Source organism: Nostoc sp. ChiQUE01b (assembly GCF_034531255.1).
In the GTDB taxonomy this organism is placed as follows: domain Bacteria; phylum Cyanobacteriota; class Cyanobacteriia; order Cyanobacteriales; family Nostocaceae; genus Nostoc.
Map to the genome: position 1 here is coordinate 1 of NZ_JAVRBM010000043.1, position 57,671 is coordinate 57,671.

Annotated in this window: 54 protein-coding genes, 1 tRNA gene, 2 pseudogenes and 1 other annotated feature (1 of these 58 running past the window's edge); of the genes and pseudogenes, 25 read left to right on the plus strand and 32 right to left on the minus strand. The window is 41.2% G+C overall.

From position 1 onward, the window contains the following. Positions 1-13: 13 nt before the first annotated feature. Positions 14-2,437, minus strand: a complete 2,424-nt coding sequence (locus RMY63_RS24595) for a CARDB domain-containing protein (RefSeq protein ID WP_322731229.1) — start codon at positions 2,435-2,437, stop codon at positions 14-16. Positions 2,438-2,611: 174 nt separating this feature from the next. Then, positions 2,612-3,346 (minus strand): hypothetical protein, encoded by a 735-nt coding sequence (locus RMY63_RS24600; protein ID WP_322731230.1) that lies wholly within the window; start codon positions 3,344-3,346, stop codon positions 2,612-2,614. 693 nt (positions 3,347-4,039) lie between these two features. Here RMY63_RS24600 and RMY63_RS24605 point away from each other — a divergent pair. Both RMY63_RS24605 and RMY63_RS24610 read left to right on the plus strand, forming a co-directional pair. After that, entirely contained in the window at positions 4,040-4,552 is a 513-nt protein-coding gene (locus RMY63_RS24605) for an outer membrane beta-barrel protein (protein ID WP_322731231.1), read from the plus strand. Positions 4,553-4,760: 208 nt separating this feature from the next. After that, the gene (locus RMY63_RS24610) at positions 4,761-5,045 is read left to right on the plus strand and encodes a hypothetical protein (protein ID WP_322731232.1); all 285 of its coding nucleotides are present in this window, start codon (positions 4,761-4,763) and stop codon (positions 5,043-5,045) included. A gap of 1 nt (position 5,046) precedes the next feature. Here RMY63_RS24610 and RMY63_RS24615 read toward each other — a convergent pair whose 3' ends face one another. From RMY63_RS24615 to RMY63_RS24630, 4 genes are all read right to left on the minus strand, one after another. Then, a complete protein-coding gene (locus RMY63_RS24615) occupies positions 5,047-8,070 on the minus strand; it encodes a DUF3769 domain-containing protein (protein ID WP_322731233.1) in 3,024 nt (1,007 codons plus the stop codon). Positions 8,071-8,267: 197 nt separating this feature from the next. Further along, positions 8,268-8,384, minus strand: coding sequence for a photosystem II reaction center protein I (locus RMY63_RS24620; RefSeq protein WP_322731234.1), 117 nt, complete (start codon positions 8,382-8,384; stop codon positions 8,268-8,270). 576 nt (positions 8,385-8,960) lie between these two features. Next, entirely contained in the window at positions 8,961-9,662 is a 702-nt protein-coding gene (locus RMY63_RS24625; protein ID WP_322731235.1) for an acyltransferase, read from the minus strand. 660 nt (positions 9,663-10,322) lie between these two features. Continuing rightward, positions 10,323-10,451, minus strand: coding sequence for a hypothetical protein (locus tag RMY63_RS24630; protein ID WP_256091202.1), 129 nt, complete (start codon positions 10,449-10,451; stop codon positions 10,323-10,325). Positions 10,452-11,072: 621 nt separating this feature from the next. On the opposite strand from RMY63_RS24630, the gene RMY63_RS24635 reads away from it, so the two are divergent. The 3 genes from RMY63_RS24635 (at position 11,073) to RMY63_RS24645 (ending at position 15,138) form a co-directional block, all read left to right on the plus strand. Then, on the plus strand, positions 11,073-11,396 hold the full coding sequence (locus RMY63_RS24635; RefSeq protein WP_322731236.1) for a hypothetical protein: 324 nt from the start codon (positions 11,073-11,075) through the stop codon (positions 11,394-11,396). 605 nt (positions 11,397-12,001) lie between these two features. Beyond that, on the plus strand, positions 12,002-14,566 hold the full coding sequence (gene glgP, locus RMY63_RS24640; protein ID WP_322731237.1) for an alpha-glucan family phosphorylase: 2,565 nt from the start codon (positions 12,002-12,004) through the stop codon (positions 14,564-14,566). A gap of 278 nt (positions 14,567-14,844) precedes the next feature. Then, positions 14,845-15,138, plus strand: a complete 294-nt coding sequence (locus RMY63_RS24645) for a hypothetical protein (protein WP_322731238.1) — start codon at positions 14,845-14,847, stop codon at positions 15,136-15,138. A gap of 206 nt (positions 15,139-15,344) precedes the next feature. On the opposite strand, the pseudogene RMY63_RS24650 reads toward RMY63_RS24645, so the two are convergent. Beyond that, positions 15,345-15,812, minus strand: a pseudogene (locus RMY63_RS24650) (DUF29 domain-containing protein). A 37-nt stretch (positions 15,813-15,849) separates the two neighbouring features. Continuing rightward, entirely contained in the window at positions 15,850-16,581 is a 732-nt protein-coding gene (locus RMY63_RS24655; RefSeq protein WP_322731284.1) for a DUF429 domain-containing protein, read from the minus strand. Between the two features lie 151 nt (positions 16,582-16,732). On the opposite strand from RMY63_RS24655, the gene RMY63_RS24660 reads away from it, so the two are divergent. The 7 genes from RMY63_RS24660 to RMY63_RS24690 all read left to right on the plus strand — a co-directional run bounded on the left by RMY63_RS24660 (position 16,733) and on the right by RMY63_RS24690 (position 25,234). Further along, on the plus strand, positions 16,733-17,992 hold the full coding sequence (locus tag RMY63_RS24660; protein WP_322731239.1) for a glycosyltransferase family 4 protein: 1,260 nt from the start codon (positions 16,733-16,735) through the stop codon (positions 17,990-17,992). Positions 17,993-18,196: 204 nt separating this feature from the next. Next, positions 18,197-19,063, plus strand: a complete 867-nt coding sequence (locus tag RMY63_RS24665) for a calcium-binding protein (protein WP_322731240.1) — start codon at positions 18,197-18,199, stop codon at positions 19,061-19,063. A gap of 1,201 nt (positions 19,064-20,264) precedes the next feature. Then, positions 20,265-21,398 (plus strand): hypothetical protein, encoded by a 1,134-nt coding sequence (locus RMY63_RS24670; RefSeq protein WP_322731241.1) that lies wholly within the window; start codon positions 20,265-20,267, stop codon positions 21,396-21,398. A 254-nt stretch (positions 21,399-21,652) separates the two neighbouring features. Then, on the plus strand, positions 21,653-22,453 hold the full coding sequence (locus tag RMY63_RS24675) for a glycosyltransferase family 2 protein (RefSeq protein WP_322731242.1): 801 nt from the start codon (positions 21,653-21,655) through the stop codon (positions 22,451-22,453). Between the two features lie 263 nt (positions 22,454-22,716). After that, positions 22,717-23,433: an FkbM family methyltransferase gene (locus tag RMY63_RS24680; RefSeq protein ID WP_322731243.1), complete on the plus strand. Its 717-nt coding sequence runs from the start codon at positions 22,717-22,719 to the stop codon at positions 23,431-23,433. A gap of 384 nt (positions 23,434-23,817) precedes the next feature. Then, entirely contained in the window at positions 23,818-24,759 is a 942-nt protein-coding gene (locus RMY63_RS24685) for an FkbM family methyltransferase (RefSeq protein WP_322731244.1), read from the plus strand. A gap of 109 nt (positions 24,760-24,868) precedes the next feature. Further along, the gene (locus RMY63_RS24690; RefSeq protein WP_322731245.1) at positions 24,869-25,234 is read left to right on the plus strand and encodes an EamA family transporter; all 366 of its coding nucleotides are present in this window, start codon (positions 24,869-24,871) and stop codon (positions 25,232-25,234) included. Between the two features lie 98 nt (positions 25,235-25,332). Here RMY63_RS24690 and RMY63_RS24695 read toward each other — a convergent pair whose 3' ends face one another. From RMY63_RS24695 to RMY63_RS24730, 8 genes are all read right to left on the minus strand, one after another. Continuing rightward, the gene (locus tag RMY63_RS24695) at positions 25,333-26,913 is read right to left on the minus strand and encodes a B12-binding domain-containing radical SAM protein (RefSeq protein WP_322731246.1); all 1,581 of its coding nucleotides are present in this window, start codon (positions 26,911-26,913) and stop codon (positions 25,333-25,335) included. A 70-nt stretch (positions 26,914-26,983) separates the two neighbouring features. Next, on the minus strand, positions 26,984-28,123 hold the full coding sequence (locus RMY63_RS24700) for a PepSY-associated TM helix domain-containing protein (protein WP_322731247.1): 1,140 nt from the start codon (positions 28,121-28,123) through the stop codon (positions 26,984-26,986). Between the two features lie 150 nt (positions 28,124-28,273). Next, positions 28,274-30,391 carry a TonB-dependent siderophore receptor gene (locus tag RMY63_RS24705; RefSeq protein ID WP_322731248.1) on the minus strand — a complete coding sequence of 706 codons (2,118 nt, stop codon included), beginning with the start codon at positions 30,389-30,391 and terminating at the stop codon, positions 28,274-28,276. Further along, a complete protein-coding gene (locus RMY63_RS24710; RefSeq protein WP_322731249.1) occupies positions 30,285-30,839 on the minus strand; it encodes a hypothetical protein in 555 nt (184 codons plus the stop codon). The genes RMY63_RS24705 and RMY63_RS24710 overlap by 107 nt, the downstream gene beginning before the upstream one ends. Positions 30,840-30,887: 48 nt before the next feature. Beyond that, a complete protein-coding gene (locus tag RMY63_RS24715) occupies positions 30,888-31,235 on the minus strand; it encodes a TonB-dependent receptor plug domain-containing protein (protein WP_322731250.1) in 348 nt (115 codons plus the stop codon). Further along, positions 31,117-31,611 carry a hypothetical protein gene (locus RMY63_RS24720; protein ID WP_322731251.1) on the minus strand — a complete coding sequence of 165 codons (495 nt, stop codon included), beginning with the start codon at positions 31,609-31,611 and terminating at the stop codon, positions 31,117-31,119. Before RMY63_RS24720 ends, RMY63_RS24715 begins: the two co-directional genes overlap by 119 nt. 6 nt (positions 31,612-31,617) lie before the next feature. After that, a complete protein-coding gene (locus tag RMY63_RS24725; protein WP_322731252.1) occupies positions 31,618-32,034 on the minus strand; it encodes an AMIN domain-containing protein in 417 nt (138 codons plus the stop codon). 150 nt (positions 32,035-32,184) lie between these two features. Then, positions 32,185-33,177, minus strand: a complete 993-nt coding sequence (locus RMY63_RS24730) for an AraC family transcriptional regulator (RefSeq protein ID WP_322731253.1) — start codon at positions 33,175-33,177, stop codon at positions 32,185-32,187. Between the two features lie 628 nt (positions 33,178-33,805). Between RMY63_RS24730 and trpS the strand changes: the two genes are divergently transcribed. Together trpS and RMY63_RS24740 are read left to right on the plus strand one after the other, a co-directional pair. Next, on the plus strand, positions 33,806-34,816 hold the full coding sequence (gene trpS, locus RMY63_RS24735; RefSeq protein WP_322731254.1) for a tryptophan--tRNA ligase: 1,011 nt from the start codon (positions 33,806-33,808) through the stop codon (positions 34,814-34,816). A 57-nt stretch (positions 34,817-34,873) separates the two neighbouring features. Next, entirely contained in the window at positions 34,874-35,803 is a 930-nt protein-coding gene (locus tag RMY63_RS24740) for a methylenetetrahydrofolate reductase (RefSeq protein ID WP_322731255.1), read from the plus strand. A 261-nt stretch (positions 35,804-36,064) separates the two neighbouring features. Here RMY63_RS24740 and RMY63_RS24745 read toward each other — a convergent pair whose 3' ends face one another. Together RMY63_RS24745 and RMY63_RS24750 are read right to left on the minus strand one after the other, a co-directional pair. Continuing rightward, positions 36,065-36,580: an IS630 family transposase gene (locus RMY63_RS24745; protein ID WP_322731256.1), complete on the minus strand. Its 516-nt coding sequence runs from the start codon at positions 36,578-36,580 to the stop codon at positions 36,065-36,067. A gap of 16 nt (positions 36,581-36,596) precedes the next feature. Beyond that, entirely contained in the window at positions 36,597-36,761 is a 165-nt protein-coding gene (locus RMY63_RS24750; protein ID WP_322731257.1) for a hypothetical protein, read from the minus strand. A 164-nt stretch (positions 36,762-36,925) separates the two neighbouring features. On the opposite strand from RMY63_RS24750, the gene RMY63_RS24755 reads away from it, so the two are divergent. After that, positions 36,926-37,441 (plus strand): Rpn family recombination-promoting nuclease/putative transposase, encoded by a 516-nt coding sequence (locus tag RMY63_RS24755; RefSeq protein ID WP_322731285.1) that lies wholly within the window; start codon positions 36,926-36,928, stop codon positions 37,439-37,441. A 139-nt stretch (positions 37,442-37,580) separates the two neighbouring features. On the opposite strand, the gene RMY63_RS24760 is transcribed toward RMY63_RS24755, so the two are convergent. From RMY63_RS24760 to RMY63_RS24770, 3 genes are all read right to left on the minus strand, one after another. Continuing rightward, on the minus strand, positions 37,581-37,826 hold the full coding sequence (locus tag RMY63_RS24760; protein ID WP_322731258.1) for a hypothetical protein: 246 nt from the start codon (positions 37,824-37,826) through the stop codon (positions 37,581-37,583). A gap of 250 nt (positions 37,827-38,076) precedes the next feature. Next, entirely contained in the window at positions 38,077-38,625 is a 549-nt protein-coding gene (locus RMY63_RS24765; RefSeq protein WP_322731259.1) for a phosphate-starvation-inducible PsiE family protein, read from the minus strand. Positions 38,626-38,843: 218 nt separating this feature from the next. Then, positions 38,844-39,755, minus strand: coding sequence for a tetratricopeptide repeat protein (locus tag RMY63_RS24770; RefSeq protein ID WP_322731260.1), 912 nt, complete (start codon positions 39,753-39,755; stop codon positions 38,844-38,846). 267 nt (positions 39,756-40,022) lie between these two features. Between RMY63_RS24770 and RMY63_RS24775 the strand changes: the two genes are divergently transcribed. From RMY63_RS24775 to RMY63_RS24790, 4 genes are all read left to right on the plus strand, one after another. Beyond that, positions 40,023-42,071, plus strand: a complete 2,049-nt coding sequence (locus RMY63_RS24775) for an elongation factor G (protein WP_322731261.1) — start codon at positions 40,023-40,025, stop codon at positions 42,069-42,071. Between the two features lie 213 nt (positions 42,072-42,284). After that, positions 42,285-43,160, plus strand: coding sequence for a prohibitin family protein (locus RMY63_RS24780; protein ID WP_322731262.1), 876 nt, complete (start codon positions 42,285-42,287; stop codon positions 43,158-43,160). Positions 43,161-43,270: 110 nt separating this feature from the next. Continuing rightward, entirely contained in the window at positions 43,271-44,230 is a 960-nt protein-coding gene (locus RMY63_RS24785) for a hypothetical protein (protein ID WP_322731263.1), read from the plus strand. Next, positions 44,230-44,403: a hypothetical protein gene (locus RMY63_RS24790; RefSeq protein ID WP_322731264.1), complete on the plus strand. Its 174-nt coding sequence runs from the start codon at positions 44,230-44,232 to the stop codon at positions 44,401-44,403. The genes RMY63_RS24785 and RMY63_RS24790 overlap by 1 nt, the downstream gene beginning before the upstream one ends. Here the strand turns inward: RMY63_RS24790 and RMY63_RS24795 are convergent. From RMY63_RS24795 to rplS, 9 genes are all read right to left on the minus strand, one after another. Continuing rightward, entirely contained in the window at positions 44,400-45,185 is a 786-nt protein-coding gene (locus RMY63_RS24795; RefSeq protein WP_322731265.1) for a DUF4058 family protein, read from the minus strand. The two genes, RMY63_RS24790 and RMY63_RS24795, sit on opposite strands and share 4 nt — an antisense overlap. Before the next feature lie 179 nt (positions 45,186-45,364). Continuing rightward, a complete protein-coding gene (gene rplL / locus RMY63_RS24800; protein WP_322731266.1) occupies positions 45,365-45,754 on the minus strand; it encodes a 50S ribosomal protein L7/L12 in 390 nt (129 codons plus the stop codon). An 87-nt stretch (positions 45,755-45,841) separates the two neighbouring features. Further along, complete coding sequence (gene rplJ, locus RMY63_RS24805; RefSeq protein WP_322731267.1) at positions 45,842-46,456, minus strand: 50S ribosomal protein L10; 615 nt, start codon at positions 46,454-46,456, stop codon at positions 45,842-45,844. Between the two features lie 63 nt (positions 46,457-46,519). Further along, positions 46,520-46,686: a sequence feature (ribosomal protein L10 leader region), on the minus strand. Between the two features lie 185 nt (positions 46,687-46,871). Further along, the gene (gene rplA, locus RMY63_RS24810; RefSeq protein WP_322731268.1) at positions 46,872-47,585 is read right to left on the minus strand and encodes a 50S ribosomal protein L1; all 714 of its coding nucleotides are present in this window, start codon (positions 47,583-47,585) and stop codon (positions 46,872-46,874) included. A 152-nt stretch (positions 47,586-47,737) separates the two neighbouring features. After that, the gene (gene rplK, locus RMY63_RS24815) at positions 47,738-48,163 is read right to left on the minus strand and encodes a 50S ribosomal protein L11 (RefSeq protein ID WP_099102703.1); all 426 of its coding nucleotides are present in this window, start codon (positions 48,161-48,163) and stop codon (positions 47,738-47,740) included. Between the two features lie 6 nt (positions 48,164-48,169). Next, complete coding sequence (gene nusG / locus RMY63_RS24820) at positions 48,170-48,820, minus strand: transcription termination/antitermination protein NusG (protein WP_322731269.1); 651 nt, start codon at positions 48,818-48,820, stop codon at positions 48,170-48,172. After that, positions 48,820-49,041 (minus strand): preprotein translocase subunit SecE, encoded by a 222-nt coding sequence (gene secE / locus RMY63_RS24825; protein ID WP_292780076.1) that lies wholly within the window; start codon positions 49,039-49,041, stop codon positions 48,820-48,822. Before secE ends, nusG begins: the two co-directional genes overlap by 1 nt. A 187-nt stretch (positions 49,042-49,228) precedes the next feature. Next, positions 49,229-49,301: transfer RNA gene (locus RMY63_RS24830), tRNA-Trp, on the minus strand. A gap of 154 nt (positions 49,302-49,455) precedes the next feature. Continuing rightward, positions 49,456-49,818, minus strand: coding sequence for a 50S ribosomal protein L19 (gene rplS / locus RMY63_RS24835; RefSeq protein WP_322671078.1), 363 nt, complete (start codon positions 49,816-49,818; stop codon positions 49,456-49,458). 153 nt (positions 49,819-49,971) lie between these two features. Here rplS and RMY63_RS24840 point away from each other — a divergent pair, with 153 nt between their 5' ends. Next, positions 49,972-51,030: a glycosyltransferase family 2 protein gene (locus RMY63_RS24840; RefSeq protein ID WP_322731270.1), complete on the plus strand. Its 1,059-nt coding sequence runs from the start codon at positions 49,972-49,974 to the stop codon at positions 51,028-51,030. Positions 51,031-51,287: 257 nt separating this feature from the next. On the opposite strand, the pseudogene RMY63_RS24845 reads toward RMY63_RS24840, so the two are convergent. Then, positions 51,288-51,878, minus strand: a pseudogene (locus RMY63_RS24845) (calcium-binding protein); the annotation flags it as partial. A 238-nt stretch (positions 51,879-52,116) separates the two neighbouring features. On the opposite strand from RMY63_RS24845, the gene RMY63_RS24850 reads away from it, so the two are divergent. From RMY63_RS24850 to RMY63_RS24855, 3 genes are all read left to right on the plus strand, one after another. Then, positions 52,117-52,386 (plus strand): hypothetical protein, encoded by a 270-nt coding sequence (locus RMY63_RS24850; RefSeq protein WP_322730686.1) that lies wholly within the window; start codon positions 52,117-52,119, stop codon positions 52,384-52,386. 8 nt (positions 52,387-52,394) lie between these two features. Next, on the plus strand, positions 52,395-52,619 hold the full coding sequence (locus RMY63_RS41895) for a transposase (protein ID WP_416212538.1): 225 nt from the start codon (positions 52,395-52,397) through the stop codon (positions 52,617-52,619). A gap of 332 nt (positions 52,620-52,951) precedes the next feature. After that, on the plus strand, positions 52,952-54,010 hold the full coding sequence (locus tag RMY63_RS24855; protein ID WP_322731271.1) for a glycosyltransferase: 1,059 nt from the start codon (positions 52,952-52,954) through the stop codon (positions 54,008-54,010). A 134-nt stretch (positions 54,011-54,144) separates the two neighbouring features. Here RMY63_RS24855 and RMY63_RS24860 read toward each other — a convergent pair whose 3' ends face one another. Continuing rightward, positions 54,145-54,867, minus strand: coding sequence for a hypothetical protein (locus tag RMY63_RS24860; protein WP_322731272.1), 723 nt, complete (start codon positions 54,865-54,867; stop codon positions 54,145-54,147). Between the two features lie 1,280 nt (positions 54,868-56,147). On the opposite strand from RMY63_RS24860, the gene RMY63_RS24865 reads away from it, so the two are divergent. Both RMY63_RS24865 and RMY63_RS24870 read left to right on the plus strand, forming a co-directional pair. Beyond that, entirely contained in the window at positions 56,148-56,642 is a 495-nt protein-coding gene (locus RMY63_RS24865) for an NUDIX hydrolase (protein ID WP_322731273.1), read from the plus strand. A gap of 219 nt (positions 56,643-56,861) precedes the next feature. Beyond that, positions 56,862-57,671, plus strand: the 5' portion of a protein-coding gene (locus RMY63_RS24870; protein WP_322731274.1) for an alpha/beta hydrolase. 3 nt of this gene lie beyond the right edge of the window; only the first 810 of its 813 coding nucleotides appear in the window; the start codon lies at positions 56,862-56,864; its stop codon lies off the right edge, out of view.

Below are 57,671 nucleotides of genomic sequence, written 5' to 3' on the forward strand. Positions count from 1 at the left end.
ACGCGCGGCACGGCTACACCGCGCCATTGCTTGTGACAGTTGCGTAAGTCCTGGTGTCATACCAGTTAGATGAGGTAGAAACTAGACCTTGGTTTTTAACTGTCCAAGATACAGAAATCGTCTCACCTAATGCAGCCGTGGTTGGGGCATTAGCAGCACTAATAACTAAATCTGGGGCACTTATGGTGATGGCTTGAGCGAATACATTATTGGTTTCATCGGTTTCACTTTGATTTTCGCCAAAGTAGCCTCCTCCATCAGCAACAAATAACAGGTAGCGTTGGCGCAGCCCGTCGTAGACATCGCCTATTTGTTGATAGTTGGAAAAAGTAATGTCCTGAGTCGCTGTATAACTCCCTCCAGATGCTAGAGGCGTATTCTCTCCTGTGTAACGACTGGTGAGTTGGGTATCGCTAGAGTCAAAGAACTGGTCATCAGAAATGTAAACACGGTCATACCATTTAGATGAAGCAGAAACTATACCTTGATTTTTAACTGTCCAAGATACAGAAATTGTCTCACCTAATGCAGCCGTAGTTGGGGCATTGGCGGTAGTAATCACCAAATCTGGGGCAGCAATGGTGATGGCTTGGGCGAATACATTGTTAGTTTCATTGGTTTCAATCTGATTTTCGTCTAAATATCCTCCTCCATCAGCGACAAATAATAGGTAGCGATCGCCTGTTGCTATTTTTTTGAAAAAGTTGAAAATCGAAATGTCCTGGGTGGCTGTATAACTCCCCCCAGATGCTAGAGGCGTATCTTCTCCTGCATCGCGGCTGGTGAGATAGGTATCGTTGTTGTCAAAGAACTGGTCATCGGAAATGTAAATATAGTCATACCAGTTAGATGAGGTAGAAACTGTACCTTGATTTTTAACTGTCCAAGATACAGAAATCGTCTCACCTAATGCAGCCGTGGTTGGGGCATTGGCAGCACTAACAACTAAATCTGGGGCATCATTTATGGTGATGGCTTGGGCGAATACATTGTTGGTTTCATTCGTTTCAACCTGGTTATTTCGTCCATCAGCGACAAATAAAAGGTAATGATCGCCACTTCCAACATAGTTGGGAATAGAAATGTTCTGAGTAGCTGTATTGCTACTGGCAGGTGCTAGAGGCCATCCAAAATATTCACTGATGAGGGTATCGCTTTGGTCGAAGAACTGGTCATCGGAAATGTAAATATAGTCACTCGTGAAAGAGGTAGAAACTGTACCAAGGTTAGTAACTGTCCAAGACACAGAAATCGTCTCACCTAATCTAGCCGTGGTTGGGGCATTGGCAGCACTAACGACTAAATCTGGGGCAGCAATAGTGATGGCTTGGGCGAATACATTGTTGGTTTCATCGGTTTCACCTTGGTATCCACCGCCATCAGCAACAAATAATAGGTAGCGATCGCCTGGTGCTACGTTTACGTAGTAGCCAATAGAAATATCTTGGCTAACTGTATAGCTACTACCAGATGCTAAAGGTGTATTCTCTCTTGTCTCATGAGAGGCGAGTTGGGTATCGCTTTTGTCGAAAAACTGGTCATCGGAAATGTAAACTGCGTCATACCAGTAGTATGCTGAGGCGGAAACCGTACCAAGGTTAGTAACTGTCCAAGACACAGAAATAGTTTCACGTAACGCAGCTGTGGTTGGGGCATTAGCTGCTGTCACGACCAAATCTGGGGCATTATTTATGGTGATGGCTTGGGCAAATACATTGTTGCTTTCATCGGTTTCACCCTGGTAGTGGTCTTTATCAGCAACAAATAACAGGTAGTGATCGCCTGGTGCTACCAAGTTGTCAATAGAAATATCCTCAGTAATCGTATAGCTACTGCCAGATGCTAGAAGCTTATTGTCTCTTGTGTAGCCCTCGGTGAGTTGGTAATCGCTTTCGTCGAAGAACTGGTCATCGGAAATGTAAATATAGTCATACCAGTCAGCTAAGGCAGAAACTGTACCAAGGTTAGTAACTGTCCAAGACACAGAAATTGTCTCACCTAACTCAGCTGTGGCTGGGGCATTGGCAGCAGTAATAACTAAATCTAAATCTGGGGGATCATTTATGGTGAAGGCTTGGGCAAATACATTGTTGTCTTCGTTAGTTTCGACTTGCGTGTTGCCATAGTATCCTCCTCCATCAGCAACAAATAACAGGTAGCGATCGCCAGATCCTACATCGTCGGGAATAAAAATGTCCGAGGTGTCAGTATAACTACTGCCAGATGCTAGAGGTCCTCCAGAATGGCTGTAGAGGAGAAAAGTATCGCTGTCGTCTAAAAACTGGTCATTGGAAATGTAAATGTAGTCAAGCCAATAGTTTGGCAAGATAGAATCTGTACCTTGGTTTTTGATTGTCCAAGACACGGGAATCGTCTCACCCAAATTGATATATAGTGGAACCGTCACAGAAGAGACTATCAAGTCAATATCTTTCATGAATCATCTTCCAATTATTTAATAGATGCTGCTTTTTCCAACACAAACATCAATCTCCCTATAGGTTGGGCTTAAAATCTAGTAGGATTTTTGAACAGCCTGCCTGCTTTACAAAGTCCAATTTGTGGGGGTATGGTGTTTGGTTTTATTGATCTATTCGTCCTCACACGGCGCTCAAAAAGTCGTTGCTGTGGGGATTACAGATTCATTTGGTACTAGATTTAGCTGATATGGTGAGTTGAGAAACTTGGTGTTCACCAGTTCTTTGTAAGCCTCTATATCTGTCCGCCAGTTGCTAATTATTTCTGATATGATAGCTAGGCGCTGACTTTGTTCTTCTTGAACAATTGCGTGATTAAAAGTGGCGGTGAACAGCACGATAGGCCGCACTGTTTGATCTGGCAGTTGTAACCCTCCTTCATTGATATCCAAGCTCATCTGTGCCCCTTCTAAGGTGTAATTAAACCGCATCGCCGCTTGCACAGGTGCTATGCCAAACTCATGCCAGGGGCCAGGATTCAGGAGTGTGCCAAAGATATAATTGCGTGCTGTATTGTTTGGCTGCTCAAAGAAGACGTGCCCGCGAAAGTTAATGGATACTTCCTGATAGTCTACTTGCGCCAACGTCTCTAGATATTTAGCAGCTAGAGCCGGAATCTCTACCTCTGTGGATTCTTTGGTAGCAATCAACTCAGTGAAAATAATCCGATTCACTTGTGCAGTTATACTAATGCTGTTTTGAAAGACTACCTGAGCAGCAGAATCGGTGAGAATTGGGGGTTTAGCCAGTTCCCAGTCACTAGGGACAATGCCACTATATTTCAGAAAATCTGGAGTTAAGATTGTCGGGTTGTGCTGTTTCGCTGTGATCGCAATGGCAATTTCTTGTATATTTAGACTTTGACTCATTTGCTTTTTTTCTCTGTGCAAATTTAATTTTTAAATGCGAGAGAGCTAATTATAAAATTAACCCAGTCTACCCTGGGACAAAAGCTATGTCGAATAAAAAACCGCATTTTTGGCAGCTTTGCTCGACTTGAATACTTTACTTTGTGAATTGCTCTATCTGTGAATAATTAATCATAAAAAAATAATCCCAATTTTGACTGAAATTATTATTATTTATGATATTTATCTATTCATATAACATGACTATTTAATTAATTTATGCGTAAACGGTATATATTTACTGATTATTTCAATAAAGAGCATTTTTGAAATTTATCACTGGAAAAATAAAATTTAGGTAAAGTGCAACTTTATAAACAATCCTCAATTATTCAAGAAAAACAAGATGATCCCCGATTTCTTAAAGAAGTCGGGGATCTTTCGCCTAAAACTGTGCTAGCATAGAGCATTTGCAAAGCGTCTCCTCTAGAGAAACAGCTTGTCGCCAAAAATGGCAACCAGAATCTGGGAATGTGAGATTTATGCAAGAAAATAGCCCAAGTTACTTTTGAATATTTCACCTGGTACACCCAAGTGGGTGAGAAAGAATTCAGCCACTTAGGTGAACCAGCTGCATGAGGTTACATTTTGTAAAAAAAGAGATTCTAGTACTAGAGAACATTAATTTTATCTAACTCTAGTGAGAATAATTCTATGAAACTTACAAAATTAGCTGCCTCTTTCCTTGCTGTTGCTTCTATTGTCCTCTCAGCCGGCATTGCATCTGCTCAAACAGCAGGTACTAACGGTAACTACATCGGTGCTGGTGTTGCTGTTGGTGCAACCAGTGGCGGACAAGGAAACGATGAAGCACAAATTGGTGGTAATATTCAAGGACGATACGCCGTTCCTAATGCCCCTGTTTCGCTGCGGGGTTCTGTGTTGTATGGTGGTGATGCTGCTGCAATTATGCCGATAGTGACTTATGATGCACCCATCGCCAAAAATACTAACGTTTACTTTGGTGGTGGTTATTCCTTTGTAACTGACGAAGGTCAAAAAACTCCATTGGGCAATCGGAATTCACCTGTAGTCACCCTTGGGATTGAATCAGAAATTAGCAAAAATGTCATTGCCTACGGCGATACTAAATGGGGTATTGACGCCTACAGAAATAGTGATGCTGATGCTGTCAGCTTCCAAGCCGGATTAGGTTATCGCTTCTAGTAATTACAAGCTAGAAACGGCCTATTCAGAAGCTAAAGCAATGATGTTTACTAGCCGTAATGGTAATTCATTCTTTCATACCTGAGTATTCTATTCAGGTATGAATAATTTTTATTGATGATTTTAATAAAAAAGGATATTGGCTAGTATTGATAGTTTCTTTTAAAGTGAAATGAGTAATTGGAAATACACGTATAAGATATTACTCATGAAAAAGATTAATCCCATTCCAGAAATAGTTGGTGAAACAACTGACGTGGAATCTTGGCTGATGCGAGCAGGGCTAAAATTTTCCGACTTAGGTAATGATGCTGCAAGTATTGCAATTCGTAAGCAATGGCGAGAATACCAAGCCGCAGTTCATAGATGCTGTGTTACCCTACACCAACCACCATCATGCGTTCAACTCAGCGGCGACTATGCCAGCTTGAGAATACCTGGTGGTGCATCAACCAATTGTGCGATCGCCTGTCGAGTTGTCCCCAGTCCTTAGACTAATAATCCTGTTGCACGCCGTTCACTACTGGCTTAATTTCCGAAAATGGATCGGTGCCGCCACCCCAGTTAAAATCACTAATTCGGATGCTGAAGCCGCCTAACTCCAGTACCGGATTGTAACGTAAGGTGATGCCATAGGTGCGACGGCTATATTCCAAAATGTAGTCGGTACTAGTTTCTTTACCAGTATCCAAGTTAACAGATGTTTGAAAGCCTAAGCGAAAAGGGCCATAGATTTGCTGTGATATTCCAGCACTCAATACTGTGTTATCAACGGAGCGATCAAACAAAAAGGGTGATAATCCGTTATTAAAGCCTTGAGAGTAACTGACATTAAAGGCGGTATAGTCGAAAAAAGGCCGGGAAAAATGACCAATTTGCCCTTGTAAGCCAATTGTACCAATTAGAGTGCTTTGGTTATCACCATTGCTGTAATAACTGGTAGTGCCTGTGACGCTAGCGATCGCTTGCAAGTAAGGAACTACAGGGGTAGCGGTGTATCGTAATCCCTCAGTGGCAGTAGGTGGTAATGGTTTTCCCCGCCACAGCAACAGCCCTCTACTGAGGGTAGCACTGGCTTGTAAACGACCAAGTGAAATGCGATCGTTTTCCCGCACTGGTTCTAGCAAGTCTGGGCGATCGGTGTTGGCATCAATATACTGGGCACTTGCCTGATAGTTGAGGTTGATGCCACTTTTTCCTAAAGGAATTACAGGAGAAGTAATAATGCCGCCAAAACTGCTCTGGACAGTTTGAAAACCCAGAGTACCGTTGTAGAGACGATCGCGGTAGTTATATTGCACATTCAATGTGTGAGGAAGAGAAGTGCCTAATGTCTGGCGCAATCCTAAATTCACTCGCAAATTGTCTTCCACATTGTTCAAGTTAAAACTAGTTAACTCCCCAGTTCCCTGAATTATCGACCGTGGACTCAAAACAGAATTTATCTTGGTCTTCACACCAAACAGTGCGCCTAAGTCACCCACGCCTTCTTGCACACCTCTCTGTAATAATAACTGGGGCGTAATTGTCCAGCGTGTCCGCTCTGTATCGATTAATGGAAAGCCACGCTCAACATACAAACCACCCCGATCTTCTCCATCGTAGCCAGGGGAGACTATTGCAGGTGTAACGTCCCGCTCTCGGCGGTCAATAGTCCGCTCATTCAGCGGAATTGGTAAGGAGACTCTCTGATCCAATACTAAACGCTGTCGCTGTGTCCTGATCCGGTCTACCAAGGGTGATTCTCGCGTCAAAGTTACTTTATCTGCGCGTAATTCTAATTCAGGGGGCGAAAAAGGATCGTTGGTGATGCGGACATTACTTGCTTGCCAGCCTTGTGGATAAAAGTCAATTTGTTCAGCTTCAAACCTGAGCCGATTGACTGTACCCCCTGTTTTTGGTGGCGGGATGTTGCTAGCATCTGCTTGACCACCAAATGTCACATCAATGCCTCCAGGGCTACTCACACCGGAAACAGGTTGATTGGCTCTAATGCGATCGCTGGGCGGACGTTTTGAAACTCCACCAGCACTTACAGCCGTGGGTGAAAAGGCAAAATCTGTTTGTGCTGAGGGTACGTAAATTTCTCCTCTACCATTTTCCAATTCCCCACGATCTTGAACGAAGTTATAGGTAAAGCGTTGTCCACGCAGTATTTGATCGCCCCGTGTTAAGGTTACGTTGCCTTCACCCGCAGCGATCAAGTTGTCCAAATTAACTTGTAAGCGATCGGCATCCACCACCGCTCCGTCAAATCGCACAATTACATTACCTACAGCTGTAATAATTCGCTGTTTCTCGTCATATTCTTGCCGATCTGAAGTGACTTCTACAATTCTTTGTCCAGCTGGCGGTGTGGTAGCTGGTGCAGTTGTACCAGATGGTTGACCTTGTAGCTGAGTGGTATTTACTTGTGGTATAGGCGTTGGTACTTGGCTTTGTTGCTGGACTTGAGACTGAAATTCTACAGTGATGGGCGCTGAGAGTTGGTTTGTGGGCTTACGAGACTTGAATGTGATAAAATTTTGTACTGATTCAGAACTCGGTGCTAGATCGGCAGCAGATACAGAGATATTGTCTTTTTTTAGAGACTGTTGTGCAGTAATATCGCGTTGCTGTTTTTGTTGGGTTAACTTCTCAGCTAAAATTTCTGCTTTGGATTTGCCTAACTTGTTGCTGTTTGTGACAGTTGGGGCAATTTGAAGAGGGCGTGGAGATTGGGCGACCAAGGGACTTGGAGAAACTTTATAGCTAAAGCTAGAAGAGTCCAAAAAGGTTTGTTTTTCTCCATTACTAGAGTTTGGATTTAGCGTAGACGCAAAGCGGTGAGGGGGTCGCAGTCTTCTCCCAAGGGGAGACGCTAAGAGCGATGGCGGTTCCCGTCGATTGCGATAGCGCAGCGTTAGCGACGTTAGGAGCGTCACCCCCGAACCCGTTGGCGCAGCCTCTCGTAGAGAAGGGCTTGTCGTCAGATATCGCTGACTGAGTTTTTGAGAAGATTCATCTTTTGCGTTTTGGTCTAAAGCCTCCGCTTCGATTTTTTTTTGCATCTCCCGTTTACGCAGCACCGACATCAGGAGAAGTTCCGAGCGGCGGGGTTCGACGCTCGGACTTGTCTTTGTGTGTTCTTTTATTTGGCGATTAGAGGTTTTAACCTCTTGCTTGGGATAACTAACAACCAGCAGCTGCCCCAAAAGCCCAGCAGTTGCAGAACCAGCGAGTGGGGAACTTTCTGGTGGAAAGGTTTCTGGTGAATGAGGTACAGAGGAAGTTTCAGCAACTACCAAGTCATCTTGAGTTGAGTCGATTGGAGTTGACAATAAAGGATCGCTCTTGGTATTACCCGAAATTGCCAACTGAGCCAAATTCTTGGGCTGCTTGGATTTGTCTGTCTTTTCGTATATTCCAGTATCTACACCTGAAAGAAACTTTGTATGACTAGCAGAGGAGGCGGGATTTACAGGTTGTAAAGATTCAACGATAGGAGGCGGATTAGGTGGCAGAACTGGATGAAGCATAAGTGAGCAAAATCGGGCTAACAAACAGCCAAATGACAAAGGGAAGGATTAAACATACATTTTGCCTTCCGACTGTCGCCTTCTGCTACCTACAGCAAGCTACTTGGAGAAAGAAACTTACTAAATTTTCGCTTAGTAAGTTTCCGTGGCGTTTAGTATTTTCCGCCTTCCAAAGTCGCGGATGATTTATCGCCCTTTTACTCTAAGTCCCGACGGCCGGGGTTACGAGCTGGATCGTTCGACAAAAATCCGAAGATGAAGATAGTTACGAAGAAGGCAACAACAATATAAACAGCGATTTTTAAAGTCACCATAGAAATATCTCCAACGGGTAAAACAAAGAAAGCTTTTCTTTCAGTATCTGCAATGCAGAAAAGATAGCTACTTTATATTACCCAAATCTCGTCCCTTTTTTAGAAGACTCTGGGGATTGGGGACTGGGAATTGGGGATTGGGGATTGGGAACTGGGGATTGGGGACTAGCAGTGCATTGGTGTCAACTTAACGTGAAAGCCAGCCTAGAAACAGCTTTTAGATATTGTCTCGTTCCCAGTCGGAGACTGGGAATGCCCCTCATTGAGGCTCCGCCTCCCTCTCCTCGCGGCAGAGCCGCCAGGAGCAGCATTTCTAGCCAGAGGCTGGAAACGAGGTTTGAAAAGGAGTTTCAGCTTAAGTTGATACCCATGCTAGCAGTGTCTATCCTACGGTTATTGAGAGTAGTGCAAGATGTCAGTTGTCTGACTTTTAGATGACCCTAAGAAATAACTCAAAGGACTATTGACTCTTCTGACGTTGACTGATGACAAAGGTTTCCAAAAAAAGGTTAGAGGTTGCAGGTTACAGGAAATAATTACTATCCCGCCAATCCCCAGTACCCAGTCCCCAATCCCCTATTTCTCAACTTGAAGCTTTGCTATATCTTTGCCAATTCGGTTTTTAATTACTCGTGCAGGTATGCCGACAGCAACTGAAAAAGCAGGAATATCTCTATTAACAACTGCTCCCGCACCAATAACACTGCCTTTGCCGATAGTAACGCCATCTAATACTGTTACTCCATGTCCTAGCCAACAATCATCCTCAATCACAATTCCCTTGCGAGTAACACCTTGGTATTTAATCAGCTCCATCGGAGCGGCAAAATTATGATTATTGGCATATATCCCTGAATGGGCAGCAATCATGCAGTGTTTACCAATTTTAATGTCTCCTGGCCCCTCAATACACACGTTGGGTGCAATGAAGGTGTCTTCATCAATATGTATATACGTATCTGCCAAAGACCCAATATCAACGTTACGCTCAATTGCAACTCTATCTCCTAGATGAATTCTATTATTTTTGTGTCCTCTCGCATCCATCCGCACACCCTTGAAAATATAGACTCCTGCGCCAATCTCAATACAAGAAGTACCGTTAAATTCAACACCATTTTGAATATACACTGGGCTGTCTATCTGGGCAAAAATACTACGGTATCCTAAATTACGCAACTTTGGGCCGAGAAGAAGTGTCGGAATGTCTCCTAACACTGTAGTTACTAAAAGTTCTTGCACGCGCTGCAATTTGGAAAAATATTGCTCGTTCTGCATGGCTACATATCTCTTTAATCAATTTTTGTTGACAGTGTTTAAGTTGTTTTGGCTGTATCCTAATCTTTTGCCAATACCAATAGCTTCTGTATGTATTAATACATGAGCTAAGTTAGCAGTATCACCAAAATTCCCCAAAATTTTAGATAGTTTTCCAAATGTTGAAAAACCAGAGTTTGGCTTTGACCATACGAGCAATTCTTGAGGTTATGTGTGTAGAATTACTCAAGTAATATGCACAATTGCGTTAAGTCGCTAGCAGATTTTGTACTATATGCACGTAAAATTTTGGCTTATTTTTCACAAAATCAATTAACAAAACACTTTCAGTGCATTGCAGGTCAAAACTTAGACTCTTAAATTGTCTGATGGAAAATGTGCTGGTTTAGATAAGCTACTGTTTTGGTTCTCTGGCAAATTTGAAAAGCTTGCTACCGCTAACAGCACTCCTAAAGCAAATAGGGATAGTGTTGTTTGTCTTGAGGCTATATCCTCACAAGCGGTTTTAGTCTTTTGAAGCAATTCAGTTTCACAAGCTATTTTGCAACAAAAAATACATTTAACTAGACTATATTCAAAGTTTAGATAAAATTTCTGCCTAGCATGACAATGTAATTGTTGTTGGATTTTTTTGGGTATTTTTGCCCAAATAAAATCCAATTAGGGTGGATTATCTCCCACATCAGCCATCACATTGAAGTTAACCATCGGTGCAAACAAGTAAGCGCTTCCCCGACTGCTATGACGGCTTTCTTGCAACGAATTTCTAGAGTATGCTGCTCCAATCATGTTGCACACGGATGATTTACAGACTAGCCAATTCACGTTTGTAATGACATGAATGGTTTTTAATAACAATTGTTTTTAACGATAACACATTTTATTTTTAGTGGAACACTCTCATGAAATAAGTTTATTTCCAGGTTTATTGTTGATGAGAATGGTGGAAATAAGTTAACTTTTTTACTAGAGTGATGCCAAAGTTGGGCAAAGCCTACGCTATTTGCAAATATTTTTATACACTTAAATAAAATCTCTTAAGGAGGGAAATTTCAAAAATGCTATCAGCGATTATTGGCATTTTTGTCTATATTTATATCGTTGCTGGTAAAAGTAATTTTATGATTGGGCGTTCAACTTAGGATGATATCTACTATACTTGTGACACCATCTTCGTTAAAAAGCCAATTTAGCTCAAAATATTCCTTTTGTCCACATATTTACTATCTAAAATATTGTAAATCACCCATTCGGGTGAGCCAAGAGGGTGATGTGTGCTTGGTACTACTCGTTATAAATTTTATTTAAAGAAAACTAAAACGTAGCTTATTTTCGAGGAGAAATCTACAAAAAAACATCTAATTTCCCAAATTGAGGTATCAGTTTTAACTCACACACTTGGTTCAAATTATGGTTTTAATTAAAGAAATTGTACAAGAAGCTCTCACTATCGGCTATCTGAGTGTTGTAGCCGAAGATCAACTGCGATCGCAGCTGCAAAGTAGTTATGACTCAGAAGACCTAGATGCCTGGATTGTTTTACAGCGAGCTATTGCAGCAGGTGATGTCAAACAAGAGTCGCGCCGAAAAAAAGCTTCCCCCTCTCCTAAAGCTAAGGACACTTCATCAAGTATCAAACTTGCTTATCAAATGGCAGCGGAACTCGCTTATGCAGCAGCTGTAGCTCTGACAATGACAAAAAATACTAAAGATCAGCCTTCATTAGGTGCATAAAACAACACCTTTAAAAGTTATTTTCCTGATTTAGTGCAAATATTTAATACCAAGTAGTTAGCGTCGGCGTAGTCCGCCGCAGGCATCGCTTTTCTTGATTAACTGCTTGGTAAGGCTTTCATTCGATTATTTATGGGGTTTCCCTTCTGGCTCATGACTTGGAAGTGCTCAGTGCTGAGTAAAAATCCCAGTCTTTAGAAGAATTTCATACAAGGCTGCCTTCTTTGACAGCGCAATTTTATTAAAAAATAATTAAAAAATTTAACTTTACTGGATACAGCTATGGGAAATTTTTACCCTCAGCCAAGACTCTCGATTGATCCCCGGAAGCAATACTAAAATAAATATAAATTATTTATTCAAAACTAGATTTTTTTTAATGATATCTGCCAGTAAATGATTAAATCTTAATATACCAAGTACATGGCTCAGAGTCAGGCATAGAATTAGAAACACCTTGGTGTAAACTTTAGCAACGAGGTTAAAAATAATTCTCAATGCTTAACAAAGTCATCGCTTTTTCACAAACCAGAGTATAAAGAATTGGCAACATTGGTAAAGAGAGTAAACAATAACCATAGCTAAACTTGGAGTTTTGCCAACCTATGCAGCCAATTCGCACATTTAACGTATCCCCTTCACTACCGCCGCGACTCGAACCACTACGGCGGCTGGCACAGAACTTGCACTGGGATTGGAACGTTGATACTAAAGATTTATTCCGTCGCTTAGACTCTGACCTGTGGGAGTCTAGCCATCATAACCCGGTGTTAATGCTGGGTACTATCTCTCAATCGCGGCTTCTGGAAGTTGTCGAAGATGAAGGCTTTTTAGCGCAAATGGATCGAGCTGACCGTCAGTTAGACGATTATTTGCAAGAGCGCACGTGGTATCAGAAACAACGGGAGCAGAAACCCAAAGAATGCTACGCCTATTTTTCGGCGGAATTTGGACTTGTAGATTGTTTGCCCGTCTATTCTGGAGGCTTGGGTGTTCTGGCGGGGGATCACCTCAAATCTGCCAGTGACTTGGGTTTACCGCTTGTAGGTGTAGGTTTGCTCTATCAGCAAGGCTACTTTGCCCAGTATCTCAATGCTGATGGTTGGCAGCAAGAACGCTACCTGCTCAATGATTTCTACAATATGCCCTTGCATCTAGAGCGCAATGCCGATGGCTCAGAACTGCGGATTGCGGTAGACTATCCAGGACGCAAGGTATATGCCAGAGTTTGGCGCGTACAGGTAGGAACGGTTCCCTTGTATCTGATGGACACCAACATTGAACCGAACAACACTTACGACCACGACATCACAGATCAGCTGTACGGTGGCGACATCGATATGCGTATCCACCAAGAAATTATGCTGGGGATCGGTGGTGTGCAAATGCTCAAAGCCTTGGGGCTGAAAGTTACCGCTTACCACATGAATGAAGGCCACGCCGCCTTCTCTGCCCTAGAACGCATTCGCTTGCTGATTCAGGAAGAGGGGCTGAATTATGCCCAAGCTAAACAGGTGGTGGCTTCCAGCAATATTTTTACTACCCACACGCCAGTACCAGCGGGAATTGACTTGTTCGCTCCCGAAAAAATGTTGTACTACTTGGGGTACTATGCAGAGATATTTGGATTGCCCAAAGAGCAATTTTTAGGACTGGGACGTGAGAATACAGGCGATTTATCTGGGCCTTTCAGTATGGCGGTGCTGGCGCTGAAAATGGCAACATTTTCTAACGGTGTCGCCCAACTGCATGGTGTGGTGTCGCGGCAAATGTTCCAAGGCTTGTGGAAGAAGGTGCCAGTAGAAGAAGTACCGATCGCAGCAATTACTAATGGTGTCCATGCTCGGAGTTGTGTTGCCAAATCGACTCAAGAATTGTATGATCGCTACCTGGGCCCAAATTGGTCATCAGCACCACCAGATAGCCCGTTATGGGAGCGGATGGACGCTATACCCGATGAAGAATTGTGGCGCAATCACGAACGCTGCCGCTTAGATATGATTTTGTATGTGCGGGAGCATTTAGTTAAGCATTTAACCGATCGCGGCGCTTCCGCTTCCGAAATTACCCAAGCCCAAGAAGTTTTAGATCCTTACGCTTTCACCATTGGCTTTGCTCGTCGCTTTGCCACCTACAAACGCGCCACCCTCTGGATGCGTGATTTAGAACGGATTAAGCGGCTTCTGCTGGCTAACAAAGACCGGAAAGTGCAATTTGTGATTGCTGGTAAAGCACATCCCAAGGATATTCCCGGTAAAGAACTCATCCGCGAGATCAATCACTTTATCCGCGAACAGCATTTAGAAAAACAGGTAGTATTTGTTCCCAATTATGACATTTACATCTCCCGGTTGATGGTTGCGGGTTGCGATATCTGGTTGAACACACCGCGTCGTCCACGGGAAGCCTCTGGTACTAGTGGTATGAAAGCCGCTATGAATGGATTGCCAAATTTAAGTGTGCTAGATGGTTGGTGGGATGAAGCTGATTACGTCCGCACAGGTTGGGCAATTGGACATGGAGAGAATTACGACGATCCCAACTACCAAGATGAAGTGGAAGCAAATGCTCTCTACGAATTGTTAGAGAAGGAAGTTGTACCGCTATTTTATGAACATCGGGATACTGATGGTTTGCCCCGTCCGTGGGTTGCCAAAATGAAGGATGCAATTCGGTTGAATTGTCCGTTCTTTAATACAGCGCGAATGGTAGGAGAATATGCCCAAAGGGCTTATTTCCCAGCTAGCGATCGCTATCATACCCTGACTGTTGATAAATATGCTCCAGCGAAAGAACTAGCCGCTTGGAAAGAAAAACTGAGCGAACACTGGTTCAACATCAAAATCAAAGATGTTGACGTATCGGCAGCTTCAGACATTGAGGTTAACCAAACCGTTGCTGTCAAAGCCAAGGTTGACTTAGCGACTTTGACCAATGATGATGTGCAGGTGGAGCTTTATCAAGGTGCGATCGATGCCAATGGTGAGATTGTCAACGCTGTGCCAGTAGTGATGGATTACCAAGGGGAAGATGCACAGCAATTGAGTATTTACACTGGTAATATCATCTATACCGCTTCTGGTTTGCAAGGCTTGTCTTTGCGTGTATTGCCGAAAAATAAAAATCTGGCTAATCCTTACGAACCAAGGTTGATTGCTTGGGCAGAGTAAGAGTAGTGAGTAGTTATTGAATACTCAAGATTAGGCGTTGCTGATTTAAGTTTAGCAACGCCTTTTATTGTGCAATGCAGTCATATCAAGTTCGGTAAATCACTTACGATACGACTATGTAGAACGGATAAAACGAGATGACCCAGAACAATTTATTGCTATTGGATATCTGGCAAACACCCTTTTGTCGGTCATTTACGAAGTTCGTTATGATGATGAAGGGGAATATATTTGGTTAATTACTTATTGGAAAAGTACGAGATGGGAGAGAGAAATCTATGAACAATATTTCTATTAAAGAACTTGAAGATAAAATAGAGGTAGGAGAGGAAGTTGTTGATCGTTATTTTGACTCCACGACAACAAGAGTTGGAACGCCTCGTCAAATGACCTCACGAAGAAGACAGGATATAGTGACAACAAACCTTGAAATTCCTAGTCCGATGCTCAACGAACTTGACAAAACGGCAACCGAACTCAGTATTAGTCGTAAAGCTGTAATTAAGATGATGCTAAGACGCGCTCTTGATCAACACTATCTGGCCAAGAACCAGATTAAATCAGAAATTTGATTGCGTAGCTTGCCGCCGTAGGCATCGCTTTTTGCGTGTGCTGTTACCCAATCCAAATTCCTCAAATTTCACTCTGTAAACTTCATGTTTTGAGCAGGAAAATCAAGCACTGAGGGAAATTGTTTGAAAAGTATTATGTTTAACATCAAAATCTATGATACATAAGACGAGGCGTTGCTGATTTAAGTTTAGCAATGCCTTTTATGTTAAAAATTTTCAGGTAGATAGTTAATATCTAGTAGCTGTTCTAAGGTGTAAATACAAGATTGAGGTAAGTTATCTAGTTTGCCCTCAGTTTTATCAATTACATATCCTAAAGCATCATCATAAATTGATGCTAATTCTTTTTCTAAAAATTGAGATAAATTCGTTGTTAAATGACGTTTTAATCGATTCCTAAAACTTCTAACTTCTGCTTTCCAATGTCCAGAATTATATTGAGTTTCTTCTGTCCAATATTGCAGTAATAAAAAATGTCTAATAATTTGTTATAATAAACTAGCAACCTTGGCTTTGTCTCTACGACCCAAATTTTCTAGCTCCTCAATTAAATTTTCTAAATCTAATTCTTTTAAATGGTTAGTTTTCAATAGTTTGATTGTTTCCTCTAACCACAGATGCTCGTCAATTTCATAAAGCTCTTTTAAACTCAAATTAGAACTAACTCCTTGCATAAAACCTCTTTGAGTTAAATATTATGAGATGACAATTTTAGGCTAACATTCTTTGGGGGATGATAATGTAGCCGGTGGTGCGATCGCCTAGTACCAAATTACGTTCTTCTCCCCAATACCACCAATAAGCAGCAACATAAGCGCAAATTAAGCTATCTAGTTTATCTTCAGTTGCTTTGAGGGCTACACCTGTGATCGGAATTTCCATAAAAAACGAATCGCACAGAAGCACAGGAGGAGAAAGAGAGGGGAGAATATTGAAAAGATAATTTTGGAGTTTGATTAGTTCTAGGCGGCGTTCATTGAGGCGTCCTTTTTTGTATTTGAGGATGCGTTCTAAGTTGAATAGGTTAACGATTGCTGGGTGGGGAAAAACTTCTATTTGATATCTGCTGAGTTTTTGCGGTTCAATGGTGGGAGCGTGTGCAAAACCACGTAATTCCAATTCTAAACCAAAGTTGATGGTGCGCTCTGCGAAGGATAGGTTTTGATTAGCTGGGTAGCATCCTGCATGATATTTGCCAAAGTACTTGTGGCTGAGTTTGTCGGGGAGGCGACTCCCGCTAGCGTTGGGTATGAGCGTAGGTGCATCTACGGCAATAATGGCTGGTTCGTCTGCTTGTACGCTTTGATCGATCCAGATGAGGATGTCTGCAATGGCATCTTTGCGGTCTAGATCGAGTAATTGTAGTTGTCCATCTGTCCATTCTAAGCAGCACAATCCACTTGGTTGCGATCGCCAGCCTAAATCAATGCCAATAAATTTCATGGTCATAACACGAATTTGCGATCATTTTCGCATTTTCGGGCAACCATTTATCTAAATTTACTTGCTAAAAGTTGTGATAAATAATCTTATAATCTTAAGCAGCTTGTCTTAATTTATTTTATCAGGCAATAAGTTAATCAAGATTATTCCAATGAAAATTTTATTTTTACATCCCAATTTTCCCTCACAATTTCGCAACCTAGCAACAGTTTTAGGTAAAGATCCTAATTGTCAAGTCGTGTTTGGGACAAATCGTCGGGAAGGGGAAATACCTGGCGTTTTTAAAGCTATTTATACTCCTTCTCGTGAAGCAGCGCCTCAAACCCACCACTACGTTCGCAACCTGGAAAACGCTGTTCTCACCGCACAGGCTGTCTATCGCGTGGCAGAAAAATTGAAGGCTGAGGGTTTCGTTCCAAATATAGTTTATGGTCATTCTGGTTGGGGACCAACTTTATTTATGAAAGATGTTTTCCCCAAAGCAGAATTATTGTGTTATTTCGAGTGGTTTTACCATGCTCACGGTTCCGATGCAGATTTCGATCCCAACGATGCGCTGAATACTGATGATGAATGCCGCATCCGCGTGAAAAATGCACCGATTTTAACTGATTTATATAGCTGCGATCGCGGTCTTTCTCCGACCAATTGGCAGCGTCAGCAGTTTCCCAAAGAATATCATAGCAAACTCACTGTAATTCATGATGGTGTTGATACCAATTATTTTGTCCCCAAACCAGGTGCAAAGTTAGTTTTACCAAGAATAAATCTGGATCTTTCCCATGTGGAAGAGTTGGTAACTTATGTAGGACGAGGAATGGAACCTTATAGAGGTTTTCCGCAGTTTATGGAAACCGTAGCGCTAATTCAGCAGCGACGACCTAAGTGCCATGTAGTAGTCGTGGGAGAAGATAGAGTTGCTTATGGTAAAAATCTCCCCGATGGTCAGACTTATAAACAATTAATGCTAGAAAAATTATCTCTGGATTTATCGAGGCTGCACTTTACAGATAGGCTTCCTTACAATGAGTACCTTCAGGTTTTGCAAGCTTCTTCTGCCCATGTTTATTTAACCCGTCCTTTTGTATTATCCTGGTCAATGTTAGAAGTAATGGCAGCAGGATGTTTACTAATAGCTTCTAAGACACCACCAGTATTGGAGGTCGTACAGGATGGGGTGAATGGACTGTTAGTAGATTTCTTTTCTCCCCGGAATATTGCTAATCGGGTTGAAGAGGCGCTGAATCATCCTCAAGAAATGAATGCAATTCGTGCGAATGCGCGAGAGACAATTCTGAAGCGTTATGATTTGGCGAAACTATTACCACAGCATTTACAATGGATGTTCGCTGGGAAAAATTCTGATAGTTTGAAAAAGCGTCCAAGCTCTAAAGGATTTGGCAAAAATTAGTCATTAGTCAGTAGAGACGCGATTAATCGCGTCTGTACAATGGTCATTGGTCATTAGCCTCTTGCACAAATATTTTTGCCTCAAGCAAAGGTGCAAATAAAAGTCTAAACAGAACGGCTTTTATAAGAAGTATATTAATTATGTATGAGTTATTGGTCAATGACAAATGACAAATGACAAATAAATACAGAAGTGCTATTGAAAATGCGAATTATTTTTACTATTGCCCATTTTTTTAAACCTAGCAATGAAGGTCGTCATGCTTCACAACGCAAAGACCCGCAACCCCGTTTGGAGGCATTAACTAAAAGTATTACCGCTTTACACCAATTGTTTGGTAAATCTCAAAGTATTATCAACATTGCTCAACGAGTAGCTTTTCCTGCTAATCAACTGCAATCTCACGAACTAGATATTGTTATTTGTACAATTAAAGATAATCATCTTCTGAATCAGCTTTCCTTACCATCCCATTTATATAGACATCATTCTAGCAATGCAGAACCTTTGCTTTTGGGGTTTGAGTGCCAAGCTGTTCTGCAAAGTTGTCTCGGTCAGTATGATTATTACTGCTTTCTTGAAGATGACTTAATTATTCATGATCCTTGGTTTTTTATAAAATTAAACTGGTTTAGCCAACAAGCAGGTGATTTAAATTTGCTCCAGCCAAATCGTTATGAAGTCTCTCTCCACGGTTTGGTTCACAAAGCTTATATTGATGGAAATTTGGCTTTACGAGTAACTGCTCCTTATCAAAATTTGCAGGATCAACAGGAACTCAAAGGTACAATTATGAATACACCAATTACTTTTTGTCGTGCCCTCAATCCTCATGCAGGCTGCTACTTTTTAAATGCAAATCAAATGGCTCACTGGGCTAATAAAACCTATTTTCTCGACCGGGATATTAGCTTTGTTGGGCCACTAGAAAGTGCTGCAACTTTAGGAATTATGAAGACATTCCAAATTTACAAAACCTCGTCGGAGCAAGCAAGCTTTTTGGAGATTCAGCACTTTGGAACTGGATTTTTAGGGCTAATTGGCGGACAGGTGGGTTTGGCAGAAAGGTAAATATTCGGTGTCGCCTGATTCATATTTTGATTCAGCAATGTCCAAAAATCAAATATGAGTCCTATAGAACAGTTACCAGAGGCTTTAAGGAAGTTATCAGAAAATTTATTCCTTATTTATTATCAGTTTAGATGCAACCCTGATATACAGATGCTCTCACTATGACTATGACAATAAAAAAATAGTGATTTATATTTGGATAAATAAAACAAATATCTAGATTATTGCCACTAATTTTCATTTATTTGAGATTAATTATCAAGAATGAGTGGCTTTAACAATAGCAAAACTATAGTATTTTGCTATTTTATAAATACAAATTATAATATAAATTAATGTGTATATATATATTTAGATAGATGACCTTGACTGCAAGGTTTTCGACTCTCTCCAGAGAGTAATGAAAGAGGGTTAAGTAAGTCGGCGTGAGAAAACTAAACTATCTTAAGCATTAAGAGGTACTAAAAACCTTGCCATCATTTGTAAGAATTTAAATTTAGCCGGAATTGAGGGATAAAACTATACTTCATCCTGGAGTGCGATCGCTTCGCTTATTGAGAATTATCTCAAAGATATTTGAGAAAGTTAAGCAGAGACCCCATTTTATTCGTTGCACAATACATAGCTGAATCTATGGCTGGTATTTAGACAACAATTCCCGTTCGTTAAATTTCTTCTATCTTCTGAATGCTGACGGTAGAAATTCGTCGTGGGTTGAGAATCATGATTACTTCATTTCATTTGGATCCATAACTGGTTACAAGGAAGTGAAAAGATATCCATTCAAAAGATGGCTTCCTTTTAGGCAAGATGAAATTTTGGTCTTGCGTAAACAGACTGATTTGTGATTTTTAGCATTGCTGAATAGCTAGTTAGATATGAAGAAGTTAAAGGGGGAGCAACGCGAAAAAGTGGGATGAGACTACAAAAAGGCGATCGGGAGCATCCCGCTTTTTCGAGTGGAGCAAAAGTACTAATTGTCAAACCCTCGACTCTACCAGGATTAGTATTTTATTCACTCAGTCTTTTTTTATAATATCAAATATTTTTAAAATTTCTGCCTAAATATGCAGCGTTTTTTTCGACTTTTTTAATCTTTCTTTTACATCCATATATAATATTACCCTGGTCAAATTACTACTCATATACATTTTTTTTATTATCTATATTGATGTTTTTTCATAAAAAAAATAACATCAATGTGTTTTTATCTGGATTGTTTTTAGGATTATCTTCTTTATGTAGATACACATCAATCCAAGTTGTACTGCTTCCTTTTTTATTCTTTTTGGGTTACGAAATATTTTTTCAAATAAATGCTAAAAGAATAGCTTTATCAAGAACTATATTTTTTAGTTTGGGGTTTCTATTTCCGACCTTGTTATTTTTCTTTTTCTTATTTTATAACAATCTTCTAGATGATTTTTGGATTCAAAATAAAATCTTAGTTGAAGATTCAAGATATGGAACCACTATTTCAAATTTTATCCCAAAACTATTAAAGAATATTATTACATTTGGAAAACCATCACTTATTATCTGGTATCCAGAAAAGGAACCTGATTCACGAATGATTTTCTTTACAATCATCTTTTTTTGGAATCTTGCAACACTATTTTATTTCTGGCCTAAATTATTTTTGAAAAAGAATATAACTCAAGATGAAGCTCTTGTAATGGTATATTCTCTAGTCACTCTTTTTGGATACTTAAATGCAATTCACTTATATGATTTCTTTAGATTAGTCAATGGTTCATCACTTGGCATAGGAGTCATTATTTATACTGTTATTCAAGCATCTCAACGGTTTGGTCACAAAATTAAAATCATTCTACTTTTACCATTAATTTCTCTTTGTTTTATTTGGGCAAATAGTCTGATTTTCTCACAAACAAGCTCTGTTTATGATCCTTGGAGATTAGATATTTTTATGGGAAAAGGAGTTAGTCCAACAGAAATTAGTGTTTTCCAAGGAAAGATAGTGAGTCAAAAATACTATGAATTCTATAGAGAAATTTTTCAAAAAATATCAAATTTTGACCGTTCATATTATATAATTAACTATACGCATGATATTGTTGCTATGGTAATTAATGATTTACCAAAAGTTCAAATATCATCACTGTATCTTCCTCAAATCGAACAGGCATACCCTGAAGAAGCTAAAAAAATTCAGCAAATCATTCATGCAAAAAAGGCAATCATAGTTTCAGACAAAGATATTCACATACCAGGGTACAAGGTTATTTTGAGTAAGGTTTGGGATTCTGGAGATGTGGTAGAAACGTCAGATGGTTCGATAAACATTAGCGTTCCAGAAGAGGTTAAATTTTAGATTATCTTTAACCTCGTTAGTCGAAGATATAAATAATTCTATTTTTGATTGGGTTTCCAGAGTAAAGGCATCTTGTAAATAAGAACGTTTTTATCTCAATAAACCCTACAATAATCAATCGCATTAACGCTTACTTATTCGCAATACTTTAGGCGATCGCTTTGAGCCTGGAAAAATAAATCACAAGGTTTAATTACGAAAGAATCTATTCAAGGTGTTAAAAGACTTGGAATCCGCATGACTAGGAGAATAACATGATGCTCAAGACAACTTCAATAAGTCTGTCCCGACGAGGACCCGCTAATCCGAAATATGGTGGGATCTCAGTTGTGTTCCCAGTTTACAACGAGTCCTTCATCATAGAGCAAACCTTACGCAACTATATCGCCGAGTTGCAGAACCGGGTCGAGGACGTTGAGTTCATTGTTGCCGAGGACGGCAGCACTGATGACACCAAGGCTGTACTTGAACGTCTTGAACAGGAATTGCCGATTAAGCTATTTATAAGCTATGAGCGAAAAGGCTATCAGCAAGCCCTTAAGGATGCGATGAAGCACGCAACCAAGCCGTGGCTCTTTGTAGTGGATAGCGATTATCAGTTTGCAGCCATTGACTTCTGGCATCTCGAACCTCTCCGGGATGAGTTCGACATCATTTTGGGCGTCAAGACGCCCCGCAGAGATCCTTTCTACCGCGTGTTCTTGTCCTGGGGTTATAACGTCTTGCTCCGTTTCTTTTTCAAGATCCCGTACGCTGATATGGACACTGGCTTCCGCCTCATCCGTCGCGCCGTGGTTGAGGAACTCTCACCTAGCGTCCGCTTCATGTCTTTCTTCAACGCCGAGTTTGTTATTCGCGCGCACTTTAAAGGCTACAAAGTTGCACAGGTTCCCGTATGCCACTACGCGCGCAAAATTGGCAGCACAACGATTTTCCACATTTCCAGACTCTTCTCTATTTGCTTCCAACTATTTGTCGGTATTATCCGCCTCTGGCTCGAACTCAAACGGGAAGGCCAAATTCCCCTTAAAAAGGCTCCGTCCAAAATAAACTAGAGGACAGATAAGACTTTAGAAAAGATCGTGGTGACGTCAATACTGCTCAGTTAAGCATTTTAAACTAGGAATTTGGCTTAGGGAAAAGGTTAAAGGGTAAGGGTTAAAGGTTTTTTCTTTCCCTTTCCCCTTCCGTCTTCCCCTTAACTGAGCAGTATTGGTGGTGACGTAATACCGAGACCCATAAAACGAGACAAAGCTCATTGCTCGTAATACTATTATCAGTGAATTAATTAAAAAGCAAAAGAAGGAGATTTTAGAATATGAGTTCAAAAGCGAGCAATTTATCAAAAGTCATCCAATCTGTAACAATGAGGCAGCTAAACAGCCTAAAAAATCAGATATTTAGGCTGAAAAATCAAGAAGTGCAATACACTAAGTTTCATTCACAGTTTGGAGAAGACAGATATATTTATGAAAATATTGACTTATTAGAGAAAGGAGTCTTTGTAGATGTAGGAGCCGGACATCCAAGCTATCTTTCAAATACTTACTTTTTTGAGAAAAATGGTTGGACAGGGATCTGCATCGATGCCGAACCAACTCAATACGAACTCTTAAAAAAAGAAAGAGCCAATGTCGAGTGGGCTGCTATTTCTGATCGAGAAGGAGAAATAGAGTTTTCTCAATCTTATTTTCCTAGTTATTCGAGTGCTGTTGGAAAAGAAGAGTATAAAGGATTGCTTAAAGTTCCTTTTAAACAGACTATTAAAGTTCCCTCTTATCGGCTTGAAACGATTTTAGAAAAATTTCAGATTGGTCAAATAGATTTATTAGATATAGATGTGGAAGGATCTGAGATAGAAGTTTGGCAAACTTTCAATTATGAAAAACATCAACCAAAAGTGGTGATTATGGAATATCAAACTTTTGGGCTAGCCGATAATTCCGAGAAAATCAAAGAGTTTTTCTCGAATTTACCCTATAAACTTGTTCATGTAACTTGTACTAATTTTATTTTTCTTAACTTGTTAGCGTAATTTTCTTTGAGACGTATCTATTTTTATTACAAATTTTTGCAAGTTGAGTTCAAAGGAAGTATTTACCTACCTCAAATACATAAATGAATTGCGAAATTATCAGCCAAAAATAATGGCATAACTGGCGTTGCAAAATAGAAATATGATTAGAGCGATTGCTATGCAATGTCCAAGGAGTGCATCAACTCACATTCGTAAGAATGGCTGGTAATGTGGTAATTAAAAATAGATATGTGTTCTTTGATTCACCAACGCCAGGATTCTTGATAGTTCTGAACAGGGCTAATTGTACAGTAAAAATCAAATATTGTTAGACTAAGAGTTTGTCTTAAATCAAATTTCATCAAGACAAAATATGTAAAATATTCAAGGGAGTTATTCAGTATGATAGTTACTGGTTTCAGAACATTTTTGAGAACTAATCCTATTACAGGTACTTTTCTTTCATGGATATGGAAGCATTATATTACTGCCATATGTGAAAGTGCTCCAGACGATTTATCCCATATCCCTAAAGTCAAAGATGCTGGAAAAATTTTTATAGCATCAGATGATTCTTCAAAAAGATACCAGCTTATGCATAATGGAGTAAAAATAAAAGTTAACTCCTATTATAAAAACTTAAACACAGAAATAATAAAACATCTTCAAGGTCACCACGAACCACAAGAAGAAAAAGTTTTTTATGAAATTTTAAAAAGTTTACCTGAAGATATATCAATGATTGAGGTAGGAAGTTATTGGGGATATTATTCTATGTGGGCAAATCAAGCCAAAAAAAGTGTTTGCAATATTCTTATAGAGCCTATAGATGAACATATGCAGATAGGTAAAGAAAACTTTGCACTGAATTCAATGACAGCACAATTTATTAGAGCCTACATCGGTGAGTCGTCAAAAAAACAGCATACAAAAAAACTAGAAGGTGTAACCGTTAAAAATTTAGAGAGAATCTCTATTGATGATTTGATGAAGCGTTACAATTTATCTTTTTGTCATATAATTCATGCAGACGTACAAGGTGCAGAGTTGGAATTGTTAAAAGGAGCAAACAGTACAATCTCAAATAAAAAAATTGGATATTTTTTTATTAGTACTCATAGTAAAAAACTTTATCTGGATTGTTATAGTTTTCTTATACAGAACAATTTTCATATTGTTGCTTCTCACACTAGAGAAGAAAGCTTTAGTGCTGATGGTTTAATTGTAGCTCGTTTACAATCATTTCCTGGGATTGATACTGTCAATATTTCTATAAATACAAATCGTCACCCTTTCAAAGTTTTGTCTAACTACTTCTTAAAAAGGTTGTTTCAAAAATGTTGATTTCAAGTAATTGCTCACCAGAATAAAAGTAAAAGCTGTCCAACTTTTTGGGGGATAATACGTCACCTGTCCTTTTTTCTATGAAATAGCACATTTTAGTGAGTTAATTATGACTACACCAGAATTTGGACTGTTTTTGATATCGATTCTAGCTAGTGTTGTAGGGCAATTCTTGCTGAAGACAGGAGCCTTAAAGCTGGGACAAGTGAATGCTGGCAATTTCGCTAAGCATTTATTGAATATTATTACCACGCCTGAGTTGCTGGCAGGTTTGACTTGCTATGCTTTGGGAGCGTGTACCTACATTTTACTGCTGACGCGGGTCAAACTCAGCGTAGTCGGACCTGCTGTGGCATTGTCCTACGTTTTCTCGGTGCTGGTGGCTCATTTTGTGTTTCGAGAGGTGATTCCTTTGAGTTGCCTGGTGGGGTTAGGGTTAATTATCTGTGGAGTGGTGTTGGTGATTTGGAAATAAAGCGATCAACTCCTCGTCGCATCGGTTTTAACTATCTTAACCTGAGTTCGGGTTAAGCAGATGGAGGCAAAAGCTATTCAAGACGAAGGCCAGGCTTCTTAGGCTGATGACAACTGATAACTTGCTTTTTCTGTCTGCTGTACTTGCTGTTGTTGCTTCAATGTTTCTAATTGTGCCTCCAGTTGCACCTTCACTTCATGACGGAAGCTGAAGAAGTGTTCACCAAAGCTCAATGCTACGAGGTAATCATACAATAAATCCGGTTTTTGGAAAGCGATCGCAATCAATTGCCACCAAAAACGCCAACGAGTTGAGCGAACAATACCCTGTCGCCAAACAATTACTGGAAACAAACGTAATTCATGCCAAGTCAGAGGACGTTTACCTTTGGGACGCTTACCTGACATCAAGTTAAAGTGGTGGAAGGTGCGCTGGAGATAAAGCATGGGGTCATACAAATTCCAAAAAGTATCAATATACTCTTTGATAATTTCTTCCAAAGGACGAGTAGGTACAAAGTTCATCAAAGCTTTCTGAGAACCCATAAAATCCATTAACCCTTCTTGGAGGCGTCCTTCTTGCTTGAGGCGATTCCACATAGCTGTGTTCGGTAATGCTTGAAGCAACCCAAGATGAGCTTGAGGAATACCGGTTTCTTCTACAAATGTTTGAATGCGTTGTCCTGCATCTGGTTTTTCGCCATCAAAACCGATAATGAACCCAGACATAATTTGTAGTCCGGCTCGTGTAATTTTGTTGCAAGACTCTAACAGCGATTGACGGGTGTTTTGTTCTTTATGGGCTACTGCTAAACTTTCTATATCCGGTGTTTCAATGCCCATGAATACCATCCTAAAACCAGCTTGCACCATCAAGTCAATCAGTTCGTCGTCCTCTGCTAGATTTAAGGACGCTTCTGTGAGTAACATGAATGGATAGTTACGCTCTTGCATCCAGGGAATTAGCGATCGCAAAAACACTTTAGCATTGCGTTTGTTGCCAATAAAGTTGTCATCTACAACAAATACCAATCGTCGCCAGCCCATTTGATATAAGACTTCCATCTCAGCCAGCATTTGCTCTGGTGTTTTTGTGCGCGGCTTGCGACCAAATAAGGTGATAATATCGCAAAATTCACACTGGAACGGACAGCCCCGCGAAAATTGTACGGTAATTGCTAGGTAAGCATCTAAGTCTAGCAAGTCGAAACGGGGTATAGGTGTTTGAGTGACATCGGGTTTTTCTATAGCGCGGAAAATTCCCTTTGTTTCTCCCCGCGCCAATGCTTCTAAAAATAAGGGGATAGTGCATTCCCCTTCATCCAAAATTAAATAATTAGCTCCTGCTTCCAAGGCAAATTCTGGTACTGAGGTAGCGAAAGGCCCGCCAACTACAACTTTTTTACCTAATGCTACCCCTTTTTGAATTAATTCCCACAAATCTTTTTTCTGGATAATCATTGCAGAGATGATTACCAAATCACACCAATCCCAGTCTTCATCTGTCTCTAAGCGGATATTACGATCCACTAATCTGATTTCCCAATTACTTGGTAGCATTGCTGCGACTGTAATTAAACCCAATGGCGGATTTGTAGAGCGTAAACCTGCCAAATCGAGGGTTTCCTGGTAAGACCAGAAAGAATTGGGCATTATGGGCCAGAGTAGTAAAGCTTTCATCAGCAGACTCCCCGGAGTGGAAAAGTTAACTAATAATTCCCAGGTTACTACTACTTTGTCTAACAAAAAATTAAATTTTGTCTAATAATTTTATTGGGCGATCGCTTTTCCTAGTTTTAGCTTGATAACGATAGCGCCACATTACAAAGCCAGTGATAAATAAAATTAACGGTGCAAGCCCGACAAATACATAGAGGATACGGGATGGAAGCCCCCAAAAGGTACCATAGTGGAGAGGAACAAAAGAGTTGAGGACGCGATCGCCCAGTGATAACTTCAAACCGTTATCAACACGCAAAACCTTACCACTGTATTGATCGAGATAAACATTACTACTACCATACTGTATATTTTCCTGCGGTAACTTCATACGAATTTGTAAAGCATCTTCTGGTTTAGCAGGGAAGTAAATACTTTTGGTAACAGCACCGGGTAAGGCAGCATTGGCGATTTTTAGTTGTTCTGTTAGATTTAAGGTCGATTTACCAGGAATTGGCTTAGATACTGGGTTAGATGGTTTTGGGGTGAATGTAACAGCGTAAATAATCGGCTCAGTTAAATCATAGAAGTTCCAGCAGAAACCAGTGAACCCAGTAAAGAATAAAAAAACCACAGTAATAATGCCAGTTACTTTGTGAATATCAAAGTTCGCACGTTTAGGATGAGCATCAAGTTTGATTTTGAAGCCTGCAATTAGCTTACGCCAACCTGGCCAAAGAACTAAACCTGTAATGGTAAGGATACACATTATAAAGGCAGTAATGCCAACAAACATAGTTCCGGTTTGACCTGCCATGAGGCTGTAGTGTAGATTAAGCATGACACCAATTAGAGTTTTATCCAATATCCTCTCACCGATAATTTTGCCTGTATAAGGGTTGACAAAAACTTCTGTCCTTTGATCGTTAGTTGAGGACAACTGCCCCAGGTAAGGAGAAGAAGGAGTATCTGGCAAATAAATACGAAAAAGATGAAGATCGCCTCGGGCGGCATACTTTGCCTCAATTGTATTCATCACAGACTCTGGCGATATCTGCACCTGTTGGGGAGTAATCTGTCCATACTGTTGAGCGATCATAAAGTGGTCAAAATCTTGCTCGAATACCAACAAGCTACCTGTGAAGCCGACTATAATTAGCACTAGTCCTACTGCTAAACCAAGATAGCGGTGCAGAGTAAATGCTAAATCGCGTATTTTTTTAGAGTTCATGGTAGAAGCTCCGTAATATAGCAAGGGACTGGGGACTGGGGACTGGGTGAAAAGTCTCTTTGTGTCTAGGTTTCATCATCTGTTAATGTCCTAACCACGTTGGCTGTTGCCATACCATACAGGACTTAATGAGTTAAGAAATTCAAGTCATCAAAACTCAAATGAAACTGTTCCCAGCACTGTAAAAGGCGCACCAGGACGGAGATAGTAGCCTTGAGAATCGTAATATGTAGTACCAAAAAGATTCTTAAAGTTCAGCCCAACCCTCCAGCGATCGCGTTTGTAAAAAATGGTGGCATCAGCGCGCACGTAGGAGGGAATTTTGAATGTGTTGGGAAGTGTGGCTTCGCGATCGCCTGTATAAAATATTCCCCCACCAAACCCTAATCCTCTCATCCCACCACTTTGAATTTCATAAGTCGTCCACAAACTACCCCCAGCACCAGGAGCATTTACAAGAGAGTCACCTTCAGGGTTATTTTTGTCACCTACACTTACAAATGCGTCGTTAATGAAGTAGGATGCAATCACATTCCAGCCTGGTAGAATCTGCCCAGAAAGGTCAAATTCTAAACCGCGACTTTTCACCTCTCCTATAGCAATGTAATAGTCAGAGTTACCTGGATCGGTTGTAGCAACATTTTGCTTGGTGATATCGTATGCGGCAAAGGTAGCAGATAGCCTGTCTTTAATTAGTTCCCCTTTGACTCCCACTTCATACTGAGTGCCGCGCTCTGGTGGTAGTTGAGTTCTATCTACCGTCTGCGAGGAACTGGGATTAAACGAGCGGCTGTAGCTGGCGTAAATTGAAATCGGCGGTAGGGGTTGATAAACAATGCCAACGCGAGGTGAAAAAGCGTCATCATACAACCGATCGACGGTGGCATCATCAATTGGATCTCTACCAAAAGAATCCAGCGTTTGCACGCGATTTTTGCGGTGAACAAAGTCATACCTGCCCCCCACCAATAGCTTCAGACTTGGCAGCAATGTAACTTGATCTTGCAGATAAACGGCGATCGTATTGCGATCGTAACGCTCCCTTGATGCTGCTTCATCAAATTCTGGTGGCGGGGAAGCGCCATAGACAGGATTGAATAAATCAATACTGGGAGTCAGTGAAACAGAACCTCGGAGATAATCGTAGCCATAGATAGATTTATTCCACTCCAACCCCACAAGAACTTGATGTTGGATGGAACCCGTACTGAAATTACTGATCAGATCGTTTTGCAGAGAGTAGTTTTGGTAATAACCCGGACCTGCGGCAAACCTTCGTAGCACGGTATGACCATCTGCATCAATGCTATTCGGTCGAAACTCTGACTCTTCAGAATTATTAACCGTAACAGAAAAGCCACTGCGGAGCCGGATGTTTTCACTGAAGCGATGATTGACGTTCAGAAATACAGAGTGTGTCTCTTTGGAAAAACGATCGCCTGGTTCCCCCAAAAAACGACTGATCGGAGCTTTAAAAATATTTGGATCGGGCGGAAGACCATCATAATAGGTGCGATCAAGTTTAAGGTATTCATACTCCAGCGTTAATGTTGTCGCATCACCAATTTTGTAGCTCAGTGCTGGTGCGATCGCCAATACTTTCTGATTACCAAAATCGATAAAACTACCAAAGTTCTCATAAGCAGCATTCAGACGGTACAGCAACGTTTTGTCTAAGTTAAGCGGTCCAGAAATATCAATGGAAGGACGATAAGTGCTAAAACTTCCGGCTGTAAATTCAGCAGAGTAATAAGGCTCGGTAAGTGGTTGTTTGGTAATGTAATTTACTACACCTCCGGGTTCAAACTGTCCATATAGTACTGAAGCTGGGCCTTTGAGAACTTCGACCCGCTCAATGTTAGTCGGATTTACAAAGTTGTCTTGAACGGCAAAACCGTTTCTCAAGTTGTCATAGGTTGTGAATCCCCGAATGTTGTAATTATCCGTAGCCCCAGCATAGCCCCCTTGCGGAGTTACACCACTGACATTACGTACAACATCGCTAATCCGGGTAATTTGTTGATCCTTGATAACTTGTTGGGGAACCACTTGAATTGATTGAGGAATATCGCGCAGTGGTGTGTCAGTTCTAGTCGCAGTTGACGCATCTGGTACGTTATATCCATCCTGCTCACCCGTTACCACTAGTTCAATCGGTTCATCACCTTCTGCTGATGGTTTTGGCTGTGTCTGAGTTTCTGACTGACTTGTAGGACTTGGTTGCGTTTGAGGTTGTTGCGATTGGGTAGAGGATGCAGCAGTTGCCACAGAGAAGGGCTGTTTTTTGCTTAACCATAAAGTATCTTCGGGCTTGGTAGGGAAGAATAGACCTGTGGTCGGGGCATTGAGAACAGCCAATGGTGTAATTGCTTGAGGATTCTTCGCTACGGCTGGCACTACGATTGAGCGTGCGGCGATCATCTTGCAAGCCATCTGGGTAGGTCGTTTTGGGATCATTACTACTTAAGACAGCCGCAAAGGCATGGCGTAATTTCCAGTTATCGCTAAACTGGTGTTCCAGAATGTAACTAGCACGCCCAGAGTTAGCCGTTGCGTTATTGAAATCCGGTTCCCCTAAAAAGCGGCTAATCGGTATTTGGAAAAATTCTCGTTCAGGTCGAAACACTCGATCAAAGCCATATTGATAGTTTTGATATTCAAACAAAAAAGTAATTTTGGTGTTCTTGCTAATCTCCCAGGAAAAAGCAGGAGCCACAAAAATACTTTCTGATTTATTGAAATCCCGGAAATTTCCAGCATTTTCCTAAGCTAGGTTCAGTCGGTAAGCGGCTGTTTTCTCGGAATTGAGAGGACTCGATAAATCCAGGGTTGAGCGATAAAAATTGTAGCTGCCAACAGTAAAGGAAGCCTCGTAGCGGGGCTGTTGCAGCGGTCGCTTGCTGACAATATTGACAATTCCACCCGGATCGTTTTGTCCATATAAAACCGATGCTGGACCTTTAAGAATCTCAAGTCTGTCAATATTGGCGACATCAATGGGGCTGAGGAAGCCAAAATCCCGAAACCCATCGCGGTAAGTGGTGGAACCTGTAAAGCCCCGGATGAAGAAGTAGGCGCTGGAAAGTCCTCCATAACTCTGAGCAGGCTGCACACCTACCTGCTACGGTATCTGTTGCTTGCTGGACACGTGTGACTTGACGATCCTGGATGAGTTGTCGGGGTACGACATCAACAGAAGCGGGAATATCACGCAAAGGTGTATCAGTTTTAGTAGCCGTTGATGCCTCTGGTACGCGATATCCATCTTGTTCACCCGTTACCACCAATTCAATCGGTTCATCATCTTGTTGTGCTAATGGTTGACTTGGCTGTGTCTGATTCTCAGGCTGACTTTGTTCGGGAGTTAGCTGCGTTTGAGGTTGTTGCTGTTGTTGCGCGGAGGATGCAGCACTAGCAACAGAGAAGATCAGACCCTCATCTGGACTGTCAAACAACTCGACAACTGGTGTACTTGCTTCACCCGTCACTGTTACTCAAATAGTACTAGCATCAAAATTAGTAACTATTATCTGAATAATTCCTGCACTTGGTTTGTCTGAGCGAAATGTAAACGCCTCGCCACTGGGTAGCCACAATTGAGCATTGGGAATATCAGCAATAAAGCTATTGCCAACATTGCGATTTGTAATTTGTAGTTGTTCCCCTTTGGTAGTCTGTAAAATCACCTCCACACCTTTGTTGGTGGGATTTGCTTTAACTGAGATAACTTGCACAACTTCTGTTTGTGGCGTTTGCTTGTTTTGTTCTATCTGAGACAGCCATTCTTTGACTGTTGTTGTACGGTTTAGTTCTTGCACACTATGAATTTTAGTAACTTCCTTCGCCTGAGTTGGTTGTATGACAACAGCAACAAGAAAATAGGAAATGAACAGTGTCAGCGACAGTTTCATAACTCCACACACCCAACCGGATTTCCGAAAACAGAACTGATTATTTGAGAATTATTATTATCAAACTCTATTTAGGAGAATACGGAAATTTGAGCGATCGCATATATCTGAAACCGGATTTTTTTTATCGGAATCGGGATCTAGCTTTTGCTATGAGCCTTTGTGATGGCGATAATCTCTAGGAGTCATGCCAAATTGGCGTTTAAACAGGTAGCCAAAATGACTTGTGCTTTCATACCCCACTTGAGAAGCAATTTCTGCAATCGTTAAATTAGTGCCGAGTAGTAACTGTTGTGCTTGCTCTAGGCGTAAGGATTGCACATATCCACACACCGTAGTGCCAAAAATTTCTCGAAATCCCCGCTTGAGCTTAAAGTCATTGAGTCCGATTTGTCTGGCTAGATTTAGTAGAGAAGGTGGATGCTGGAGCTTCTGATTGAGAATGGCTTTAGCATGATGTAAACGTTCAATTTCATCGGGGCGAAAAAATAGCGATCGCTCCAATAAAAGATTATTTTCCCCCCACTGAGCAATCTGAAGCGTCAGTAGTTCCAAAACTTTTGCTTCTAAATACATTTGTCTGAGTGTTTCTCGGAACGGACACTGCAATATTTGCTTAAGCACCAACCGCATTGCAGGCGTGATGGCTCCTAATGGCTGATGGAAACGCTCCTTTGTCGGATTTTCGATCAACTGCACCAGCAGAGTTGGTAATTCCTGAAAGCAACCCTGGAAACTAGAAAGTAAATCAGGATACCAATAAATACTGATACACTGCTTGCGTTGTTTGGCAGTAAAATGCTCAAACTCCCGAATATCAGGCAAGTAAAATAAGTAATTATAGCCTGCAACTTCTTCATAATCGTCGCTGACTCTAGGCACATTTGGCGTAGTGGTTCTCATACCACCAGATAGATAAAATTTAGATGTTAGAAAAGGTGAATCATCGTGTTTGCCTTCAACAATAACTGTTTCAGAAAAATCGCTTTCTTGAATTACTAGCTCAAGTCGATGGCGCAGCATAGTCCAGTGACTGCTAACTTGACCAAACGAGGTAGAAAATTTTACTTTTCCCTGATAGTGATTAAGCTGCACATCGTCACATAATTCATTAAAGTTTGTCTCGGTCAAACGAATAGTCATGATAATACTCTCAACTGCTTGTTGAGAATAGTATCTATTAGGAGGCGAAGCGATGTCTAGGACAAGCCCCTAAGAGCGTCTACGCAACTGAAAATATTATCCAAGAAGAGTATAGTCATGTTTGTAAAAGGGACTGTGTAGTGGGTAAGAGCACAAAGAAATATGTTCCGGGCTTTGAAGAAAGAACATCCGCATGGAATGTTTTTCCAGTCCCCAGTACCTAGTCCCAAAGCGGCGTACCTAGAGCCGCTAACATAAAGGTATAGCGGGAAACTCACTTTTAGGCGACCAGTTGAGAAAATTTACCCTAGTACTAAGTAGTTAATCGCATCTAGCAATACAGATTCCTGAATGCGTAAGCTAGACTGGCCACAGCCATCGCCCCTTTGAGGTGGGTAGGACGCGTTTCAGGAAAAAACTTTGCGATCAACTGAAATTCAAATCAAATCCGCTGTCATTACTAAATCTGTAATTCTCCAACGGCAAGTTGACCTGGAAAATGTCAAAATTAAATGAGTTTTGCACTAGGCGCGTTTGGGTTGATGCAGCCTCTTGTAGAGAAGAGAAGCTCTCTTGTCACCAAACGCCATTTGATTAGCGCAGATTTGAGATAACTAAGTTGGAATTTATGGGCAAGCAACGTGTTCTTTCTGGAGTTCAACCAACCGGCAATTACCATCTAGGTAACTACTTAGGAGCCATTCGCAACTGGGTAGAAGGTCAGAGCGAATACGAAAATTATCTTTTTGTGGCTGATTTACACGCGATTACAGTGCCACACGACCCAAAACAGTTGGCAGCTGATACCTACACCCTTGTTGCTCTCTATCTAGCTTGTGGTCTTGATTTAAATCACTCTACTATCTTTGTACAATCCCACGTTTCGGCTCACAGTGAACTCACTTGGTTGCTCAACTGCATTACACCTCTAAACTGGCTGCAAGACATGATCCAGTTCAAGGAAAAAGCCGTCAAACAGGGAGAAAATGTGAGTGCAGGCTTATTAGATTACCCTGTGCTGATGGCAGCAGATATTTTGCTTTATCAAGCGGATAAAGTGCCAGTGGGTGAAGACCAAAAGCAACACTTGGAATTGACACGGGATATTGCAGCTCGGTTAAATCACCAATTTGGTAAACCAGAACAGCCAGTTTTGAAGTTACCAGACCCTTTGATTTGCAAGGAAGGCGCAAGGGTGATGAGTTTGGCGGACGGTACACGCAAAATGTCGAAGTCCGATCCTTCTGAGTTAAGCCGGATCAGTTTGCTAGATTCACCAGAACAGATTCAATACAAAATTAAGCGTTGTAAAACCGATCCGATTCGTGGTCTAACTTTTGACGATCCAGCGCGTCCAGAGTGTAATAATTTGTTAACGCTGTATACATTGCTTTCTGGAAAGAAAAAGGAAGATGTGGCAGTTGAGTGTCAGGATATGGGCTGGGGACAGTTCAAGCCATTGTTGACAAATACAATTATTGAGTCCCTGAAACCAATTCAAGAAAAATATCACTCGATAACGGCGGATAAAAGTTATTTGGATTCTGTGTTGCGGGATGGAGGAGAAAAAGCTAGAGCGATCGCAAATCAAACTTTATCACAAGTCAAAACGGCTTTAGGCTACTCTCTTCCTCTATAAGTTTTTACCTTTAGGTGTGATTTGTTATACCATTTAAGAAATTGAAACCTTAATGTTATGCATCACACCCACAGCCCCACAGCCTTTAATGACTTTCGTAAAGCTGTACAAGCAGGAGAATTTCTAGTTACCGCCGAGGTAGCACCGCCAAAAGGGGGAGATCCAGCGCACATGATTCAAATGGCGGCGACTCTTAAGGGGAGAGTTCATGCCGTCAATGTTACTGATGGTAGCCGCGCCGTGTTACGGATGTCTTCGTTAATAGCGTCGGTGATTTTGTCCCACAATGGTATAGAGCCGATTTGTCAAATTGCTTGCCGCGATCGCAATCGTATCGGTTTACAAGGTGACTTGATGGGCGCTCATGCTTTAGGTATCCGTAATATTTTAGCTTTGACTGGCGACCCAGTAAAAGCAGGCGATCATCCAGATGCTAAAGCAGTGTTTGACTTAGAAGCTGTGCGACTGCTGCAACTAATTCGGAAGATGAATCAAGGCGTTGATTGCAATGATAAACCCTTGACTGATGGAGCGTTAGATTTATTCGTGGGTGCAGCAGTAGATCCGCAATGTAAAAGTTGGTCGGGTTTGCAAAGTCGATTTGAACGCAAAATTGAAGCTGGAGCGCAGTTTTTTCAAAGTCAGTTGATTACCGATTTTGAGCGGCTAGAAAAGTTTATGGATACCATTGCTGCTGGTTATAAAAAACCAATTTTGGCAGGAATATTTCTGTTGAAATCAGCAAAAAATGCCCAGTTTATTAATAGATGTGTTCCGGGTGTAGATATTCCCCAACATATTATTGATAGATTGGCAAAAGCTAAAGACCCTTTTGAGGAAGGGGTAAAAATTGCTGCCGAGCAAGTGCAGATAGCGCAGCAATTATGTCAAGGTGTCCACATGATGGCGGTGAAGCGTGAAGATGCGATCGCGCCAATTTTGGATTTAGCTGGGATTGCTCCAGTTAATCAGTTGGTATCTAAGTAAAGAAGATAACGAATCTTTTATTAAAGCAGATGGTTATTCCTATCTGCTTTTTTTATGCCGAAACAGACGCGTTCACACTATTTTTGATAGACTTTCAATAGACCTCTTGCAAAAGTCCCCTAACACCCCACCCCCAACCCCTAAGAGCAAGCTCTTAAGGGAGAATTTCACGTAAGTCAAAGGCGGGGTGGGGTTCTTTTTTTGATTTACAGCAGTTTTCATATGAATAGACCACAGTGGGCGAACCAGCCCCAAGCATCATCAGACGAGATTTGCTCGGTAACAATTTGGTTTAATACTTGGATTTTGGGTTTCGTAGGTTCGAGCCTTTGCTTTTCTTAAACACTGCTTAAGTTTTGACCAACACAATTCAATAGGGGACAAATCGGGTGAATAAGGAGGTAAAAAGACAACTCTTGCGCCAACAGATTCAATCGTATCTTGAATGATCTGCGCGTGATGCACCGACAAATTATCCATTATTACGACCGCTCCCGCCCATAGCTGGGGGGCTAGAACGTCTTGAACGGATGTTAAAAACACGTTGGTGTTCACGCTACCGGGAATACTCATAGTGGCTATGAGTCCGTCTAAACTCAGTCCCCCAATTAATGATATGTTTTGTCCTCTATTTTTGGGGCAACAATCGTATAATCGCTCACCACATACTGCACGACCATTGAGTCGGGTCATTCCCAAGTTTATACCTGACTGATCTACAAATATCAAATTGTCTGGATCAATGCCCAGTACCCAATCCCGATATTCAAAACGCATCCGTTCTATTCGTGGACTATCTTGTTCGCTGGCGTAAAGTGTTTTTTTTAGTGGTCAAACCCAGCCTTTGAACTGTACGGTGCATTGTTGGCACACTGACTTTTAACCCGCGCCGCAGTGCCAAACGTTCACACAATTCTACCAGTAAGGCATCTGGTTGTTCGTCCACTAACTGTTGCACTGATGGTAAATCTTCAACTCTAATTTTGGCGATGCCTTCGGCGAGCTACGCTAACGCTCCACCCCCATGATGTTTAGGAGTCACTTGTCCTGTTTTTTGGTAAAGACGAATTAAGCGTTGAACAAACGATAAGCTAACCTTAAAGCGGTCGGCTAGTTGTTGTTATCTATCCGCAACGAAGTTTAGATCCAAACGATCGGCTACCATATCAATTGCTGCTAGACGGTTTACAAGTGCAACGCATTTATCTAGATGAATTAGATTCGACAGAGAACTCACTTCAAGTTGCGATCGTTAAATTAATTATCGAAAGAGAAGAGACAGCCGTTGACAAAGCTAGAGAATTGATTTTACAAGCAAGGCAACAACTGGCAGATGAATCTACCACCAAGCAAATTGTAGAATTGATCGAGACTATTCTGTTGTACAAATTTACCCGGTTAAGCAGAGAGGAGTTAGCAGAAATGTTGGGTATAGACGACGAATTCAAAAAAACACGGATGTATCAATCAATCAAGGAAGACGGCTTAGAAGAAGGTCGCCACGAAGGTCGCCAGGAAGCTAAGTTAGAAGCTATTCCCCGATTGTTGGCATTGGGATTGAGCCTAGAGCAAGTAGCGGTGGCTCTCGATTTAACAGTGGCGCAAGTAGAACAAGTAGCCCAGAATCAGTCTATCTGAATAGTGGACGGTGCTTGCGTCTAATTTAATCAGCAAGTGCGATGCAAAATAGTCTGTCGTAGACATCGCCTCTTTTTGTTTTAGCTAAACCAGAAGCGATATCTACGACGGGCTTATGTCTACACAATTAAAACCTGCATTACATTTTACCATGTTGCAGCACTTGTTGTAGATGTTGGCGAATCTCTTGTGCGTGTTCAATATCAGATTGCCGCAATTTTTGGAACAACTCTACACAAGGCTGAGAACCTACTTGTTCTGCATCTTTGATGTAGGTATCGTAAGCTTTAACAGCTTCTGCCTTGTTGTGCAAAACGGTGATAAAATCATACTCCAAGTCGCTAATTGGTTCTTGAGACTGTCCGTTACCTGTATTTGTAGTCATTGCTTGATCCTCTTTTAAAAATTATAATTAACTTTATACTCACCCTTAAAGAGCGATTCATCTTCCAAAAAGAGTATATTTCAATACGTCGGAAGTACCTTGCGAAAATAGGTTATATAAATTCGTAATTCGTAATTCGTAATTAATGGCCGTTACTCTGTAGAAGGAGATTGGACAGACAAGGGAGAAAAATCTACCTTATCTCCCAACTCCCCACTCCCCACTCTTCACTCCCCATTTTCATAACAATTTATCCAAGCGGTTGATTCTCATTATATTCACGTGAATACTGTAATTCTAACTCGTTCTGCCGTTCCCTACCTCCTCTATACACAACCGGACAAAGCTTAGTGTTAGCGCTCATACAATCCATGTGTGGCGTTTTAGCACATACTACAAGTAGTCCACCTAGAACAAACAATAAACCACAAATTGCAAGCGTATTAATCCAAGAAATTTCCAGCGCTCCGTGAACTACTACTTCGCGCAGTAGAGATACAATTGTTACCTCAACTGCCACTCCTACAGAGATACTATGTTCTTGCAAATAGACCATTAATAGTCGAAATAACTCGACTAAAATCAACACAAATAGTATTTTTGCAGTCACATGTTTATAGTCTAGTGGCTGTATGAGGGCGATCGCTATCCCCCACAATTGAATCAGCATAACGGCGAACAATCCCAAACACAAAACAATCACAATTAAGTCTTGAAAGGCTTCCATGTTGCGAACAATTGAGTGCCGATCAAGCCAGCGATCGCTAAATAAAAATCGACTTTTCTGGCGCTTTTGCATGTACATTTTTCCAATCGGGACAAGTTCAGACAACACCAGCGAGTCAACCCAATAGTTTTATGTTATGCAATATTAAGTTTTTCTGCCTCAGCGAGGTTGGTAATTTATCAGTCATTGGTCATTGGTCATTAGTTTTAGACAAAGGACAAAGCGCAAAGTCTGAGCGGAGGAAACCTCCGCTCAGACTTTGTAAGAGAGGACTAATGACAAATAACAATTCATTTTAAATTTTGTGCTTGTTGTAACAATTGCTCGGCGTTTTTCGCCCACTGAGGATTTTTTTGAGCATTGTATAAATCTCTAGCAAATTGCAATACTTGTACTGCATCGCTATATTGTTGTAACTGGATAAAAACTAACCCTGCACCATAATAAGCGTTGGGATAGTTAGAGTTAGCTTCGGCTGATTTTCTAAAAGCTTCTAATGCCTCTTGTAATTTACTTTGTTGAAAAAAAATTGAGCCGAGATTGTAGTAAGCTTCTGGATACTTGGGATTAATTTTTAATGCCTGATAAAATGCACTTCTGGCTTGCTCAAGTTTACCTTGTTGAAGATAGCACATCCCTATATGGTAAGGAGGTTCTGGTGCATTTTTGCTATATTCTACGGCTTTTTTAAAAGATGCGATCGCTTGCTTACAATCTCCTTGCTGTTCTCGTACTAACCCCAAGTTATAGTGGGCAAATCCGAGTTTGGGATCGAGTTCTAAGGCATGTTGTAAATAATCGTTAGCTAACTTGAAATTATTGCCTTCTAATAACGCACCACCTAAATTAGCAAAAGCTGGAGCAAATTTGGGATCGGCTTGCGTCGCTCGATAAAATGCATCCGCAGAGGGTTGTAATTGTCCCGTTTGTCGGAGTGCTAGCCCCAGATTATAGTGTGCTGGTGCTAATGTTGGATCTAATTTAGCAGCTTGTTTAAAGGCGGCGATCGCATCTTGTACCTTTCCCGCCTGAATTGCTTGTAAGCCTTGGTTTAACCAGTCTACAGCAGTTTTGGCATTAGATTGTGCCAGTTTTGAGGCCACAGGAGAAGATAGAGCAAGAGAGGGGAAGGAAATACTAACAACTAGCAAAGTCAAACTTACCAACCCTGCCATGCGATATTTAAAGAATGATAATCTCATTGATTTTCTGACTCGCAACACTTTCAGTTAAATTTACTTCATAAAAAGTTTTTTACAAAAATTTTTGATTCGGGATAAAAATTTGCGATACTTAACTTTTCTTAAGCTAAATCTTACGACAGGCTACAATTTTTTTAACTTCCGATTAAAGGGAGGATAATAACGAATTAAAGAAGGGGTAATTTTGACTCCAGAGAACCATTTTTTTATCCCTTGATATATACAGAATCATGCGGTTATGAATGAATTACCGCAAGGGAGGTTTTTATGAACGAAAAAGTAAAATCGGGTTCGCGGAACGTTGCAATTGTTGGGCCTTATTTAAGTGGAAAAACCACTTTACTAGAAAGCTTGTTATTTGTCACAGGGGCAATTTCCCGCAAAGGCAATGTTAAGGACAGCAATACAGTGGGAGATAGTGCAGCCGAGTCGCGCGATCGCCAGATGAGTGTAGAAGTCAGCGCCGCTAGCACTGAGTATAACGGCATTCGCTTCACTTTTATTGACTGTCCGGGAAGTATAGAATTTGTCCAAGAAACGTACAATGCTTTAATCGGAGTGGATGCAGCAATTGTAGTTTGCGAACCCATCCGCGAACGAGTCCTCACCCTTGCCCCTCTATTTAAATTCCTGGACGATTGGGAAATTCCCCACCTCGTCTTCGTCAACAAAATGGATCGGGCAAATATTCACGTCCTAGAAACGTTACACGCCCTAAAAGCAGTATCTAGCCGTCCCCTGGTAGCGCATCAATATCCCATCATGAACGGGGAACAACTCACCGGCTTTATTGATATGGTGAGCGAACAGGCATATCAATACCATCCAGGCGCACCTGCTGACCCCATTCCCTTACCCGAAAGTTTAAAAGAAGAAGAACATACAGCACGGGCAGAAATGCTCGAAGCCTTAGCAAATTTTGACGACCATTTACTCGAAGAACTTTTAGAAGATATCGAACCATCCCAAGAAGAAATCCTCAAAGATTTAAAAATGGAATTAGGGGCAGATTTGGTAGTGCCTGTTTTCTTTGGTGTGGCAGAACAAGATTATGGTGTTAGACCTCTATTAGAAGCCTTGTTACGAGAAGCCCCCGAACCAGAAACCACAGCAGAACGTCGTTTAAAAAACTTAAAAGGTGATACAGCTTTAGCGCAGGTATTAAAAACTTACTACACTCCCCAAGGTGGCAAACTTTCTCTCGTGCGTGTTTGGCGCGGCAAATTAACTGATGGCATTGTCCTCAATGGCATTCGCACTGGTGGAATTTACCGCCTCATGGGACAACAACAGCAGTCAGTTAACCAAGTTAGTGCTGGTGAAATTGTTGCATTAAGCCGTTTAGAAGGAATCAAGACGGGCGATACAATCTCCACAGAACAGCAGTCGGCAATCAAATTACCCAAAGCTGTAGAGTTGGAACCAGTATATGCTCTCGCCATTACCCCAGAAAAGCGCAATGATGAGGTTAAACTCAGCAGTGCCATCACCAAGTTATTAGAAGAAGACTGCTCACTTGCTTGGGAACAACACGGCGATACCCACGAAGTTATTTTGTGGGGTCAAGGCGAGATTCATTTACAAGTCGCCCTAGACAGACTGCGCCGCAAATATAACTTGCCGATGACAACCCACTTGCCGCAAGTGCCTTACAAAGAAACCATCCGCAAAACAGTGGCTTCAGTTCATGGGCGCTACAAGCACCAAAGCGGTGGTCACGGACAGTTTGGTGACGTTTTTCTCGAAATCAAGCCCCTACCACGCGGTACAGGTTTTAACTTTAATGAAACTATTGTCGGTGGCGTGGTTCCTAAACAGTACATTCCCGGCGTAGAAATGGGCGTGCGGGAATTTTTGACACACGGGCCTTTGGGTTTCCCAATAGTTGATTTAGCGGTAACTCTGACTAATGGTTCGTATCACAACGTTGACAGTTCCGAACAAGCCTTTAAGCAAGCTGCCCGATTGGCAATGCAAACGGGGATACCCCAAGCCGAACCTACCTTGTTAGAACCGATTTTGCGGGTAGATGTTACCACACCGAGCGAATTTACCTCCAAAGTCCTGCAACTGTTGAGTGGTAGACGGGGGCAAATTTTAGGCTATGAGGGTAGAAACGATTGGCAAGGCTGGGATAATGTCTCTGCATACTTGCCACAAGCAGAGATGCAAAACTTTATTGTAGAGCTGCGATCGCTCACTCTCGGTGTTGGTTCCTTCCACTGGGAATATGACCATCTCCAGGAAGTGCCAGAAAAGCTTGCTGAACGTGTCATTCACAGCAATGGCAATGGTAGTAACGGCAACGGCAAGTAATTTTGGATTAATGTAAAGTTGCAGTTGCGTAGGCTTTGCCCGCCGCAGGCATCGCTCCAAGGCTCAGATCCCCGACTTCTTAGAGAAGTCGGGGATCTTTTTCAATAAAAGGATTTGTAAACCGCTAACTTGTGTGAAATGATATGAGTTTCATAAAAGCATTTGGGAATTATGTGATTAAGCACATTCGTCTTAACTACACACAAAAAACTCATGGGCTTTATAGTATCTCTTGTAACTAGCCTAATTGCAATTCTCGTTTATCTCAATACAGATAAGATATCTGATGAAAGGTCGCGTTTAGTAATACGCACAATTATGATATTGATTGGCAGCATTGCAGTACTAAATTCTTTTTCTAGGCTTTTGGTGATTGTCCCACCTGGTAATGTCGGTGTCGTCAATTTCTTTGGTGAGGTTTCCGAAACTACTCTTAATCCTGGTGTCCACTTGCTTAACCCCTTTAGCAAGGTGCTAAATTTTTCTACTCGCCTTAAGGATATAAAAGAAAATGTAGATGCAACATCCCAAGAAGGTTTGAGCCTAAATCTTGATGTCAGTCTTCAGTACAAGCTCGATCCGCAAAAGGCAGCTACAGTATATAAAACAATTGGAACTGATGAAACACAACTGGTAATTTCCAGATTCCGCTCTACTGTCCGCGCCATCACGGCAAACTACCCAGCCAATGCTATTTACTCTACCAAACGCCAAGAAATCGCCCAAAAAATTGACCAACAACTTACCCAAGAGATACCAGCTTTGGGTTTCATCGTTGAGGAAGCTCTTTTACGAAACATCAAAATGCCTGATACTCTACAAGCAGCAATTCAAAATAAACTCAAGACAGAACAAGAAAATCAGCAGATGAAATTTGTTTTAGAGAAAGAGCGTCAAGAGGCAGAACGAAAGCTGATTGAAGCGCAAGGTATAGCTGATTCCCAAAAAATTCTCTCAAATGGACTTAGCAACCAAGTCCTGCAATTACGAGCGATTGAAGCCACAGAAAAGCTAGCTCAATCTAATAATTCTAAGCTGGTAATTATTGGTTCTGAAAAAGGCGCAGTGCCTATTATGATCCAGCCATAAACAGGAACCTCAAAGCCCTAAAATTTTCTTATCGTGTCAATGGTTTGGTAAATAATTTTTGCTGAACTTACATCCACTTGGAAGCATTCCCCTTTTTTACAACGTTAGTCATGCAAAATATCAACTTTTATCAAGAACTAGACTATGGGTTATTTCTCTTGATTATTTTAACAATTGGTGGATTTTTTTTGTATTTTATCATTCGGAAATCCATTATGTTTTCAGAACATACTTCATCTAAATTAGCATTTAAAATTCAACCTAAGTTATCGCAGAGCATAGGAATAATTATGGTTGGAATTACATTACTTTTCTTATTAGTTACTTTGATGCTTGCACCCATTACTAAACTAAACTGTAGCCGTTTATTCCAAAACGCATCGTTTTTCAATCAAGAAAAATATACATTCCAATGCGAATTACTGGAAATTGGCTTGTTCGATAATCAAGTGAGAACAGAAGTCTTTTCGGAACTTAACTCAGTTAAAATTGAAGCTATTGATAATGAAAATAGCCATCGAGAAATCACTAAAACTTATCAATTATTCCTATCTACTGATTTAGGCAATATTCCTTTTAAAAATTTAAGCTCTTATACAAAAAACCATAAACTTGACAAATTGTACTCAATAGCTGACTCTATAAAATATTTTATAGAAAATCCTTCAGAAAAGACTTTATCAGTTTTACAGGATGACAGTGATGGAGTCTACGCAGGTTTTCAAATTACAATATTCTTCGGTTTATTAGCGTTATTAATCATAGCATTGGGAAAAGTTACAAGTTGTAAATTTGATAAAGAAACTAATACTATGACGATAAACCGATATCAATGGTTTGGTAAATTAGGAAAGGAAGTTATTCAGCATTCATTAAATGAGATTAAAGATGTAAAACTAGAACGCATAGAAGGAGAAGAAAGTGGCTGGCTTTATCGAGTTATTTTTGTATTAAACTCAGATGAAATAATACCTCTAACTCAGGTTTATAGTTCTGTTTATCAAGAGAAGCAACAATTAGTTGATTGTATTAAAACTTTTATTCAAGATAAATCAGGTAATGATAAATAATGGTAACACTTCAGGATGGCAAATACATTGAGTCAGAAATTAGTTCTAGTTTTCCCAACTTGCCAATTGTTAAAGAAATTCCCCGATTTGTCGAACAAAGCCAAACTTTAGGTAGAAGTCCAACGCTTAGAGCCTTTCGTCAATGGGTAAGAAAGCAAATCAACTCAACTTAATGTAACCCTTGCTCTTTTAACAACTCATCTGCCCAAGCTGAATCAATTTCTCCAAGGGGCGGAACTGCGTCACGAGTGTAATCTATAGCCAAATCAAATCCAGCGCGATCGTAAACGCCATGTATTAATGCTTGCAAGTCTACTAATGGTTCTGTATCGCCTCTATGTATGGGTAACAAAAAAGCTGGAATCTGCTCTTGCAACCCAAAGGGATATAATTCTGCTTTGGGGCGAGATTCACTGCGACTTACCAAAATGCGATAGTCTGATTTAATTTGACTACCCAAGATTGGCATGGGTTCGCCACCACGCAGCAAGTCTATTTCTAAAAGATGAGTGAAGCTACCTAATACTTGCTGACGTTTACTTTCGTATGCCTTTTTTCCTTCCCCAGTCCGCTTATTTTTTGGTGATAGAATCTCAATCACTGTTACAACTTCTCCTGTTCCCACTTCCCGAACTTCTAGGTATCCTTCTCGCACTTCCTCTAGAATGGGAACGTTGACAGTTATCGGTTTTTTAGGCGGTGCGGCTACTGCAATATTAGACGGTTCTTTTTCTGTGTTTGTTAAAGAACGTCCGACAACAACATCAGGAATCCCAACTAAAATAGAATTTTCATCTGTCATTTGATATACCCGTTTCTCAACCGCCACTCGATATTTCGGTCGCAGTTGAGGAGCAATTGCATCTGCGATCGCAATAATTAATCGACTGTGAACTTCCGGCCACAGTTCAGGATTTTCTAGGTAGGGGTTCATCCCTGGAAATGGTGAAGGCATAGCTTGGCAAGACTAAATTCTTAATGCTAATCTTAGCAATCTGGTTTGTGAGCGCGAAGATGTTTCAACAAATGAGCGTTGCAATACTTAATAGTATTTCCATAAACAACAGAAGGCTCTACGATAAAAAAGGAGCCTAAGTTAGGCTCCTTAATAAAAAACTGGTAATAGAATTGTGACTACTTAACAGTCACCTTACCGCCAGCTTCTTCGATGCGCTTCTTAGCATCTTCAGCAGCATCCTTAGCAACACCTTCTTTAACTGCCTTGGGCGCAGCTTCCACCAAGTCTTTAGCTTCTTTCAGACCCAAACCGGTCAATTCTCGGACAATCTTCAGCACGGCAATCTTCTTATCAGCTGGGACTGATTCGAGAACCACTTCAAACTCGGTTTGCTCAACAACTTCTTCAGCAGGAGCAGCAGCAGCACCAGGGCCCGCGAACGCCACGCCAACAGGTGCAGCAGCACTCACACCAAAAGCTTCTTCAATTTGCTTGACTAACTCAGAAGCTTCGATTAAAGACAGGGTTTTTAGTTGTTCTAAAATTTGATCGGTTGTAGCAGACATTGATATAACTCCTGTAATTTTGATTATTTATTAGTGCATTAGTCATTAGTCATTAGTCATTAGCTTTTGACTGATGAACTACGAAGTCTATTCAGCAGCAGTTTCAGTACTGCTATCAGCTTCAGCAGAGGTTTCGGCGCTGCTATCTTGGACAGCAGCGGTTTCGGTGCTACCACCACTTTGCTCTTGGTCGGCCACAGCCTGCAAAGCACGAGCCAGTGAACCAGGAACTTCGTTGATACCCACAGCAATCTTGGTAGCCAAAGCGTTGATAGCTCCAGCGATTTGGGCAATGAGTTGTTCTTTAGATGGCAAGTCTCCCAGAGCCTTAACATCTGGTTCTTTGAGTAGGCGACCTTCCATAACACCGCCACGAAGTTCTGTCTTCTTGGTGGCTTTTTGGAAGTCTTGGTATGCCTTAATTGCCGATGAAAAATCTTCTTTTACCAGCAAAAAAGCTGAAGAACCTTTAAGTAGTTCTGACAAAGGCTCCCATTTTTGATCATCTTTAATGGCAATGCCCATCAGGGTGTTCTTCGTCACCTTACAAACGGTGCCACTGGGACGCAGCCGCCGCCGTAAGTCTGTGATTTCAGAAACTGTTAGTCCTTGATACTCTATTACCAGTGCCAGAGTTGACTCACTCAAAGTTTCTTTGAGGTCAGCTACTATCTCTTGTTTATTTTCTAGTGTTCTACCCATTCCAATCTCACCTCCTTAAAATAATTGGGGAAGTGCCCTACTTGTACATTTTTTCTCAACCTGAACCCAAACAACAAACCCCAGCTAATATAGCCGGGGTTGAGTAGTAAGACTCTTGACGCCATAGTTATCACACCTTTTTGGTGGTAATTCTGACAATTAGAGTTTTAACCTCGGCAGGATATTAAGCTGTTAGCACCTGCTGTCTCCGGCTTTGCCTATTTAATTTTGTCATTGGTCATTTGTCCTTTCTTACAAAGTTCTGATGCGTGCGGCGGGCTGCGCCAACGGAGGAAACCTCCGCTCAACGCCAGTTCACCCAAGTCGGGAAACCCTTCCTGTGCGACTGGCTCGACTTTGCGCTTTGTCATTTGTCCTTTGCCTTTACAAATGACTAATGACTAATGACTAATGACTAACTTGCTTGGCTCAGTTTCAAATCTCGTAGGGCACTGATATCAACTTTAATTGATGGCCCCATAGTGGCTGCCACATAAAATGTGCGCCAATAACGACCTTTAGCTCCTGAAGGACGGTTACGGTCAATCGTTTCCTGCAATGCCTTCAGGTTGACTAACAAATCTTCAGGCGAGAAGGTTGTCTTACCAAACATAACATGGACAATACCAGTTCGGTCAGCTCGGAATTCTAATTTACCTGCTTTGAATTCTGCGATCGCACCTGCTAAGTCAAATGTTACAGTTCCACCCTTGGGTGATGGCATCAAACCACGCGGCCCAAGCAATTTACCCAGCTTTGCCACCTGTGGCATCACATCGGGTGTAGCAATCAGCTTATCAAAATCCAGTCTACCTTTCTGGATTTCGTCAATCAGTTCTTCTGACCCAACTAAATCAGCACCAGCACTGCTGGCTTCGTTTACCTTTTCGCCTCTGGCTATCACCGCCACCCGGACGATTTGTCCTGTACCTTTGGGCAGTGCTACCGTTGTCCGCAACTGTTGGTCTGTATACTTGGGGTCAATTCCCAATCGGATATGCGCTTCCGCAGCTTCAGTAAATTTAGCTGTTGCTGTATCTTTGAGAAGGGCTAAAGCCTCTAGGGGTTGATAGTCCTTATCTTCTACTTTTGCTTGCAGACCCTGCAAGCGACGCGATATTTTTGGCATTTTGTTCTCCTGGGGTAATTCCGAAGCCTCGCCTCTCCCCCGATAAAATTTTGGATTTTAGAGTAAGAAGTTGAGAGTGAGGAGTGACGAGTGAGGAGTGAGGAGTTAAATATCAATAACTCATAACTCATAACTCATAACTCATAACTTTTTTAATCCGTAACTGTTACACCCATATTTTTAGCCGTTCCTGCCACAATCTTCATTGCCGCTTCGATATCGTTGGCGTTGAGGTCGGGGAGTTTGGTTTGGGCTATTTCTTGCAATTGTGCTTTGGTAATTGACCCAACCTTCTTTTTGTTGGGTTCATTCGAGCCTTTTTCAACTTTCGCCGCCTTCCGAATCAGCACTGATGCGGGTGGCGTTTTGAGTACGAATGTAAAACTCCGGTCTTCAAAAACCGAAATTTCTACAGGTATCACCATTCCAGCTTGGTCTGCTGTTTTGGCGTTGTACTCTTTACAAAACATCATGATGTTAACACCATGTTGACCCAAGGCGGGCCCAACTGGCGGTGCTGGGTTGGCTTTTCCAGCATTCAGGGCCAGTTTAATGACCGCCACTACTTTCTTCGCCATTTGTATTTAACTCTGTTTCTCTACCTGATTAAATTCCAATTCTACTGGTGTATCCCTGCCGAAAATTGAGAGCAAGGCTTTAAGTTTACTCCGCTCTGGAGAGACTTCAATCACCTCGCCTTCAAAGTCTTTAAATGGACCAGAAAGCACCATTATCTTATCACCAGTAGCCATGTCAATTTTGACAACAGCTTCTTGTTCGCTGGTTTGTTTGAATATACGCTCAACTTCTGAAGAACTTAGTGGTATGGGGTTGACATGACCGCGACCCTTGCTGCTACCACGTTTTTGTTCTGAACCGACAAAGTTAATTACATGGGAGGTGTTGCGTACCACCTGCCAAGTATCATCATCCATCATCATCCGCACCAGCACATAACCAGGGAAAACTTTTTCTTCTGTATGCTGGCGACTGCCATCTTTGCGGATTTTCACCGCCGGTGTCTGGGGAATTTCTACCTGGATAATTTTGTCAGCGACATCAAAAGTTTGAATGCGTTGCTCTAAGTTAGTCTTTACACGCTTTTCACAGCCGGAAGCTACTTGTACTGCATACCAGCGTGCTTCTTTTGACGCTGCTTCTGTTGCTTCTGCTGCTTCTGCTGTTTCTTCTGACTGCAACATTGAGTTGCGTGGTTCATCTGTTGCAAAACTCATTAGAACACCTGTTTTGCTGCCCAATGAAACAATCCATCGACCAAGTATATCAAAGATGCGGAGAGTGCCACCATTAACAACACAGCAGCGGATTCGCTCACTATCTGTTTCCGACTGGGCCAAACTACTTTTTCAAGTTCTTCTTTGGTTCCCTGTATGAAGTTGCCAAAGCTAAATCCATTTGCGGTTTCTGGCAATTCTGCTTCGCTTTTTTTGGCCACGACCGTTTATCCCCCGTTTCTTATACTAGATCCTGTTTAATTGTTATCTAGGTTTGCAGTTTCGACTCTATTTCACTTACTGTCAGCAAAACAACTGCAAATACAATAAGTTTACCCGAAATTATTAACGCTAACTGCTATATTAGCAGCTGCGTAATTATTTCGGGCTTTGTTTTTTGCTTTTGAGCGCGCCCTGGAGGACTTGAACCCCCGACATCAGGTTTTGGAGACCTGCGTTCTACCAACTGAACTAAGAGCGCACAAGCTGTTTTTGATTCAGTGATTGCGCTGAACTAAATTTCAGTTTAACGCAATATGCGATTTACATCATACCTTAATTTTGCCCTTGAAGACAAGTCAGCGGCAGATGCCGCTTGCAGCTTGAGATTTCTCCCATAATGATTGCAGGACGAATCACAAAGGGCGGTCAAACCGTTGCTTGATCCGGGTTGCCTTACCTACGCGATCGCGGAGATAATATAGTTTAGCACGGCGGACTTTACCACGACGTAATACTTTGATGCTGTCAATCCGGGGAGAATGCAACAGAAATACCCGCTCAACGCCCACGCCTTGAAAAACCTTACGAACTGTAATAGTTTCGTTGATGCCGCCATTGCGCTTGGCAATCACAACTCCCTCATAGGGTTGCACGCGGTACTTTTCGCCTTCCTTGATTTTCACTCCCACTTTTACAGTGTCGCCCACATAAATGTCAGGCACATTTGATTTTATCTGTTCCGCTTCAATGGAGCGGATAATCTCTTGAGCGTTCATAGTCTTTGGTGTCTGCTTAAAAAAACTCGCGATCATCAATGATAAATCGATAATCCTATTTCAGTCTACTTGTTAGGATTGATAATTGTACTGATACAAAACCCTAAAGATCAAAGCTATATTGCAAAATGCCGTATTACAAAGGAAAAATTTATGAAATTTAGCATCGTCATCAGTACCTATAATCGCTTGAATTTGCTGCAAAGAGCAATTGATTCGGCTCGTAACCAAACAATCGAGTGCGAGGTGGTTGTTGCTGACGATTGTTCTTCTGATGACACCCAAACCTATCTCAAAAGTTTAGGGGACAAGATTGTTTACCATCGTAACGAAGTAAACCTTGGTCATGCAGCAACGGTGAATGCTGGGGTTGCCAAAGCTAGCGGCGACTGGATTAAGTTCTTAGATGATGACGACTATTTAGCGCCCAACTGCATAGAAGAGATGGCAAAGGCGATCGCACTTCGTCCCGATGCTGTAATCTGCTCTTGTGTAGCGGCTCAGGTGGATGGCAATGAAGTTGAACTCTCTCGCACCCCCCAAGTTGGCCCTGGTTTAGCTTTTTATATCCCACAAGCCGATATTCACTACGGGATGCTTTTAGAGCTTGTACCTTTTGGCACACCTGTACAAGTAGCTTGTCAACGTGATGCTTTCCTGCAAAGTGGTGGTTGGGACTCCACACTCGATGCTAACTGTGATGACATCGATTCCTGGATTCGGATTGCTCAGTTTGGCGATGCTATTTTCTTCAACCAGTGTCTTGCTTACCGCACTATCTGGCCGGGTGCGTATAATCAAAAGTTTTCTTTGTCTCGGCGGTTGGCAACAAATGTTTTGATGAAGGAGAAAATTTACACCTTGGTAAATGAGCAACATCGCTCAAAGATTCCTGTGTTTCAGGATATAAAAAATTACCTAAAACTCCATTGGATTTTAGTCGCATTGAAGCAAAAAAATCTCAAAAGTTTTCTTTCAATGATAGATCCATCTATACTTTCTCCTCGGTCTTGGAAGTTTTTGCTAACTGCTGTTTCATCACGCCGCTCTCAGGGAAACAATTCTCAGATTCGTAAACTTGTATTGATTGAGTTGTATTATGATGTCTTGCAAAATGCCCAGAATAAAAGCACCAGTCTTCAAAATTTAGAATTAGATTCTATGCCACTGGTGGAATTCGGGGCGAACGCTCAGTCGAACTCTCAGCGCTAGATGAGGACATTACTACCGACTACCAGATTTGTTGCAGTGAAATTATTCAAAGTCGCTACGGTGTCATCGTCATAAACTCCAATGTAATTGACTTTTGTCGAAGTACCTGATTGCACAAACTTTAGGTGGCCATCTAAGATGGGATTGCTGCCACTGTAGCCCCAGTTCTTAAGCAGGTCAATCAGAACTAACTTATCCTGGCTTTTATTAAAGTCAGTAATTGTACTGTAATTACTAAATTTTTGGTAGACAAACTGATCGTTACCGCTACCGCCAGTCAGGGTATCATAAAAACCACCCACAAAGAGAATGTCATTACCAGTACCTCCGATGAGGCTATCCTGACCTCTACCACTTACAAGGGTATCATCGCCAGTACCACCAATGAGGGTATCATTACCTACACCACCACGTAGTAGGTCGTTGCCACTCTTGCCATCAATGCGGTCATCACCCCCCTGACCATTAATGACATCATCTGAGTTATCAAAGCCATTGACATTATTGTTCAGGTCATTGACAAAGGTGACTGTATTTTTGTTGAAGATGGTGCTTTGGGTGGAGTTGGCATTAAAGACATCAAAGCTATCACGAATGCTGCTTTGCCCATCAAAGAGGATATTGCCGATGCTGGAAAGGTTGTCTAAGTTTTCCAGGGCAAAGTTTTGCAGGATAACTTTGTCATCAGCTACGCCTTCAAAAGTGATTTCCAGATTGCTACTATTCTGGGTGAGTAGCAGATTTCGGGCAGTCAATCCAGTACCTTGGAATTTGAGTGTATCCAATTCGCCAACGATTACTGCCGATGGATTTGAGCCTTTACCTATTCCACCGAAATCGGTGATGGTATAAGGGAATTAGTTGAAGCACATCCAGATGCAACATTGATAGAGTTGTGTGAATTCTTTGCAGACAAGACTGGCAATTGGGTGGGGCGAAGTGCAATGTGTCGGGCGTTACAGAAATTAGGATTAAATCGGAAAAAAAAACAAAGCGGAGTACCCAAGCGGGGACTATTGAGTCCTAAATTTAAGATTAGATTATTGGGAAAAGGTCAAACATATAGAGCCAGAAAATTTAGTATTTTTGGACGAAACTGGCGTTCTACTAGGGTTAGCAAGGACTCATGCTCGTTCACAAATGGGAACAAGAGCTTACTCTCTTAAACCCTTTTATAGAGGCTCAAAAGTTACAGTAATTGGAGCAATTAGCATTAAAAAAGTAGTTGCATTAATGACAATGAATAATTCAATGGACGGCATTGCATTTGTTTTATTTGCCCTTGAAGTTTTTAGTGCCAAATTTATGGTCAGGAGCAGTAGACATCAATTGATAATTTATCCGCACATAAACTAGATTCAATTGTGCCAATAATTGAAGCTGTCGGCGCGAAAGTTATTTGTTTATCCTCATACTCTCCCGATTTTAATCCAATTGAATTATGGTGGTCACAACTTAAATCTTTTTTACGCAGTTTCGCTCCAACTACAACAGAAATGGTTGATAAACTCATCTCAGTTGCACTCGACTTAATAAATCCTCAACATTTAAGAAACTGGTTCGCTAGTTGCTGCTACTGTACCTCATAGCAGCCGTAAATGCTGTAACACCGTTCTGTGTCGGGTCAATAACGAATACTTTGGTCTTGGGGATAACAGATACCAGAATATTGGGAAATAGAAAATAAGGCTGTAGCGACTTAAAATAACATATTCAAAATTTTGAAGTTTTACCCCGATTTATCAAGCCGTTACTGAATAAGTCTTTAAGCTAAGTAACTGGTTCTAAACGTCTTTGTGAGTAGCAAGTGGTCAATTTTACGCACTACTGACTACTTTTGAGTTGTCACTGAAGACCTCAATAATTATGTTGATTTATACTCAGTTACTTATCTTTATTTTTTATACACATCTTAAAGCTTATGCGAATCATACATATTTTGAACCACGTTCAAGAAATAGGTAACGGTATTGTGAATGTAGCTGTGGATCTGGCTTGTCTACAGGCAAAATCTGGTTATGAGGTAGCGGTTGTTTCTGCTGGTGGGGAATACGAGGCTTTACTAGATATTTGTGGTGTCAAACATTACCAATTAGACCAAAGCAGAAAACCGATAAATACGATTAAAGCAGCTATACGTTACCGAGCGATCGCAGCTGAATTTCAGCCGGATATTGTTCATGCCCACATGATGACGGGGGTAATATTAGCACGCATTTTTAAGGGACGCAAATATGCTTTAGTTTCTACAGTCCACAACGAATTTCAGCGTGCCAGCCTGCTGATGGGTTTAGCTGACAGAGTAATTGCTGTCAGTAAAGCTGTGCGTGATTCTATGATTAGGCGTGGTGTTTCAGAAAACAAGTTGCGGGTAGTATGTAACGGCACTTTAGGCAGTCCCCGCACCCGACAAATACAAGATTATCAACCTTTACCATTACAGCATCCAGCGATCGCCACTGTAGCCGGGATGTATCAACGCAAGGGAATTGCTGAGTTAATTGCTGCCTTTGAACAAATTGCCTCAGATTTTCCCCAAGCCCATCTTTATTTGGTAGGAAATGGCCCTGATAAACAGCTATTTGAGGCACAAGCACAAGCAACTTCTGTAAATGAACGCATTCATTTTGAAGGCTTTCAACCGGAACCTCAACGCTATTTGATATCTTGTGACATATTTGTGCTAGCTTCCCACCGTGACCCTTGCCCTTTGGTACTTTCGGAAGCTAGAGAAACTGGAACTGCGATCGTCGGCACTCAGGTAGACGGGATTCCTGAAGCTTTAGACAACGGGCAAGCAGGTCTTTTAGTACCAGCAAAAGATAGTCATGCTTTAGCTAGGGTTTTAGTGCAATTACTGAGTAATACCGAGATGTTGGAGGAGTGGAAACAGCGGGCAAAGAAAAACCTAGAGAGGCTGAGTGTTGCCCGCGTCCATCAGGAAACAATGACAGTGTATCGGGAGTTAATTACAGAATGAGGGCGTTAGGAGTGCTGAGTGCTGTTAGCGGTAGCGGGGCGTTTAGCCCGTGCTGAGTTAGGAGTTAAGAGTTAAGAGTTTTGTTTATCTCCTTGTCCCTTTGTCCCCTCACTCCCTCATCTCCCTCATCTCCCTCATCTCCGTGCCCCCTGCTCCCTTGCTCCCTTGCTTCTTCCCCAATCCCCAGTCCCCAGTTCCCTCAGAGCGAGCGATCGCTTTAGTTTTAAAGCCACGCCTAAAGCGCCAAAGACTAGTACACCCAAAACGTTAGTTGATTCAGGAACAGCGGTATAATAAGCAGCCACTCTGATCGGCCCATCTTTATCTTCTTGCTCTGCTGGAATTGGTGGAATGATTCCAGCACCTGGCGCTAGATTAGGCAGGGTAGCGAATGGATTGTAAAACAGAGTTCCGTTTGGGATGACGCCACCACTAAAAGTGATAGTACTACCAGCAATGGTAATGTCTGTAAAAATATCCTTTAGATCGGGGTTAGCAGAGTTACCAATCTTCCCATCCCCATTAACATCTCCCCATTGCACTGATTCATTATCAAATGGTGGAGTAGAATTCGGATTACTATAGGACAGCGTTTTTAAATCAAAGACCAAGCTGTTTATATCGTAACCAGTGGCATTTAGAAAGTTATTAGCTACATCTGGAACACCATATTCTATTACTTGCCCTGGTAGATAGTCTGTAAGGGTTCTTGGTTTTTTTGCGTCGAGTACATCTTGATTTTTAGTCGTCACAATTGGTTCTACAAAAATGACGGCTGTTGCTGGTGTCCAAGACAAAAAACTAATTCCTGCTGCTCCGAGAACAGACAAGGCTATTTTTGTGGCAATTCTAGTCATATTTGTGTCCTTTGGATATTAATTAACAGAGTGCTATACCGCGTGGTTTAAATCAAATAGCAAAAACCCACTTTTCAACTGCTATCTACCTGCTAGATAAATAGGGTTAATGTATGCTTGCTCAATGAGTTGATATTTACTCATAGGTTGATTTATAAGGCAATTCTTGTAATGCTTTATCACGATAACTAGTAATTTCACGCAATCTTTATAAAAAATCCAAATTAGAACTTATGCATTGACAGATTAGACAATATATGAATCATCAGTAATTATCCTGATTCTTAATAAACTATGGTTCATTGCTGTCTTAACGGGACGCTAAGTAGAATAATGTGGAAAAACCAAACTATGTTAAGAAAAATTAAATAGATTTAAACCCTTTTCCCTCCTGCCTTCTGCCTCCTGCCAACGATAAATATTCACACTGACTTACTTACATAGCGATCGCATCCACATTAATATTCACCTAAAATTGCTACTAATTATACCTTGAAACACCCTTCCGTATTTTCTCACAACTCAGATAGGATTGCTATATAAACCTCATTTACGTTGAGAACCGTAGTTTTTGCCCTCACCCTAAATCCCTCTCCCAAGTAGGGAGAAGGACTTCTTTCCGGCTCCTCTTCTCCCAATATTGGGAGAAGGGGCTGGGGGATGAGGGTTTTTTCTTTTCATATAGAAAGAACTACAGTTTTCAAAGTGGACGTGGTTTAGCAATCAGATTTGATTCGGAGAATTACTCGTAGAGACTAGGGACTGGGGAAGGTGGGGTCCCTGAAGGGGATAAGGGGAAGGTGGGGTCCCTGAAGGGGATAAGGGGTAATGGGGACTGGGGACTCTTAAGAAGGAATAAAGGTGTACTGAGTTTTTTTCACGCAATCAAATATGAGTCCTATAGTCTTTAATTAATTGTAGGTTTTAAACCCTACTTAATTGCCTCTTATAAATTTAGAATTCAGAATTTTGGATTTTGACTTATTATTCATATTATTTTTTAATATGTTCTAAAACTCTATTAGTAACAGCTAGTTTCAGTAACACTAATGCTAGCTATAAACTGAAAATTTACCTGATTAGAAAAATATCATGTATATCTAAATACAGTGCTTCTCATGAAACTTGATGTTAGAATTGATAATATTCTACGTAAATCGTGAGAATAAAATCTCAATCCACAAACATTTTTGTATAAAACAAAACTCAACAAAAGTTTTATTAGTTGAGCCTATGTAAGTGGTAGGGAACTATAGAATACAACACATAAATTTTGAAGATTGAACGTTATTGCTTTTTTTCCGGCAGCTGTAGAGTCCACACGTAGTTTATGGCGTATTGGACAAACAGTATTGGGTATAATATTTCGTCATCCCATTACTGGCACTAGTATCATCCCAATTTTACCCGATGGTCAGATTGTACTGATCCGGCGGCGCGACAATGGTCTTTGGTCATTGCCTGGAGGGATTGTAGATTGGGGAGAAGATATTCCCAATACAGTCCGCCGGGAATTGATGGAGGAAACCGGGCTAGAATTGGTGAAAATTAACCGTTTAGTAGGAGTTTACTCTGCACCAGACCGCGATCCCAGAATCCATTCAATTTGTATTGTAGTTGAAGCCGAGGTGCATGGGACAATGGAGATTCAAGACACTTTAGAAGTCACGGAAATCCAAGCTTTCTTTCCCAGTTTACTACCTTCAGGAAAGATGTCTCACGACCATACTCGGCAATTGCAAGACTACTTGAATGGCTTGACAACACTGGCATAACAATATTTTTTGATTAGTCATTAGTCCTTTGTCATTTGCCGCCAAAGTTACGATCTCACGAAGCCTTGGCTCACACTTCTTTCTTTGTAATTTGTCCTTTGTCATTCGTCCAAAGTCCAATTGTTAATAATCAAAAATTATTAATGTTAACGACCAATAACCAATGACTAATGACTAATGACTATTTATTATAGTGCTAAAAGTTAACTACTAAATAAAATGAATACACTATTCCGTAACTCCCGGAGAAAGCTCTCTCAAGGGCTATTATTCTGGCGTGAAGTCGGTGAAAAAACTCCTATAATTTTTTTACATGGTGCTTGGAATGAGAGCAGTCAATGGTTATCTGTGATGGAATCCCTTGCACAAGATTTTCATTGTTTTGCACCTGATTTGTTAGGATTTGGGGAATCAGAAAATCCTAATATCCATCATTCGATAGATTTACAAGTTGAATGTCTAGCTGAATTTTTGCAAGCTGTGAAGCTAGAAAAAGTATATTTAGTGGGGCATTCTCTTGGGGGTTGGATTGCTGCTAGCTATGTTTTAAAGTATCCAGAGAAAGTTGATGGTGTGGTACTGCTAGCACCAGAGGGCGTAGAGATAGCAGGACAAGAAGAGTATTGCCAGAAGATGCGGCGATTATTGAATTACCCACCACTAATAGTTAAATTTTTGCGATCGCTCAGTCCTTTGACTAAAATCGTGGGTTGGCATGAAAAAATTGTACAAGACTTGCAGTTGCGTCAATCACTATTGCCGTATCCCATAGGTTGCCAGTTACTTTTCAAACGGCGACAAGTAGAAATTGAGGCAGAATTATTGCAAAAGCAGCTTTATATGATAGATGTCCCAGTTTTTATTCTACAGGGTGGGCAAGATACACCAGATGCTTTAGCTAAAAGTCGGGTTTATGCTCAACTGATGCCGAAAGTTGAGTTGAAAATGATTGCCCATGCCGGAAATGACTTACCAGAATCTTGTGCTGGAGTAGTGGCGAGCGAGATTGCGGAGTTTATTAAAGAGAAT

Bases quoted from the DNA above. Each gene is read 5' to 3' on its own strand.
- RMY63_RS24840 (WP_322731270.1), top strand. From the start codon at position 49,972: ATGAAATTTAGCATCGTCATCAGTACCTATAATCGCTTGAATTTGCTG.
- RMY63_RS24595 (WP_322731229.1), bottom strand. From the start codon at position 2,437: ATGAAAGATATTGACTTGATAGTCTCTTCTGTGACGGTTCCACTATAT.
- RMY63_RS24685 (WP_322731244.1), top strand. From the start codon at position 23,818: ATGATAGTTACTGGTTTCAGAACATTTTTGAGAACTAATCCTATTACA.
- RMY63_RS24690 (WP_322731245.1), top strand. From the start codon at position 24,869: ATGACTACACCAGAATTTGGACTGTTTTTGATATCGATTCTAGCTAGT.
- RMY63_RS24620 (WP_322731234.1), bottom strand. From the start codon at position 8,384: ATGGTGACTTTAAAAATCGCTGTTTATATTGTTGTTGCCTTCTTCGTA.
- RMY63_RS24860 (WP_322731272.1), bottom strand. From the start codon at position 54,867: ATGACTAGAATTGCCACAAAAATAGCCTTGTCTGTTCTCGGAGCAGCA.
- rplK (WP_099102703.1), bottom strand. From the start codon at position 48,163: ATGGCGAAGAAAGTAGTGGCGGTCATTAAACTGGCCCTGAATGCTGGA.
- rplJ (WP_322731267.1), bottom strand. From the start codon at position 46,456: ATGGGTAGAACACTAGAAAATAAACAAGAGATAGTAGCTGACCTCAAA.
- RMY63_RS24660 (WP_322731239.1), top strand. From the start codon at position 16,733: ATGAAAATTTTATTTTTACATCCCAATTTTCCCTCACAATTTCGCAAC.
- RMY63_RS24760 (WP_322731258.1), bottom strand. From the start codon at position 37,826: ATGACTACAAATACAGGTAACGGACAGTCTCAAGAACCAATTAGCGAC.
- rplL (WP_322731266.1), bottom strand. From the start codon at position 45,754: ATGTCTGCTACAACCGATCAAATTTTAGAACAACTAAAAACCCTGTCT.
- RMY63_RS24770 (WP_322731260.1), bottom strand. From the start codon at position 39,755: ATGAGATTATCATTCTTTAAATATCGCATGGCAGGGTTGGTAAGTTTG.
- nusG (WP_322731269.1), bottom strand. From the start codon at position 48,820: ATGAGTTTTGCAACAGATGAACCACGCAACTCAATGTTGCAGTCAGAA.
- RMY63_RS24730 (WP_322731253.1), bottom strand. From the start codon at position 33,177: ATGACTATTCGTTTGACCGAGACAAACTTTAATGAATTATGTGACGAT.
- RMY63_RS24725 (WP_322731252.1), bottom strand. From the start codon at position 32,034: ATGAAACTGTCGCTGACACTGTTCATTTCCTATTTTCTTGTTGCTGTT.
- trpS (WP_322731254.1), top strand. From the start codon at position 33,806: ATGGGCAAGCAACGTGTTCTTTCTGGAGTTCAACCAACCGGCAATTAC.
- RMY63_RS24645 (WP_322731238.1), top strand. From the start codon at position 14,845: ATGAACAATATTTCTATTAAAGAACTTGAAGATAAAATAGAGGTAGGA.
- RMY63_RS24855 (WP_322731271.1), top strand. From the start codon at position 52,952: ATGCGAATCATACATATTTTGAACCACGTTCAAGAAATAGGTAACGGT.
- RMY63_RS24615 (WP_322731233.1), bottom strand. From the start codon at position 8,070: ATGCTTCATCCAGTTCTGCCACCTAATCCGCCTCCTATCGTTGAATCT.
- RMY63_RS24605 (WP_322731231.1), top strand. From the start codon at position 4,040: ATGAAACTTACAAAATTAGCTGCCTCTTTCCTTGCTGTTGCTTCTATT.
- RMY63_RS24745 (WP_322731256.1), bottom strand. From the start codon at position 36,580: ATGCGTTTTGAATATCGGGATTGGGTACTGGGCATTGATCCAGACAAT.
- glgP (WP_322731237.1), top strand. From the start codon at position 12,002: ATGCAGCCAATTCGCACATTTAACGTATCCCCTTCACTACCGCCGCGA.
- RMY63_RS24780 (WP_322731262.1), top strand. From the start codon at position 42,285: ATGGGCTTTATAGTATCTCTTGTAACTAGCCTAATTGCAATTCTCGTT.
- rplA (WP_322731268.1), bottom strand. From the start codon at position 47,585: ATGCCAAAAATATCGCGTCGCTTGCAGGGTCTGCAAGCAAAAGTAGAA.
- RMY63_RS24700 (WP_322731247.1), bottom strand. From the start codon at position 28,123: ATGAACTCTAAAAAAATACGCGATTTAGCATTTACTCTGCACCGCTAT.
- RMY63_RS24610 (WP_322731232.1), top strand. From the start codon at position 4,761: ATGAAAAAGATTAATCCCATTCCAGAAATAGTTGGTGAAACAACTGAC.
- RMY63_RS24790 (WP_322731264.1), top strand. From the start codon at position 44,230: ATGGTAACACTTCAGGATGGCAAATACATTGAGTCAGAAATTAGTTCT.
- RMY63_RS24655 (WP_322731284.1), bottom strand. From the start codon at position 16,581: ATGAAATTTATTGGCATTGATTTAGGCTGGCGATCGCAACCAAGTGGA.
- RMY63_RS24740 (WP_322731255.1), top strand. From the start codon at position 34,874: ATGCATCACACCCACAGCCCCACAGCCTTTAATGACTTTCGTAAAGCT.
- RMY63_RS24795 (WP_322731265.1), bottom strand. From the start codon at position 45,185: ATGCCTTCACCATTTCCAGGGATGAACCCCTACCTAGAAAATCCTGAA.
- RMY63_RS24695 (WP_322731246.1), bottom strand. From the start codon at position 26,913: ATGAAAGCTTTACTACTCTGGCCCATAATGCCCAATTCTTTCTGGTCT.
- rplS (WP_322671078.1), bottom strand. From the start codon at position 49,818: ATGAACGCTCAAGAGATTATCCGCTCCATTGAAGCGGAACAGATAAAA.
- RMY63_RS24635 (WP_322731236.1), top strand. From the start codon at position 11,073: ATGGTTTTAATTAAAGAAATTGTACAAGAAGCTCTCACTATCGGCTAT.
- RMY63_RS24785 (WP_322731263.1), top strand. From the start codon at position 43,271: ATGCAAAATATCAACTTTTATCAAGAACTAGACTATGGGTTATTTCTC.
- RMY63_RS24630 (WP_256091202.1), bottom strand. From the start codon at position 10,451: ATGATTGGAGCAGCATACTCTAGAAATTCGTTGCAAGAAAGCCGTCAT.
- RMY63_RS24665 (WP_322731240.1), top strand. From the start codon at position 18,197: ATGCGAATTATTTTTACTATTGCCCATTTTTTTAAACCTAGCAATGAA.
- RMY63_RS24600 (WP_322731230.1), bottom strand. From the start codon at position 3,346: ATGAGTCAAAGTCTAAATATACAAGAAATTGCCATTGCGATCACAGCG.
- RMY63_RS24765 (WP_322731259.1), bottom strand. From the start codon at position 38,625: ATGCAAAAGCGCCAGAAAAGTCGATTTTTATTTAGCGATCGCTGGCTT.
- RMY63_RS24675 (WP_322731242.1), top strand. From the start codon at position 21,653: ATGATGCTCAAGACAACTTCAATAAGTCTGTCCCGACGAGGACCCGCT.
- RMY63_RS24680 (WP_322731243.1), top strand. From the start codon at position 22,717: ATGAGTTCAAAAGCGAGCAATTTATCAAAAGTCATCCAATCTGTAACA.
- RMY63_RS24625 (WP_322731235.1), bottom strand. From the start codon at position 9,662: ATGCAGAACGAGCAATATTTTTCCAAATTGCAGCGCGTGCAAGAACTT.
- RMY63_RS24775 (WP_322731261.1), top strand. From the start codon at position 40,023: ATGAACGAAAAAGTAAAATCGGGTTCGCGGAACGTTGCAATTGTTGGG.